The organism is Deltaproteobacteria bacterium (assembly GCA_020845895.1).
GTDB lineage: Bacteria > Lernaellota > Lernaellaia > JACKCT01 > JACKCT01 > JADLEX01.
Genome location: JADLEX010000057.1, coordinates 1 through 57,671, shown reverse-complemented (window position 1 = coordinate 57,671; position 57,671 = coordinate 1). Strand labels below are relative to the sequence as shown.

Sequence of the window (57,671 nt, the reverse complement as noted above, 5' to 3'; positions counted from 1 at the left end):
GTCACGTTGAAGCCCTTGGCGGTGAAAAACGCCTGCATCATTTTTCGGATGATCTGGTCGTCGTCGATCACGAGCATGCTGGCCATCGGGTTCTCTCCGAATCTCGAGGTCGCGTCACACGTTCTTATTGGATTTGGATTTCGCCGTCATCGGATCGCGCACCGTCGACAGGATGCTCATCGCCTCGGTGCTGCCGATCAGGCCGAGGATCTGCGTGATGCCCCAGCGGATATTCTGATCCATGCTCTGCGCGTTGCCGCGACAGTAGTCGAGCACCTCGCGCGAACGGATCTGCGCCATGCCCTCGGCGGCGAGGCGCCGAATCACCGGGTCCTTGTCCACGAGCGCAGCGACGAGTTTGTCGACGTTGCGATCGGCCGTCCACTTCGTCACCTTGTCCGCCGTGACCGCAAAGATCTTGAGGATGCTCATATCCGGTGCCCGCCGCTGGAATGGATTCTCTTAAATAAGCGGCCCCGAATCGAAAATCAACGGCCCCCGCGCGAAAACCGCGCTTTCGTAGACAGGTATTCGCCCGATTTGCTAGTTTGCCCTCTCTTCGTCATCCCTGTTGGAGTAATTCGAATGACCATCGCCCGAATTTTCGCGCCGAATCGCCCCTCGCTGGGGGCGGCGCTGCTCTTTGTCGTGTTCGCGCTCGGATGCGCGCAGGGCGAGGCTCCCGTGGTGGACATCGCCTCCATCGAAAAAATCGAACTCACCGACACCGACAAGGCGTATCTGGCGGCAATCGCCCGGGCTGTGCTGAAGGGCGAGACTCCCTCGACCGACGCCGGGGCGCACGCGAAAATGCACGGCAAGTCCACGCGAGGTGTCTTCGTGACGGTCCCACGCGAGGGTAAGGCGGCCGTCACCGGTCTTGCGTTTCGGGAGAACGCGGCCGAGGCGACCATCGCCGCGGCGAAGGACGCGACCCGCGCGAAGATCCCCGCCGATCGCGTCGGTCGCGTGCGCGTCGACGTGATCGTGAAGGCCGACGAGAAGAAGACTTACGAGGTCGGCAAGAAGTGGAAGGCCGACGTCACGCTCGACGCGGTGCTCTTCGACACCAAGCCCCCGGTCGCGTTTTTGGGTCAGGAGATGCGCGACACCGGCGCGATCGGCGGCCACAAGGACAAGTTTTCGATCGAGGGCCTGCGCCGCCTGATGAACCGGCGCGGTCTCGCCACCGACGGCAGTCCGCTGCTGCAAAAAGACGCCAAGGTGAATCTCGTGCGCGGCGAGCTCGCGTCGTTCCTGCAGGAGCCCGACGGCACTGTGAAAACGCTCTATCGCGGCAACGTGCTGGACGGGTTCGAGCCCGCGCCCGAGCGACTCCTCACCGCGATCAACGAGGCGGGCAACTACCTGAAGCGCGCCGTCGATGACAAGGGCAAGTTCGACTACAACTACGACCCCGCCCGGGACAAGTCGGCCACGTCGTACAACCTGCTTCGTCACGCGGGCACGACGTTTTCGATGATGCAGATCTACGAACTGAACAAGGACCCGGAGATTCTGGAGGCGGTGAAGCGCGCGCTCGGCTACTTGCAGACCGTGTCGATGGGCCCCGACGCCAACGACGCGAAGAAGCACGACTGGAAAGCGATCACGCAGCCCGGAATCCTGGAGGCGAAGCTGGGCGGGTGCGGGCTCGCGCTGCTGGCCTTCGGCAACTACACGCGCGTGACGGGCGACAAAAGCCACCTCGATCTGATGCAGGCTTACGCGCGCTTCATCGAGTTCATGCAAAAACCCGACGGCGACATGGTGCAGCGCTACTACCACAAGCCCGAAGACAAGAACAAAACCTACCAGCCCGTGCTCTACTATCCGGGTGAGGCGTTCTTCGGTCTGATGACGCTGCACGCCATCGACGGCAATCCGCGCTGGCTCGACGTAGCGGCGAAGGGCATTGACTTCATCGCCGACGTGCGCGACGGCGCGAAGCCGACGGAAAAGCTGGAGCACGACCACTGGCTGCTCTACGCCATCAACGAGGTCGACAAACTGCGTCCGGCGGCGAACCGCACCGCGCACGCCGACCGCGTCATGCAGGCGATGTTCGACAAGTTCATCCTCGAAGACGAGCACCCGGATTTTGTCGGCGGATTCTACAAGAAGCCCAAGACGACCCCCGTGGCCTGCCGCATCGAGGCGATGGGCGCGCAGTACCAGATGTCGCTGCGCCGCAACGACCCGGCCATGACCGCGCGGATCCTGAGCGCCGTGAAGCTCGGGTCGACGTTCCTGATGCGCAACCAGTACACCGACGTGAACACGATCTTCTTCGAGAATCCCGCCCGGGCGATGGGCGGGTATCAGACCGGCTATTGGAATCCCGAGATTCAGATCGACTACGTGCAGCACTCGACGAGCGCGCTGATCGGCCTGTTTCACGCGCTCACCGACTGGAAAAACATGACGAACGCTCCCGCGAAAGGTGCGGATGAAGCCCTGAAACCGGCGGCCTGAACGCAGACCCGAGGATCGAGAGGAGCCCGGTGATGTCCACGCAGCCCAAAACGGAACGCGCGTCGGCGGTGCGCGTGGTCGTCACGCTGGCGGCGATCATCGTTGTCATCGCGGGTCTCAAGGCGGCGGGCGATCTGATTCTGCCGTTCATCTTCTCCGTCATCCTCACGGTAGTCGTGCATCCCGTGGTCACGTGGTTTCGCCGCAAAAAGATTCCCACGCTCGTCGCCGTGCTCATCGTCGTGGGCGTGATCGCGGTGGCGCTGGTGGCGGCGGCGGGCATGACCGCGGCGATCGCGGCGCAGTTCTCGGCGGCCATGCCCGAGTATCAAACGAAACTCGGCGGGCTCTTCACGAACGGCCAGGCGCTGCTCGCGCGCCTGGGCATCGACACGGGCGCCGTGAATGTCGGCGAGACCCTCAACCCCGCGACGGCGATGAAGCTCGTCGGCAAGACGCTCGACTCGCTCACGTCGATCCTCTCGCAGACGACACTCGTCATCCTCACCGTCGCCTTCATGCTCTTCGAGGTCAGCGAGTTCTCGGACAAATTCCAGAAGGCGTTCGGCGGCGGGCGCGAACGCATGGCGCGCATCGCGGGCGGCATCGAGGCGGTGCAGCGCTATTTGGTGCTCAAGACGGTGGCCAGCGCGGCGACGGGCCTGTTGCTGCTCGTGTGGATGTGGATTCTCGGCCTCGACTTCGCGCTGCTGTGGGGCCTGCTCACGTTCGCCCTCAACTACGTGCCCAACATCGGCTCGATCATCGCGGCGATCCCGCCGATCCTGCTCGCCCTCGTGCAGCTCGGTCCGGTGGCGGCGATTCTGGTGGCGGTCGGATTCATCGTGGTCAATTTCGTCATCGGCAACATCATCGAGACGAAGATGATGGGCCAGAGCCTCGGGCTGTCGTCGCTCGTCGTTTTTCTGTCGTTGGTGTTCTGGGGGTGGATCTGGGGCCCCGCGGGGATGCTCCTGTCCGTACCACTGACCGTGGTCGTGAAAATCCTGCTGGAGCACAACGAGGAAACGCGTCCGATCGCGATCCTGCTCGGCCCGGCGGTGAAGCCAGCGAAGCGGTGACGGCGAGTTACCTCGAAGCGCCATCGGCACTTCACTTTGCCGGGCGATCCTTCACGCGGATCACGAGCTTCAGCCCCGACCAGATTTCGCTGACGGCGCAGACCTTCACGTCCACGAGCCCGGCGGCGAGCGCGAGTTCGCGAACCACGTTCTCCGTCAGGTCGCCGGGGATCTTCGCGGACTTCTTCGGCCACGACACCCAGATGGCGCCGGCGGGCGCGATGCGTTCACGCAAGGAGGGGAGAATCCGCGCGAGCCGCGCACGTTCGATGACGAAAACGTGGATCACGTCGAGATCCGTCTTCGACCCATCAACGCGACGCACATCCGGCGGCAATCCGCCGATCGTCATTTCGTAGTCGGAGGGGCCGTCCACCACGGCGAAGCGGCTGCCGGGTTTGAGCCCGAGTTTTTGCCAGACCGGTTTGCCCGAATAGCCGGCGGTCATTACCTGATTACCTTCAGCCATTCCGCACGCAGCGAACAAGAAACCCGGCATCCCCCTCGTTGTCGTCGCCGATTTCGCTGCTCATGACTCTTCCTGAGCCAAATGAAATAATCCAATCGCTTGCCGACGGATCGGCCGACATTGGGGTAGACGACCAAAACCAGCCGCAAGGATTATCCAGTACGCTTTGACCAAAGCAACCGTCGGTTGGCCCCCCGCCGTTGCCGCAGCCGTTGCACGCATCATTCACGCAAGTGGAGTAGTCGTAGCAAACATCGGTGATACCGCACTCGCCGCCGGGACCTGTGAGAAAACAACCTCGGATCAGTGTTCGAAGCTCCGAAATCGTCGCCACGCGCCAATCGGAAAACCCGCCGACGGTCAAATTCGCGCAGTAGTCCGTCACTTCGTCGCCTGTGCGATTGTCGCAGGAATAGCCCGTCTGCCACATCAGTCCCGAGGACGAATCCACCCAAGCCTCGCCGTCGTTCGGTCCATACTGGCACTCGTCTTCGCCGATGTCGTCATTTCTCAGCTCAAGGACCTGATCGCTCCCATCGTCGTCGTCGGTTTCACCGTCGCCATTGCCGGTCTGCTCGTCGTCGGTGTCGTCGTCCGAACTGCAGGCGAAGGGAAGTGTCAGAACCATGCCGAGAGCAAAAAGCAGCGCCACCAACTTAGCTCGATTCTCCATTCCGCACGCAACGTACGAGGAAGCCGGAATCTCCCTCGTTGTCGTCGCCGATTTCACTGCTGGTAATTCTTCCTTCGACGAACGCAACCGTCCAAAAACTTGCCGATGCATCATCCCATCGCTGGGTCGACGACCAATACCACCCGCAAGGGTTGTCCAACCCGGACGGCCCGAAACAACCGTCAGTTGGTCCATCACCATAGCTGCATCCTTTACAAGATACGTCTTCGCACACAGCGAAATCAAAGCAGTCATCCGTTATCATACACTCCCCAGCGGTCGCTGTGCTAAAACAACCTCTGATCAGAGTGCGGAGATCGGAAATCGACGGCACGTGCCAATCGATGTGTCCGCCGACGGTCAAATTCGCACAGTAGTCGACCACTTCGTCGACTGTGCGATTGTCGCAGGAATAGCCGGTCTGCCACATCAGTCCCGAGGACGAATCCACCCATGCCTCGCCGTCGTTCGGTCCATACTGGCACTCGTCTTCGCCGATGTCGTCATTTCGCAGATCAAGGACCCGATCGCTCCCATCGTCGTCGATTTCACCGTCGCCATCGTCGGTCTGCTCGTCATCGGAGTCGTCGTCCGAACCGCAGGCAAAGGGAAGCGTCAGAGCCGCCATAACCGCGAGCGCGAGGGCTAGTGCAAAGTTTTTCACGGGAAATACCTCCTAATGATCGACTCCGTTGATCATCTCGACATTATTCCAGACCGACGAATTCACGCCGAAGTTCATGGCGGCGTCATGGATGGCATCGTACACGCCAATCCCGGCATTCCAATCTTCCGGATCTGAAAGATTGTAAATTTCGGCAATGTCGCCGACGGATAAACCTGCGTCGGTATACATGTCCCACCAAAAGTGGGCCCAGTCCCATTCCATTCCATATCCGTTGCATGTCAAACAGCACAAATGATTTTCCATCCATGCGCCATCATTTTCGCACGAATCACCGTCTTTGTTATAATCGCAATTCGACTCTCCTTCATAATTCCATGCCGCTATCATATAGAAATCGGCGAAGCCTTCCCATGCCGCACAGCTTTGATATTCTATGCATTTGTTGCAGTGTTGTGAAGTGCCGGTTCCGCCGTCGCTGCAGTCGAGATTTCCTGTCACATAGTAAGAGCAATCATTCGTATGTCCGTCGTTGTCGTTTTTTTGGAAGGATATCTCATGTCCGGTTTCGTGGGCGATAGTAGATTTATTGTCAAGGCCATCCGACGATAGCATGATTCTGTGATTGCCTCCGTTTTCCTGAAAGCAGGATGTCCCGGTTGAGGGACACGGATCGGTGAAGTAGGTGATGTCGAGATTCGACAGCCCGGCAGGACGTCGGTTGACGGCCCAACCCGCCGCAGCCAAGACATTCGACACCTTGTACGTGGAATTGTATTGGTGTACGAACGTGTAGGTGCCGTCGGCGCTGGGGTTCCAGGTAGCGTTGATGACCTGAGCGTGAAGTGCGGGATTGTTGTAGTCGTCGTACACACGGATTTCGTTGTTGTCGACGAGCAACGCGATGGCGTACACCTTGATTTCAAAATTGTGCGTCGAATTCAGCGCCAGCGTGGGCGTGCAGTTGACAACGTTTGTGAAGTCGTTGTATATGGCGGTACTGGTATTGTTGTCCCAAACGCGAACCTTGGGCTGAATCGCCACATAATCATGTGGAGATGAGTAGGCGTAGAAATCGCCCATCTCCCAATCGGAGAAATGGGTCTCATATTTGATGCAGACTTTCACGTCGTCGGTGGCCGACGAAGGTCCCGCAGCGGCGAAGAACGTCACAATGATCGAAGCGATGCAAATCGTCCGTTGGTTTCGCGGGTTCACTGATCGACTCCATCGAGATTGGAAAGGTCGGCGATGATCGGTTCTTCTTCTACAGGAGGAGAGATATCGGGTCCGATGTCGTCTACCAGCTCTCCGGCGGGGGTTCGCGCGAGAACTTGGCGAACCAATTCCTGACCCTCCGGTGTCGTGAAACCGTAAGGATATCGCGCGTCGCGAGTGTCGGCGTCCATCACCTGCCACGCGGCGGTGTTGCGGTCGAAGGCCACAAAGCGAACTGGGAGCAATTGCGTGTGACGGACCTCGGTGTCGGCATGAAGAGCGCGCACGTTGCCGAGAATCTTGGTGGTGTATTCCAACTGCTTGGGATGCAGTTCAAGACCAGCACCCAGATTGACGGGAATCGTGACGTCGGCCCGGGCGGGAATGTCGATCACGTCGTCGAAAATATTCCTGTTCAGCGGGCCGATTCTGGCGCTGAGGCGCACGGTCGCGCGGATATCCCCCACGTCAGCACCGTGGATTACCAGCGTGGAGGTCTCGGAAAAGCCATCGCCGTTCACGGGCCGCGTTTCGGAGGTTTGCCAGTAGGCGATCGCGCCACCGCCAAGGTACTCCTCGACCTCGTCCTCGTCAAGCGAGACGACTTCAGGCGGCACCACCGCCGCGGATGGGGCGACGTCCTCTTCAGACTGCAAGGAAAACGCGAGAGCGAGCGAAGCGATCGAAAGCGCGAACACGACCAAGAAAACACGAAATTCCGTTCGTTTCATGTGAGATACTCCGCCGTTCGCGAGACACCCTGGTCCCGGTCCCGCCGCTTCACCTTTGGCGTCCACTTGCGGCAACAGTAACACCTCTTTCTGGCTCTTGCAAGAAAAAGAACGGGCCGGGGTCACCCCCCGGCCCAATCGGTGTGAAGGTCGGGCGCTAAAGAGCCGCGCCCGCGGAAGTCGATTTGGGTTTTTCGTCCAGGCTTTCGAGCATGACGGTCGCGATGTCGGCGACGCGGATGCGTTCGTCGAGATCCATGAGTTTCACGGAGTCGACGAGCATCTGCATGCAATACGCGCAGCCGGTGACGATCATGTCCGCGCCGACCTCGTCGGCCTGTTTCACGCGACGGTTGTTGAGCCGCTCGCCCTTGTCGTTGTCGAAGAAATAGTTTCCGCCGCCGCCGCCGCAGCACATGCTGCGGTCCATGTGATTCTTCATCTCCTTGATCTCGATGCCGGGCACGGACTTCAGGGTTTCGCGCGGCGAATCGTAGATTTTCTGGTAGCGGCCCAGGTAGCACGGGTCGTGATAGACGACGTTGTGGCGCTTGCCTTTTTGCGGAACGATCGTGTTGCTCCACACCATCTCGTGCAGGAATTCGCTGTGGTGCATCACGTTGTAGTGGCCGCCGAACTGCGGATATTCGTGCGCGAGCACGTTGTAGCAGTGCGGGCACGAAACCATCAGCACGCGGAACTCGCGCTGGTTGAGGATCTCGACCTGCTGTTTGGCGAGCGTCTGGAACAGCATCTCCTGTCCCATCAGCCGTGCGGGGTCGCCGCAGCATTTTTCGTCGCCGCCGAGCACGCCGAAGTCCACGCCCGCCTTCGTCATGAGCTGGATGAGGTCGGAGGCGATCTTCTGCTTGATCGGGTCGAACGTGGTGCAGCAGCCGATCCAATAGAGCACGTCCACTTTTTCGCCCGGGCCCACCACGCGAACGCCCATCTCCTGAACCCAGTCGGTGCGCATGGTTTCGGGGCCGAAGGGGTTGCCCTGGTTTTCGAGCATGCGCATCGCGCGGGCGGCGTCGCCCGGCATGCGGCCCTGCATGACGGCCTCGTTACGGCGCACGTCGACGATGTCGTCCACGTGGTCGATCATCGCCGGGCAGACCTCCATGCACGCCATGCACGTGCGGCAATACCACAGGAATTCCTCGTCGAAGATATCGCCGACGATATTCGCGTGCCCGTTGCCGGCTTCGGGCGCGGCCGCGGCGTCGCCGATGCGCGTGTCGCCGCCGTTCGCCTTGGCGGCTTTGGATTTCGCGCGAGCGGCTTCCTGCTCTTTGTCGAGCTGCGTCTTGAGACCCTGGATGAACATGCGCGGTGAAAACGGCTGCCCCGCCTGGAACGACGGGCAGATCTCTTCGCAGCGTCCGCACGAGATGCACGCGTCGGCTTCGAGGCGCTGCTTCCACGTCAGGTCGCCCGTGGTCATCACGCCGTAGCTGAAGGTCTCCTCGTTGAAGTTCTCGTCGGCGAACATCGCCTCGAGATCCTGACGCACCAGCTCGCCGCGCGGCTTCATCTTCGCGAAGAAGATGTTGGTGGGCATCGCGAGCAGGTGGACGAATTTGGTGAAGGGCAGCGTGGCGATCCAGCCCATGGCGAAGACGGTGTGCGTCCACCAGAGCATGGCGTGAGCGGTCTTCCCGCCTTCGGGCGAGATGCCCGTGAACAGCCACGAAAACACCGTGCCCACTGGTGAGACGATCTTCCACGGGTCACCGACGATAGCGATTCGCAGGCCCTCGACGAGAAAGCCCGTGACGACCATCGCGCCGATCAGGCCGAGCGCCCACGCGTCGCCGCTCTCGGTGTGCAGCGTCTTGGGACGCACGAAATAGCGTCGCCACACGGCCATGCCGACGCCGATGAGAATCAGCACGCCGGCGAAATCCGCGCCCAGCGACAGGAGCAGATAGACGGGGCCCTTGAAGAAGTGCGTGCCGAAGTCGTAGTCGAGCGCGACAACGGAGGTCGTCACGACGAGCACGAGGAACGAGTAGAAGATCAGGCTATGGAAGATGCCGGGATAGCGTTCCTCGCGCGCCTTGCGCTGGATCAGGAGTTCCTTGACGAGGAAGACGAAACGCTTGCCCAAATCGGCGAGACGCTCCTTGTCGGCCTTGCCCGCCATCCAGAATTTGACGCGCTGCCAAGCTCCGTACGCGAAAATGCCCGCCGCGACGAGGGCGAGCACGTACATGAGCCAGGCAGCCGAGATGTTCCACATGACCTCTCGGGTCGCTTCGGTCCAGGACATGATGTTTCTCCTTCACACCGGGCCCCGCGCCCTGTCGGTCCGGCCGGATCCGACGGGGCGGGGCGAGTTGGACACCGATAAAATATCAAGCGTGGGGCTGATAGGCCGCCACGGGCACATTCCGATCCTTCTCGATCTTGGGGCGCTTCGGGGCCGCGGGACGCCAGCGGTCGGGGTCGAAGAAGTGGCGCAGCATCTGCGAGCAGCCGTCCCAACCGGTCTGCGCGGCTTCGAGCGCGCGGCCCCTGCACACGAGGGCCTCGGCCACGCGCTTGGTCTTCGCCCACTCGCGTGACAGGCACCACGCATGGTCGACGAGGACGACATCGCACGCGTCGCGGTAGTTGAGCAGCTCGCGCACGCCCGAGCGCTCCAGCGGCTCGGGAACGCACATCTCGTCCTCGAACCAGGCGGCGATCATGATGCCGTGCTCGGCGGCGTAAGCGCGCAGGCGCTCTTTTTGTTCCTCTCGCCGCGAGACCCCCTTGGCGGGGCACAGCAGCGTGTCGGTGACGTAGGCGATGGCGGTTCTCATGGCGTTCTCCCTTTCCTTCCGCGTCCGCTCACCGGGCCTGCTGATAGAGGTGCGTGAACTGGAGCTTGCGCGGACGGCGAATGGCCGGCATCTCGACTTCTTCGCGACGCACGACCGGGTGCCGGCCGGGACCCGGGATCGTGAGGTCGTAGCGGCGGCGCGCCATCTGGGAGATGCAATCCCACATCGTGGTCGCCGCGGCCAGGGTGAGGCCCTTACGGTCGATGGTCTTGAAGAGGTCCTCGAGGCGCGGCCACGAACGCGAGAAGCTCCACACGCGCTCGACGAGGATCATGTCGACCGGTTCGTCGCACGCGAGCAGGGCCTGCACGCCGGCGCGCTCCATGAGTTCCTCGTTGTACATGCGGTCCTCGAACCAGCGGACGATCTCGACGCCCTTCTCGGCGGCGTACTTGGTGATCCGGTCCCGCTGCTCTTCGCGGCTGATGACCTCTCCGGTGCGTCCAAGGATGATGTCGCTGACGTAGGCGATGGCGCGTTTCATGGCTAACTCCCAATTCGGTTCGGGTTCGCTGCTGGGCGCTGTCCCGTGGTGTTCATGGTTCCTCTCGGCTTCCCTTGGGGCCTTTGGGCCCGCTTTCCGTCATGAGGCTTACGCAACACGCGTGCCAAACCGCCTGAGCATTGGTAAACCGTTGAATAACAAGGAGAATCTCGGCTCCTGAGTCGAGCGGGTTCCCGGCTCAGGTCCGGAATGGACAAAATTTGCATACATGTCGTGAGGTCGGGAGAAATGCCGGAATACGAGAATTAAAGCTATAAATTCAAATAGATATGCCTGTTTTTGTGCGGGCGCTGAAGGAAATGGCGAACCGTATGGATTTGCTATACGCGGATCGAAAAGAAATCGCGCCTGATGCGGCTTAGTATGTTCGTATACTGTTCGGTAATCGGCGGTTATTCGTGAACAAACTTGCAAAAGAATGGGGAAAAATCGCCGCGCTTTGGCACGACGCGTCAAAAAGGGCTTGAAATCCCCGCGAAAAGGTGATATATATTCTATACACTCGCGTGGAGTGGGGACGTGCTGCCCACCGACGACGAAAGCCCCGAACCCGAGCCCTTCCTGAAGACCGTGACGCGGCGGATCGCCCGCATCACGTGGAGAACCCGCCTGACGCTCGCGTTCGTCGTGCTGATCTTCAGCTCCGCGACCGCCACCATCGCGATCGGCAACGCGGTGCTCGGTAGCCAGATCCTCTCGCTCGCCAAGTCGAAGGCCGACTCCGACCTCATGATCGCCTGGCAGGTGTGGCAGAACGAGCTCGACTTCATGAGCACGATGCTCGAGTCGGTCGCGGCCGGTCCGCACCCCGACATCCAGGCCGCGGACGAAACGGTCCTTCGTCTATCTCCCGGCCGCGAGCAGTTCGACATCCTCTCCGTCACGCAGTCCGACGACGCGGGCAACGTCGATCTGAATGGTCTCGGAGCCGAGTGGAACATCATCCGCGACGCGGCCCGGCAGCGGCGCGCCATTGCGTCGCCGCTACTGCTGCCCATTCGCGATGTCGCGCTGGTCGCCCCGTCCGTCGCGCTGTCGGAGCGCATGCGCGAGTTCGGTGTCGATGGACACATGCTCGCGATCGCGTGCGCCGCGCCGGTATACGATCGCCGGCGCAATCTCATCGGCGTCGCGTTCGCGGCGTCGATCGTGAACGGACGCTCGTCGCCCGTGGAGCGGATGATTCGCGCGATGCGCCCGAGCGACGACGCGCCCGACGCCGTCGGGGTCGCGGCCACCGTGTTTCAGGGTGACCGGCGCATCACGACCGCCAACGTCCACACCGGCAACGCGACCGCCGAGGAATACCAGATCCCGATTCTTTCGGCCGCCGACGCCAGGGTCGCGGAAAAGGTGATCGGCGAGGGCGGGCGGTACATCGGCGTGGCCGAGGTCGCCAAGGTCCAATATTACACGGCGTACCGCCCGATTCGCGACGCGAACGAGCGCATCATCGGCATGCTCGGCATCGGCACGACGGTCGGCGAATACCGTGCCGCGCAGGAGAAGACGATCGCGCTGTTCTCCAGCCTCATCGGCGCGGGCATGCTCTTCGGCATCGTCATGTCGTACCTGTTCGCCGCGTGGCTGGGCCGTCCGCTGGCCGACTTGGCCGAGGGCATGAGCCGGGTCGCCGCGGGCGACCTCGACCACAAGGTCCGGCTGCACAGCTCCGACGAACTCGGGCGTCTGTCGAAAGCATTCAACCGCATGATTCAGGCGGTGAAGGAGCGCGACCAGATGCTGCGCGAGGCGACGGAGCATCGGCTGTCGGAAGTCGAAAAGCAGATCTCCATCGGCCGTCTCGCCGCCGGCGTCGCGCACGAGATCAACAATCCGCTGACGTCGATTCTCAGCCTGTCGAGCCTGATGCTGCGGCATGCAAAGGAGGGCGCTCCCGAGCGCGAAGACCTGGAGATCATCGTCGCCGAAACGACACGTTGCCGGGAGATCGTCGCCGGCCTGCTCGATTTCGCGCGCGAGCGCCCGATCGCAAAAAAGGTGATCGACCTGAATCAAGTCGTGCGCGACACGTTGGGGCTCATCCGCAACTACGGCGCGATGAACATGGTGACGGTCGAGCCGCGATATTTCCCCGGGCACCTGTTCGTCCACGCCGACGCCCGGCAGTTGCAGCAGGTCTTCACCAACGTCGTGCTCAATGCCGCGGAGGCGATCCGCGACCGGCGCGCCGCGCTGCCCGACGCCCCCGCGCGCATCGAGATCTCGGTGGACGACGATTCCAGCGGCGCGTTCGCCGAGGTCGTCGTGAAAGACACCGGCACCGGCATTCCCGAGCACGACCTGAAGAAGATCTTCGAACCGTTCTACACGACCAAAGGCAAGAGCAAGGGTACGGGGCTCGGTCTTTCCGTGTCGCTCGGCATCATCAAGAAACACAACGGCATGATCCAGGTGCAAAGCGCCGTGGGGGAGGGGACGACGCTCGTCGTCACGCTGCCCCTCATGGCGATCGAGAGTCAGGCGGTCTCGTTCGCCTGACGCGCGTCGGGCGGCCCGATTTGGGGATTCGACATGACCAGACCTTCCGCGAACATTCTCGTGATCGACGACGAAAAGTCCGTATGCGTGACCTGCAAACGGATTCTGGAGGAAGAGGGGCACCACGTGGAGTACGTGCTGTCCGGCGAGGACGGCGTGCGCACCGCCGAGTCCGGTCGCTTCGACCTCGCCCTCGTCGATCTGCGTATGCCCGACTTGCCGGGCGAGCAGGTGCTCGAGCGTATCAAGGCCGCGCGGCCCTCGATGCCGATCATCATCATCACGGGCTACGCCACGATCCAGACCAGCATCGCGTGCATCAAGAAGGGCGCGTTCGATTACATCCCCAAGCCCTTCACTCCCGAGGAACTCGCGCACGCGGTGACTCAGGCGCTCGAAAATCACCGTCTGCGTCAGGAGAACGAGTTTCTCAAGAGCGAGCTGTCGCGCACCGCCGCCGAGGCCGACATCATCGGGCGATCCGACACCATGGAGGAGCTGCGAAAACAGATCCTCAAGGTCGCGCCCACGGACTTTTCCGTGCTCATCTTCGGCGAGTCGGGAACGGGCAAGGAACTCGTCGCGGCGTCCATCCATCAAAACAGTCTGCGCGCGTCGCAGCCTTTCGTGCCGGTCGATCTGTCGTCGCTATCGCCCACGCTGGTCGAGTCGGAGCTGTTCGGCCACGTCAAGGGCGCGTTCACCGGCGCGATGCGCAATCATCCGGGCTATTTCACGCTCGCGGCGAGCGGCACGCTCTTTCTCGACGAGATTTCGAACATTTCCCTCGAGCTGCAAGGGAAACTGCTGCGCGCGCTGGAGAGCCGGACGATCTGGCCCGTCGGGGCGACGAAAGGGCATGAGGTGGACATCCGCCTGATCTGCGCGACGAATAAGGATCTTGCGCAGATGGTGGAGCGCGGCGAGTTTCGCGAGGACCTTTTTTACCGGATCAACGTGCTGCCCATCAACATTCCGCCGCTGCGCAAGCGCATGAACGACATCCCCCTGCTCGCGACGCACTTCCTGCGCCTTGCCCGCGAATGCACGACGACGCCGGTGCAAGGATTCTCGACGGGTGCGGTGGCAAAGATGATCGCCTACGCGTGGCCGGGCAACGTGCGCGAGCTCAAGAACATCGTCGAGCGCCTCGTCGCGACGGCGGACTCGGAGCTGATCGAGGAAAGCGACCTGCCGGGCGCCATCGCCGCGGGCCGCGGGGCGATGGATGAGGACGAGTGGGAGATCCCGAAGAACGTGGACGAACTCAAGGACATCAAGAAGCGCATCCGCGAGATGGCCTACGAAAAGGTCGAGCAGAAGTTCATTTTGCGCGCGCTCGACGGGGCGAACTGGAACGTCTCAAAAGCCGCCTTAGAGACCGGGATGCAGCGGACGAACTTCCACGCCCTCATGCGCAAGTACGGCGTGAAGATCCGCGAGCGTGCGTGAGCGGCGCGGTCAGGTTCCGACGAAAAATCCCGGAATCTTGCGCGTGTGTCCGTGGATGTGTTCCTTGCTGAAGTGCTTGAGGAACACCGACATGATATTTTCGAGGTGGTCCTGCGGGAAATAGCGGATGACCGGTCGGCCGACGTCGGTCTCGCGCACGTAGGTAAAAGACACCTCGACGACGTGATCGGGCGCGGCGTTCGGCATCGCCTGCCGTTCGCGGGAGTACATTTCCTCGTCCATCCACACCCCGGTCACCGTGTCGAAGAGCGTGAATCCCTTGACGTTGACCATCAGGTACTGCCAGAGCCGGAAAATCTCCGACGGCACGAAACGCAGGGACTTCGCATCGTCGCTGTGCCCGGGGTCGTTCGGCGAACTTACGGCGCACCGCACCATCTCGATCTTTCTCATCGCGCGTGAGCCTCCTCGCGTCCCGCCCGGACGACGTAGCCGGACAGGTATTCGCCTTCGGGATGATAGATGTTGATCGGGTGGTCGAACGAGTGGCCGAGCCGGGCGAGGATTTGCGCCTGGCGGCCGACGTCGAGCGCCGCGCCGAAGATGACCTTTTGGAAGAGCGTCGCGTCCACGTGCCCCGAGCACGAAAACGCGAGCAACAGGCCGCCCGGCTTGGTGCGCCGTAGACCCTGCATGATAACGTCCTTGTAACCGCGCAGGGCGGTCTTGACGTGCGACTGGCTCTTGCAGAACGCGGGCGGATCGAGAATCACGACATCGAATCGCTCGTCCATGACACGCAGTCGCGCAAATGCGTCGTCCTCGATGAAGTCGGCGTCATTCACCGCGAATCCGTTCGCCCGGTACGCCTCGCGCGCGATGGCCAGGGCCGCGCCGCTGGTATCGATGTTCACCGCGCGCGTGGCTCCGCCCGCGAGTGCGGCGAGCGCGAATCCGCCGGTGTAGGAAAACACGTTGAGAACGGTTTTGCCGTTTGCGAGCCGCCGCGCGACGGCGCGCGAATCGCGCTGGTCGAGGAACATGCCGGTCTTCTGGCCGTTCGCGATGTCCACGAGGTGCGTGACACCCGATTCCTTCACCGGCAGCGTCGCGGGCGGCACGTCGCCGAACAACGGACCTGTGCGCGTGTCGAGCCCTTCCTCGCGGCGGAAACCGCTGTCGCTGCGCTCGTAGATGCCCTTGGGCGCGAGCACACGGCGGACGGCCTCGACGATGTCCTCGCGCCGCGCATCGGCGCCGGCGGTCTGCAACTGGAGCGCGACAAACCCGTCGTAGTGATCGACGATCACGCCGGGGAGTTCGTCGCCTTCGGCGAAACACACGCGGAATGCGTTCGTATCCGCGGGCAGCAGGGCGCGCCGCCACGTAAGCGCCTCGCGGATACGCCGTTCGAAAAAGGACTCGTCGATCGCCTCGGGTTCAAACGTGTAGACGCGAACGCGGATCTGGCTGTCGGGGTTATACGCGCCGCGCGCGACGAAATGCCCGTCGGCGGTGACGACATCCACCGTCTCGCCGCGGTCGACGTCAGGTTCACGTTGCAGCGCCCCGGAAAACACCCAGGGATGCCTCGCCAGAAGGCTCTTTTCGCGGCCGAACTTGAGGACGCACGCGGGAATGGTCATGAGATGGAAGCCCTATTCGACGGAGACCGCAATGAGGGCGCGCTGCTTGCCGGGTGGAACGATCGTCGTGACGAATCCATACGCGACAATCGGGCGGCCCTTTCGCAGGGACTTGATCTGGTCGCTGTACTTGCCCAAGGGGCACAGGATCACGATCTCTCCGAAATCGCCCTTGCACAGGAACGCCTCGTACCCTTCGGCGAACTCCGTCCCGAGTGACATGAGGAACTTTTCGCCGATTGTGATCGGGCGGCCCATCATATCGACCGCGCTTTGTCGCAGCATGGCGGTGCTGATCTTCGAGAATTTGGCCGTGCCCGGATCGCCGAAGACGACCGGTTCGCGCGAACACGCGGCGAGGGCAATGCCCGCGAGGCACAACGTCACGACGAACACGGCGCGAAAACGCATTCCATCACCTCTGGAGAACCGCCTCGACGTTATGCCGGGGGCTTCGCTTTTGTCAAGGAAAACACGGCTTTGACGCAATTCATCCCCAACGCCTCCGACGTGTGCTACAAAGCTTGATCGGACAACACGCGATACCCGGTCGGGCGATGCACGATCGGATTTTCGAGAGGACGATTTGGCCATCGACGGCGACACCGCACTACGACTCGCGGGCATGAAACTGGGCGACCGGGCGCTCATCGGGCCCGAGATGGTGCATCTCGACCTGACGGACACCTGCCCCAACAACTGCGTCGGGTGCTGGGCGCGCTCGCCGTTTTTGCGGGACGGCGATCACTACGATACGCTGGAACTGGATGAGCATTCGCCGCGGTTCGTCTTCGACCTCATCCCGCGCCTCAAGGACCTGCGCGTCGCCGAAGTGTTTCTGGGCGGCGGCGGCGACCCGAGCTGCTACAAATACCTGATCGACGTGGTGCGTTGGATCAAGGACGCCGGGATGCGCTGTACCGTGAACACGAGCTTCGTGTGCACGAACGAGGTGCAGCTCGACGCGCTGTGCGACGTGGGGCTCGACAACCTCATCGTCTCCGTCTGGGCCGCGACCGGGGAGACGTACGCGAAGCTGCATCCGAACAAAAGCGAAAAGACCTTTCGCATCGTGACCGATCTGCTGGCAAGGCTTACCGCGCGGCGCGCCGCCGGTCTGCGCGTCCCGCGCGTGAAAATCTACAACGTCGTGTGCAGCCTCAACTACCGCGAGATTCCGGGCATGATCGCCTACGGGCGCGATCTCGGCGTCGAGGAGGTCGAGCTGTCGGTGATGGACCCGATCCCCGGCCGCACGTCGATATTCAACCTCAACGAGTCGCACATCGCGTGGATCGATCGGTGGCACGCCGAGTTCCGGCAGGACAACAAGCCTTTCGTCCACACCGAGCTCATGATGCGCCGCCTGCACAACGTCGATGCCCTCAAGGGCGTCTTCGACAACGGCATCGTCGCGACGATTCCCTGCGCGGCCGGGTGGTTCTTCACGCGCATCACCACCACCGGGCTCGTGAATGCGTGTCTCAAATCGCACCGAATCCCGTCGGGGCAGGCAAAGGACGGCTTCGACAACGTCTGGTTCGGCGACCGGCACGACGAATTCCGCCGCCACACGATCAAGATCGATCAGAACGACCCGTGGCTCATGCAGATCGGCCACGACGTGAACTTCCCGCTTCCCGGGTGTTTTCGCATCTGCGACAACCTCGGGCATAATCAGGAGGTCATGCGCATCCGCGGCGGGCTGACTCCCGAGGATGCCGCGCTGGTGGATCGCCTCGTCGACATGGCGAAGGCAGGCGCCTCCCGCGACGCGCTCATCGCCGCGAGTCACGGCGGGCTCGTTGGTGATGCGACGGCTCTCCCCGCCGTCGCCGCGACCGTCATCACGCACGAACGCCCTCGCCCCGAGCCGCCGCGCGCGAACGGCGGGCCGAGACCGAATGCACCCAAGCCCCCGGGAGCGCCGGAAGGTTACACCCCGGTTGCGTTCGTCGCGACGTCGCCGCAGGTCGCGCCCGCGCCATCGGGCTTGAAGCCGCCACGGCCTACCGCGTCGCAAGCCGCGCCGATCTCCGCCGTGCTTCCCGACGCCGTGAGTCCCATCCGCGTCGGCATGCCGTTCGTCAGCCTCGCGGCGGACATCGACCTGCTGCACGACCATATCCTGGGCGAGGGGCGGCGCTTTTCGCGGACCATCGAGGCGCTACGTGCGTCCGCACCGGGCGATCGAATCCGCGTTCCGCTGCTGCCGGACAACATCTTTCGCCTGCCGAAGATCGCCGCGCTGATCGAGGAGACCACGGGGCGACGCGCGCCAAACGCCGAAATGCTCGCCCTGTCGGTTACGCCGCTCGAAACCCTTTCGGGCCGCGTCGAAAACTTTCTAGCGGGCGCGCGCATGGTGCTGGGCAAGATCGGCGTCGATCTCGATCCCGCGACGCGAAGCCTTCAGGAGTGTTTCGCCCGGGCGGCGAGCGGCGACATCCGCGAGTCGGAGCGGCTGCGCGCGCTGGGCGTCGTCGCAAACATGGCCCTCGTCGGCCCGCGCACGTTTCACCTCGACGTGACGAACTCGTGCAACACCGACTGTGTGCCGTGCTGGTTCCACTCGCCGCTCGCGAAGGGCCGCGAGGATCTGGGGCCGAACTGGAAGAAGTCCATGCTCGACTGGGACGTGTTCACGCGTCTCGCCGACGACCTCGCCGATTTGCATGCGGGAGAGGACGTCGTGCTTTCGGGCAAGGGCGAGCCGACCACGCACCCGCGCATCGCCGACATGGTGCGTTATCTGAAGGATCGAAAGCTCTTCACGACGCTCTTCACGAACGGCATTCGACTGACGCCCGAGCTGGCCACCACGCTCGTCGAGGCGGGGTGCGACCTGCTGTACGTGAGCCTCATGGCCTCGGACCGCGAGGTGTACCGACGCACGCACCCGGGTGCGCCCGACGACGAGTTCGACCGCGTGATTGCGAATCTGGAAACGCTCATGCGCATCAAGGGGCGAGACGTGTCGGACAAGCCCGAGGTTGTGCTGGTGTGCGTGATCGGCAATCGGAACGTGGACGACATTGTGTCGTTCGCGAAACTCGGCGCACGTCTCGGCGTCGATCACTTGCGTTACCAGCTCACGGCGATCGAGCCGTACAATCGCGAGCTGGCCCTGTCGGACGAAGAACTGGCCCGCGTGCGAAGTCACATCGTGGACGCGAAAAAGGTCGCGGAAACGGCGGGAATTCGGGTCGTCGAGAACATCGACGTGCAGCTCGCCGAGAGCGCGCAGAACTGGAGCGGCACGCGGTATCTCGACGACGGCTGCCTCGTGGGATGGGCGTTCTCCCGCGTCTGGGCCGACGGGCGCGTGAGCTACTGTTGCAGCCCGAAGGTCGTGCACGACGTCAACACCGCGCGATTCCGCGACATCTGGACGGGCGACGACTACGACCGCGCCCGCGTGGCCGGCAAGTACATGGCGACGCACCGCGACTACCGCTTCGCCAACGACAAGCCGCTCTTCGATCCGATCTGCACGCGCTGCCCCAATTATGAAGGCGTGGAGCGGCTGCGCGAGGTGCTGCGCGAAACCGGCCTCGACGCCTGGCTGTAGGGTTCGCCCCGCGCTACGAAGGCGATTGCGCGGCGTCGCTCAAGTTTCATAAGATCGTTTCCGATACCATGACGAGGGTCCGAAGCGGACGCGGCGGATTCCCTTGGCACGCCACCGGAGGGCGAGGATGAACGTCAACGGATTGACCGGCTCGCAGGCCGCGGTCGCGGCCGGATCCAAGGACGCGCAACGCATCGAGAAGAAGTCGAAACCCGGCATCGCGGATCAGGTCCGCATCGGGTCGGTCGATCGCGCGCGCTCCCTCCAGGTGGTCGCCGACAGGTCGCTCCAGAAGATTCTGGAGATGACGCAGCTCGCGGCGAAGGAACTCGGCTACGATCTGTCCACCGTGGACACGTCGCCCCAGGCTGTCAGCGGGCGAATCGCGGATTTCGCGATCGGGCTCTTCGGTCTCTACCAGCAGCAGAATCCCGACATGAGCGAGGAACATGCGCTGGTGAGCTATCAGGCGCTCATCAACGGCGCGATCGACCAGGGCTACAGCGAGGCGCTGGGAATTCTGTCGAATCTCGGCGTGAACGACAAAGGCATTCTCGACACCGCCGCGAACACGATCCAAATGGCGCACGACAGGTTCAACAAGTTCATCGAGACGCGCCTCGTCGACCTGCGTTCGGGCAACCCGACCGCCGTCGGCCCGGCGGCGCCCACATCGATCGTCTAAGTTCCGAAACGATGACAAGCGAAGGGCGGGGAACTCCCCGCCCTTCGACGTTTCGCCGGCGACAACGCGCCGTGGTCACACGAAGCTGATGTTGTCGGGCGGTTCGTCGCCGCCCTCGCCGAGCTGCTTCTTCAGGCTCTGGATTTCGGCTTTCACGCCCCGGTAGTTGGCGTTTTGCGCATCGACTTCCTGGAAGGTCGCCAACGCCCGCTTGAGCTTACCCATCGCCTTGTACGCGAGCCCCAGATCCATGCGCACGTCCACCGGATCGATGTCGCCGCCGCCGCGCTCCGTGGCGTCGAGCGTCTGCGACAGGTACTCCGCCGCCTGGTCCCAAGTCTCGGCCTCGATGTAGCACTGAGCGAGCTGGTGCGCGATCTGCGATTCCATCGCCTCGTCGCCGAGCGCGAGCGCTTTTTCGAATTCGGTGATGGCGTCGTTCGTCTGCTCCATCTCGCGGAATGCGATGCCGAGCGCGTAATGCGCCTGCGCGTCCTGCGGCGCTTCGCCGCCGAGCATGTTGCGGAATTCGGAGGCGAGGTCCGCGAGGAAGTCGCCGGGCGCCGCGGAAGGCGCGCCGGCCGACTCGCCGCCGAGCGCGCTGATGAAGTCGTCGAGCATGTCGGTCTCGACGGCGCGGCGCTCGGGAATCGGCGCCGGTGTTTTCTCCGGACCGATCAGGCTGTCGAGCAGCAGTTCTCCGATGCCCTTTGCCTCGTCGCGCGCCGGTTTGCGTTCCTCGAGTTCGAGCAATTCCTCAACGAGGTCGTCTCCGGCAGTGGCTTCTTCGAGCGTCTCCTCGGTCGGCGCGAACAGATCGACGTCGTCCGATCCCGCGTCCGGCCGGTCGAACAGATCCACCTCGTCCGTCGCGAGACCGTCTTCGTGTACGATCTCAAACGACGGTTCCGCGGGGCCCGTCGTCGATTCGAGATCGCCGCCCGGGCGCAATTCGACATCCGGCCACTCCGACGGCGGCGCGGATTCGGGCTTCGCCGACTCGCCGAACAGGTCGACCTCGGGTTCGGGCGCGGAATCGTCCCCGTCGCCGAAGAGATCCACGTCCGCGGGCTCGGCCTGGGGCATGGGCTCGGGCAGGCGCGGTTCCTCGGTCACCGATCCGAACAGATCCACCGGCTCGGCGACGATCTCGGTCGTACGGGCCTCGTCTTCGCGCACCGCGAAAGCGTCCACGCTGAAGTCCGCGGCCTCGGCGGCTGCGGCAAGTTCGCCCTCTTCACCGTCCAGAGTCTCGTCCGCGGGGGCGGACGGCGCGGCGAAGATGTCCACCACCGGCGACTCGACGGCGTCAGCGACGTCGCCTTCACCGGTATCGATGTCGAAGCCCGACTCGACGTCACGCGGCTCGCCGCCCTCGGAGAAGAGATCGATTTCGGCCGACGTGTCCGCGAACGCGGACGACGCGGCGGCGTGCGGTTCCTCCATCGCGGGCTGCCGTCCGCGATCCTCGTCGCTCCACGAGATCGCCACGTCTCCCTGGTCCTGATACTCGACTTCGACATCCTCGAAGATCGCTCCGGCTTCGCGCCGGGCCACCGCCGGCTGGCGGAAGTGGATCGCGTTGACGAGGTTGCGTCCCTCGGGATTCTCCGGATCGAGCGCGAGCACGTCGTCGAGCCGGGCGCGCGCCTCTTCGTATTGCCCCGCGCCCAGCGCTTTTTCAGCGAGTCGCAAGAGGCTCTCGACCTGCGCTTTCTCCTGCGCCGAGCGCATGAACAGATCGGCGATGCGCTCCTTGGCCGCGCCGTTCGTCGGGTCCATCGACAGAATCGCATGCAGATGCTTCTCGGCCGAGTGGTATCGCCGGGCCGCCATGCACTGATCGACGAGACCGATCAGCGCGCCGGCCGCGGCCGCCATGTTCCCCGCGGCCCTGTGCAGTTCGTGAACGCGCAGCCGCGCGGCCTCGTTCGCGCCGTCGAGCGCGACAATGCGTTCGTAGAGCGCCAGTGCGTCTTCCTCGCGGCCCTCGTGCTCCGCGGTCTCGGCTTCGTCGAAGAGGAAGAGCTGCGCTTTGTCGGTCTCGCCCGACGCGACATAAAGCTCCGAGAGCGCTTCGCGCGCTGGGGCGTCGGTCGGATCGAGCTGCAACCGTTGCAGGTAGAGCGCCTCGACCTCTTCGTTTTCGCGAAGCCCGGAATGGATGCGGATGAGCTCGTCGATGCGGGCGCGCACGGCCTCGGTGTCGCCGGCGGCTTCGTGCAGGCGCAGCAGGCGCCGATGCGCCTTCGCGTTGTCGGGATCGATCTCGACCGCGCGCGTGAGCGCCGATGCCTGCGTGGCGACGTCCCCCGCCTTCGCCGCGAGATCGGCGACGGCGTAGAGTTCGGCGAGTGCCTCGGTGGTCTTGCCCTCGCGGGCCAGCACGTCGGCGAGTCGGCCGCGAATCGTGAAGTCTTCCACGTCCCTCTGGGCGATGGCGCGCAGCGCGCCTTCCGCGGCGTAAAGATCGCCGGTCGATTCGGCGAGGTCGGCGAGACGACGCTCGATCTCCGCCACGGCGACGGCGTCGCCCTTCGCCGAGTACGCGTCGCGCGCGATGGCGAGCGCGCGTTCCTCGTGACGGCCCATTTCGAGCAGGGCGTTCGCCGCGCGGATTGCGCCGTCGTGATCGCCTTGCCCAACGAGCGTTCCTGCGGCCCGCAGGTATGCGCTCGCGGCCTCGTCGCCATCGCCCGCGGCGAGCGCGAGATCGGCGAGCCGGACCAGCGCCGGGGCATGGTTGGGATCGATCATCGCGACCTCGGCGAATGCGGCGCGGGCCGCCGCGGATTCGCCGGCTTCGGCGCAGCTTTCGCCCAGGCGCATGAGCGCGTCGGCGGCGCGATCGGCAGCGCCCTGGCGTCGATAGTGATCGCCGAGCCGGCGCAGCGCGCGCGTGTTTCCGTCGTCGAGCGCGAGCACTTCGAGGAGGCGGCCCTCGATCTCGTCCGGGGACATCGCTTCGGAGAGGGTTTCGAGCGATTCGAAGATCGTTTCGATCGCCTCGGCGCGGCGACCTGCTGCGACATAAACGTCCTTGAGCCGGTCCCATTCATCGGGATTGTAGGCGTCGATCGCGACGCACCGGCGCAGAACGGACACGAGCCGGTCGGTGTCGCCCGCTGCTTCGGCGGCGTCGGCCCGTCCCCGCAGGACTTCGATGGCACGAGCGGTGTCGCCTCGGCCGATCGCGAGATCCACGAGCTGCTCGGCCGCGCGGTCGGAGGTCGCGTCGAGACGCAGGATGTCGCGATAGACGGCCTCGGCACGGTCGCTCTGCCTGCCGGCAATCAGCCGCGCGGCATAATCGTAAGCGAATTCGATCGCCTGCTCGGTTCGGCCCGATTCGGCGTAATGGGCGCGGAGCTGGATTTGTGCTTCGCCGTGCACCGGATCGAGGGCGATCACGCGGCGCAGCGCTTCCTCGCGGCGTTCGGGACGACCCGCGTCGTGGGCGTAACGGGCGAGCGACATGAGCCGGTCGATCGCTTCGGGGATTTCGCCGGTGAGTTCGTGCAGATCCGCCAGATCCCACAGGGCGCGATCGTTGCCGGGCGCCGTTTCCAGAATTTCGCCGAGCGCCGCGGCCGCGGCGGCGGTTTCGCCGTCGGCGGTGAGGATATCGGCGCGGCGGAAGAGTTCGTCGATCGCCCCGTCGGTGTCGCCCGATTCGCGGCACAGCGAGACGAGCTCGACGTGCGCCGCCTCGTGGCGCGGGTCGGCCGCGAGGATTCGTCGCAGGGTCTTCCCCGCTTCGTCGGTATCGCCCGCGCGACGCAGCGCGTTTGCGAGGCGAGTGAGCTCGTCGACGGCCTCGTCGGGGCGTCCCGCCTCTTCGAGCAGATCGGCGCGACGGCGGATCGCCTCGATGTTTGTCGGGTCGGCGGATTCGACGCGCGCCAGCGTCGCCAAGGCGCTCTCGATGTCCCCGCGCGTCTGCGCGGCGGCGACGAGGCGGAAGAGTTCGCGCACGGCCCGGTCGGTATCGCCCGAACGCAGGTGCAGGTCCGACAGCAATTCGAGCGCGCCCGCGTGGCCGTCGTCGATCTCGAGAACCGCATTCAGGCGCTCCTCGGCGGCGAATGTGTTCTGACGTTCGATCTCGATCTCGGCCAGTGCGACAAGGTGCGGAATAGTGAGCGCGTCGCGGTCGGTCGCCCGGTAGAGGGCGACGAGGGCGTCGAGCGCGGCATCCGCGCCGGGTTCGACCGAAAGCGCGAAGTTGAGCTGCGTTTCGGCGTGGTCGTTTTGACCGAGACGTGAAAAGAGCGTGGCGAGATCGATGTGCGCGCGCACCTGGACCGCCGCGTCGCCCTGAGATCGGGCGATTTCGAGCAGGTGAGTGAGCGGTCCCGGATCATCGGGAAGCAGCATCGACGCCCGTCCGAGCCAATCGCGCGCGGCGGTGACATCGTTTCCGGCGACGGCGAGATCCGCGAGGGTCTCAAAGATCTTCGCGGCGTCCGAGCCCCGCTCCTGATGCTCGTAGAGTTCGGCCAGTGCCTCGAGAGCCCGCGTGCGATCGGGCGCGATTTGCAAAACGGCCCGGGCATAGCGCTCGATCGCGTCCACGTCGCCCGACGCTTCGGCGAGGTCAATGAGTTCTTCGTAGGGAGCGACGGCTCGCTCGGCGCGATTCGAGGCGAGATAGAGTTCGGCGAGTTCCTCGCGCGCGGCCATGTCCGAGGGGGCCAGACGCACGATCTCGCGCAGTGTGTTTTCGGCATCGGCCGACCGATCCGCGCCGCGGTGCACGGCCGCCATCAGACGCAGCGTCGACACCGCGCCGTCGGTGTTGCCGAGGGCGAGGAGCAACGCCTTGCGCGCCTCGAGGGCGTCGATGCGTCCGGGAACGAGAACGAGCACCTCGTCGATCGCGGCGAGGGCGTTTTCGAGTCGGCCGGCCTTTTCCATGCGCTCGGCGCGTCCGAGCAGCAATTCGAGCGCGCGTTTTTCGTCGCCCGATTCGATGTAGATCGACTTGAGGCGCTCGAACGCCTCGGTGTCCTCGGGACGGAGCTTCAGGACCTTGCGCAGGGCCGTCGCGGCGTCGGCGGTGTTTCCGGCGGCCGCCTGGATCCGCGCGATGGCGATCATCTCGCCCACCGCCGCGTCCACGTTGCCGCTCGCTTCATGCAGTTCGAGGATCGCCCGGTGCGCCGCGAGGTTTTCGGGCGCGAGACCGACGATTTCGCCGAGGTAAGCCAGGGAGGTCGAGTCGTCGCCGCTCTTGCGGGTGGACTCGGCGAGGGCGAGGAGCTGGGCGACGGCCTGATCGGTGCGTCCGGTCGTGACGTACAGATCCTTGAGCGCCAAGTGGGCGCGATCCGCGGCGGAATCCAGCACCAGGATCTCTTGGTACGCGGACTCGGCTTCTTCCGTTCGCCCCTGACGCGAGGCGAGATCGGCGAGTTGGTACAGCCGCGCGAGGGCCTGCTCGCCCTTGCCGGTCTTGCGCAGGAACTCGGCGTGCCGGCGGATGAGCGCGGCGGACGAGGGCGCCAGCGCGAGCGCCCGCTCGTAAGCTTCGGACGCCTTTTCGGGATGGCTCGCGGTCCACGCGTCGGCCAGAGCGGCCAGTTCGTTGGCCGCATCGACCGGGCGATCGGCGCGCTCCAGCAGGTCGGCGAGCGCGAGACGCACCGAGTCGGAGGCCGGGTCGAGGCCGAGCGCCTCGCGCAACGCGGACTCGGCGTCGCGATATCGCCGCGCTTCGGCGGCGACGTTCGCGAGCGAAATCAACTGCGCGATTGCCTCGGCGGGCCGATCGGTCAGGATGTAGAGATCCTTGAGGTGCTCGCGCGCCTTGGCGTGATCGGGGTCGCGGGTGAGCAGCGCATCGAAATGCCGTTCGGCTTCGTCGGTGCGGTTGGCGTCTTCGGCGTCGCGGCCGAGTTTCCACAGGAGCGCCGTGGCTCCGCCGACGTCTTTCCCGCGATCGTACAAACCCAGCAGCGCGTCGGCCGCCTCGTCCGACTCCGGACGCAGGCGCAGGGCTTCGTCGAGCAACGCGCGGGCGCGGGCGCCATCGCCGGAATTCTCCACGACGGGCGCGAGGCGCATCAACGTCGCGAAGGTCTTGTTTTCGTCGCCGGTGCGCCGGTGCAGATCGAGCAGGTCGCCCAGCGCCCCCGGATTTTCGGGATGGATGTCGAGTACGCGTCCGAGGCGATGTTCCGCCTCGCCGGTGTCACCACGTTCAGCGGCGCGTCGCGCGAGCGACGTGTGCATCACGATGGCGCGGTCGGGATTCGTCGCGTGCAGGCGGTCGGCGAGCTGACCGGCGGCATCGAGATCGTCGGGTGCGGCTTCGACCAACACTTCGAGCCAGCGGTCAAAGTCCTCAGAATCGGACTTTCGCGCTGCGGCGACGAGGTCATACAGATGCGCCAATCGCGCGTCGTCGTCGCCCGTTTCGAGCGCGCGGTCGTGCTGCGCCTGGAGCACGACGAGGTCCTCGGGGTGCTCGACCGCGAGGTCATCGAGATAGGTGTCGAAGCGCTCGAGTTTTCCGATATCTTCGCAGGCCATGCGCGCGAGATGGAGTTGATCGCGCGCGCCCTCGGGCGAAAGCGAATCCCAATCGACGACCGGAATTTCGGGCTCGGGCTCGGGTTCCGGCTCGGGTTCCGGCTCGGTCTTGGGTGTGACGTCCACGCGGGCCGCTTCGGCCGCTTCTGGCTCGGCCGCCGCGAACAGGTCGACGTCGTCCGTCCCGGCCTCGGCGCCTTCGGAGAACAGATCGACCTCGGCGTCTTGGGCCTCGCCAACCTCGGGAGCAAACAGGTCCAGGTCTTCATCGGATTTCGCTGCGACCGGCTCGGCGTGATCTTCGAATTCGACCTCGTGGTCTTCGGGCTCGGCGCGATCGACGCGGTGCGCGTCCTTTTCCTCGGCCACGTATCCGTGTTCGACCACATCCATCATCGGGATGTGGTCTTCGGCCTCGTGCGCCTTGGAGTCTTCGAATACGTCCACGGCCTCGGTGGGCGGCGACTCGCCCTCGGCGACTTCCCACACGTCCTCTTCGACGGCATCGGGCACGCTGCGATCGACGCGCGCCTCGTCCACGTCCAGACCCTCGGCGGCGATCCGAGCTGCTTCTTCGCGGTCCGCGAGGTCGAGATCGAGGTCTTCCTCGCCCTCGAGTTCGATATCGACTTCCGCCTCCTGCTCGGCCTCGGCCCGGCGGGCCTTTTCTTCCTCGGCGCGGCGGGCGCGTTCACGCTCCTGCTCGGCGATTTTTTCGCGCCACGCGGCGACATTGGCGAGCGCGGCGACGTGCGTCTCGTCGACCCGCAGAATCTCGATACAGATATCGTGGACCTTGTCCGGACGGCGCGCCTGTTCGTAGAGCGCGATGAGCTGCTGGTACGCCGCGATCGCCGATGCCTTGCGGCCGAGCGCCGCGCTCGACCCTGCGAGAATTTCCAGCACGCTCGCCGATCCGGCGACGTCGGTCTTGAGCGCGGACAGCCGCTGGAGGATCAGTTCGTGCTCGTCCGCCGCCCGGTAGATCTCGAGCAGCGGATGCACGACGCGCATGTCCTCGATACCCTTTTCGAGCAGGCTTTCGTAGAGGCGGCGGACGTCGCCCGTCTCGCCCTGCTTCTCGAAGACGCGGGCGGCTTTGAGAAATTCCGCGATCGCCTCGTTGGCAAAACCTTCCTTCAGATAGCGCTGGCCGAGCTTGAGGCGGCCGACCGCGTTGTCGGGCGACATGTCGATCAGCGAGCGGAAGATGTCGATCGCCTCTTTTTTCCGGCCCGCCTTTTCGTGAATCGCGGCGGCCTTGGTGTACTGGGCGACGACCTCGCCCATGAGCCCCAATTTTTCGTACTGACCCGCGAGCTTGAGATAGACCTCGATCATGTCGGGATCGATCGCGAGGGCCTGTTTGTAGACGGCGACGGCCTTGGGATAAAAGCCCTTCTGGGCGTACGTCTCGGCGACCGTGAGGTACTGGTCGAGGGCGCGCAGTTTGTCCTCGCGCTTGAGGTAGCCGTCGGCGAGCTTCAGCCGAGCGCGCATGTCCTCCGGGTCGTCCTGCACGGATTCGAGCAGGGCCTGGAGTTCAGGATCGATTTTCTCCTTGGGCTTCTGCCGGATTTTCGACAGGAAGGAACCCTTGTTCTTGCCTTTGCTCAAGACCGCCCCCCAACAACATCCGTAACCCCGTCGACCGCCCGCCAGGACTTGTCGATCGAGGTGATGCGATCGCAACCGGACTGCGTCACCACCAACGTATCCTCGATTCGCACGCCGAACCGACCCGGAATATAGATCCCCGGCTCGATCGTGACGACGTGCCCCTCCTCCGCGGTGTATTCCGACGAACCGGACACTCGCGGACTTTCATGAATCTCCATGCCCACGCCGTGTCCCAGGCCGTGTCCGAAGAATTCGTCGAACCCCGCGTCGGCGATCACGCCGCGCGCGAGGGCGTCCACCTCGCGCAGCGAAACGCCGGGACGCAATGCGTCGATGGCGCGATGCTGCGCTTCAAGGACAATATCATACACCCGGCGCATCTCTCCGTTCACGTGTCCGACGCCGATGGTGACGGTCTGATCCGAACAGTACCCGTTGGCCACGCACCCGAAGTCGATGGTCACCATCTCGCCCGCGCCGATGGTGCGATCCGATGCGACGCCGTGCGGAAGCGCGCCGCGCGGACCCGACGCCACGATCGTGTCGAAGCTCGTGCCGCTCGCGCCGGCCTCGCGCATCGCGAATTCCAACGCCAGCGCCACCTGCCGCTCGGTCACACCGGGCCGCAGCATCCCGAGCGCCCGGTCGAGACCGGTTTCCGCGATCCGCGCCGCGCGGCGCATCAGGCCGATCTCGGCCGGGTCCTTGCGCAGACGCAGGGCGTCGAGACGTGTCCCCAATCCGATCCACTCGACTCCCGGCGTTGAGTCGCGCAGCGCGACCGCGCGCGCGACCGGCAGGATTTCGTCCTCGTATCCGACGTGTTCGGCCTTGATGTCGGTGAGAGCCGCCGCGATGTTGGCGATTTTTGCCGGGGCTATCCGATGTTCGAACGCCGGCGCCTCGTCGCGAATCTGCGTCGCGTACCGCGAGTCGGTCAGGAACTGCGCGCGATCACGCGTGATGACGAGCGCGCCTTCAGTGCCCGTGAACCCCGACAGATAGCGCACGTTCACCATGTTCCAGACGACCAGGGCATCGAGCGCCTGATCATCCAGGATTCGCCGGGCATTCGCGACGCGCGTCGTCATGCGGTGGCCGCGTTCAGAACGCCGGCGAGCCAGCGCAGTGCGAGCGAATAACCCTCGGCCCCGAGTCCCTCGACCCGTCCGCGCACGACTCCGGCGATGTACGAGTGCCGCCGGAATTCCTCGCGGGCGTGGATGTTCGACAGGTGCACCTCGACCGTCACGATGCCGATTGCTGAGATGGCGTCGCGAAGCGCGATGGAGGTGTGCGTGTAGCCGCCCGGATTGATGATGAGTCCGTCGGCCTCGCGCCCGGCGCGATGGACCAGATCGATGATCTCGCCCTCGTGGTTGCTCTGCGCGGTGCGGACGGTGAGCCCGAGATGATCGCCGAGCGCGACGAGCCCGTGATTGATCTCGTCGAGCGTGCGCGAGCCGTAGATGTGCGGTTCGCGCGTCCCCAACAGATTCAGGTTCGGTCCGTGAATCACGTCCACTCGGGCCATCACGTTCCCCTTCGAAAGAGCCATCGCCAGAACCGGGACCACCATCCACGCTTTTTCACGACGGCCGTCTCGTCGCCCGGGACGTTGACGGCCACCTGAACGGCGGCGGACGCGGCATTCGCCGGCGGCTCCAGGGGAGTGTCGCTTGCGCGGGCTTCCGGCACCGGCGATGCCGGGGGTTCGGTCGCGATCTGCGTATGTCCGTTGGTCGCCGACATGGTCCACGTCGTCGATGTCTCATTCTGATCGAGGATCGGGATGGGTTGGAGCGGTCTCGGCGCTTCGTCGAAAAAACCATCGAGCCCTTCGGGGGTTTCCACGGCCGTGTCGTCGGCCGCGAGCCCGCGGAACACCTCGGCGAGCGGACGGACGACGAACTCCATTTCGGGTCGCACCGGCGCATCGGGGATCGGCAACTCGATCTCGGGTTCCGGCGCGGGACCGGGCGGCGGTGTCTTTGATGCGGCCGATTCGTCCGTCGGTGTCGTCGGCGCGAGCGACGGTGCGCTCGCCGTGGGCTGCGGTGCGCCCGTGGCCGCCGGTACGGACTGAGCCGGTTTTGGGGCAGCGGCAAGGACCGGGCCGACGGGCGGGGCGGGGACCTCGATGGATTCGGAAGCGCCCTTCGTTTCCAGGCGACGCAGCAGGTTCATCGCCGGTCGGTCGAGCGGATCCTTGTCGAGTCGCCGTCGCAGCACGGACATCGCGTCGTCGACGCGACCGATCCGCGAAAGCGCGATTGCGAGAGAGATCGACGCGACCGAGTTGTCGGGGAGTTTTTCGACGACGGGGGCCAGCGCGCGCACAGCCGGCTCAGCTTGACCCATGTCGAGCAGCGTCAGTCCCAGAGCTTCCTGGATCGCGAGGGACCCGGGATGACGTTCGAGGCCGGTGCGGGCGGTCTGGGCCGCGTCCTCGTGCCGTCCGCTGCGGCGATACGCCTCGGCGAGCTTCGAATACACGTGAGCCGGGGCGCCCTCGGCGATGAGCGCATTGAAGTGTTCGATCTGGCTTTGCAGATCGGCGGTCACCTGTGGGAATCCCCGTGCGCGAGAGCGAAAACGTGAGGCGGCACATCATCATGAGGACCCTTGAAAGTCAAGGGCCGACGCCCTGTTTTCCATGGGATTTCGCCGCGTTTCCGCGCTTCGGGATGCCCTTGGACGCGTCGCGTCACGGCGTGCATCGCGCGCGCAGCGCCTCGATGAACGCATCCGGGGTTGCCGGCGAAACGGCGACGGGGACGCCGGCGCGGCGGTCGATGCGCACCGTCGTCGCGGGGTTGGTGACGTAAGACGAGAAAGAGCCGACGCCCTTTCGCCAGAATCGGCCATATACGCCGTGAAAGCCGCCCGATCCCATGATGCGAATCGTGGGAAACCGCATGAGGCTTGAGTCGGGCGAGACGCCCGCGATCTGAGAGCAGGCGATCGTCACCGACCCGATCGGGCGGTCGATCACGACTCCTTCGCGCGTGATGCGATACTCGCGGGGGTGAAACGCCCACGTGACCGCGAGGACTGCCGGGATGAGCACTCCGAGGGCGATCATCCCTCGCGGCCCATGCGTGAGTCCCTGCCAGGTGAGCCAGGCGCCCATGCCCATGACAACCGCCCAGACGAGAATGGTCACTACGCGGATGGACGCGGAGAGCTCTGCTTCGAAAACGAGGTCGTCGGCGTCCATGTTCGATCCTCCTGCGAACGGAAGTCTATCCGATTCGCCCGAAAAACTCCTTGAGCGATCGATACACGGTTTTCTCGGGATCGGGGTCGGGATGAAGTTGCAGCGATCCACGAAGCTGGATCTCGATCCGCTTCGCAAGTTTGTTCGGCGCGTTCGCCCCGATTTTCACGTAATCGATCCAGTGCTTCAGATCCTCCTCGAGTTTCGCCGTTCGGTCGGCTCGCTTCAGGTGCCCGCGTTCGACGAGAAACGTGGCCAGCGCGCCGCCGGTGGGCGTCCGGCTTTTCGGCGGCTTTCCGGCCGCCGGAACGGACTCAAAGATCGGTTCCCGCTGCAACAGGTGCTCGTGGAAATCGACCGTCCACATCGCGTCCGCGCCTTCCGCGCGCACCTCGCGGTCGTTCGAGACGATCAGCGTCTTCCGACCGAGAGCGACGCTGTCCTTCGCGCGCTCGACGATCACCTCGTCCGCGCTGCGCGGCGCGCACCAGATGACGGTCACGCGCCCGACGCGTTCGATCGAACCGGCGTGGTCCGAAGCGCCGTCGAAAACCAGTTCCCACGCGACATCCGGCGACTCGCGCTCGGCCGCCTCGCGCACCTGCTCGATCAGTCTTCGCCGCGCGGCGGCGTTTCCGTCGCGCTCCTCCGTTTTCGCAAGGCTCGGCGTAGTGCGGATCAGATTCCACGCATCGATGAGAATGATCGCGGCCATGGCCGTTCCCTCGTCCGGCCTAAACCCAGCCCTTTTTCATCAGGAACATCGCCAGCGCATCGAAGGCCCGCGTGGGCAGGAGTTTCGCTGCGAGCACTTGAATCCTGGCGTCCATGCCCACGAGGTAACGGATTCGCGGAAACGGCGAACTGAGCGCGTGCAAAATCGCTTCCGCGACGTGCTCCGCGGGAATTCCCGACGCCTCGGCCTTTTTCACGATGGACGTGATCTGGTCGAGCTCGGCTCCGTAGTACTCCTCCGCCTTTGGGGACATGTTTGCACGAAGCCGATCGGCCTCCGCCAGCGTGCGGTCCCAGATTGGCGTCTTGATGCGCCCGGGTTCCACAATCGACACTTGGATTCCGGCCGAGCGAAGCTCCATGCGCATGGCGTCGGCCATCGCCTCGAGGGCGAACTTGCTCGCGCAGTAGGGTCCGGCGAAGGGCTGGGAGACGAGGCCCGAGGCGCTGCTGACGTGGACAACGCGCCCACGCGCGCGGCGGATCAGCGGCATCGCGGCCTGCGTGACGGCGACGAGGCCGAAGAAATTGACCTCGAATTGGCGGCGAAGATCGTCCATGGGGAGGAATTCGACGGGACCGCCGAGGCCGATGCCGGCGTTGTTCACCAGCCCGAAAAGGCCCGCGTTTCCAACTCGGGTTTCGATGTGCGTCATGGTGGCGGAAATGGTCTCGGGTCTCGTGACGTCGAGAATCACGGGCTCGATCCGATCCTGTCCCTCGGCGCGCCAGCTTTCGGAGTCGGCGTCCTTTCGCACGGCGGCGAAGACGAAAAAACCGAGGCGGGCGAGAAGTCGCGCAGTGGCGCGCCCGATGCCGGTCGAAGATCCCGTGACCAATACAAAACCCTTGTGGGCGGTGTGTTCGTTGTTCGCGGCGGACATGCGTTTCCTCGTTTCGTCGTGGATGGGCGGCGGATCGCGCTCATCATCGCCGGTGCCCAAGTCGAGATCAAGGCACGCGCGCCCAGCCACGGCTGAGCTTCTCCGAAAGAACGTGACGAGGACGGGGCGACTTGGCATCGCCCGGGAAAAATCCGGACGTCCGGTCGATACTTCTTGCCTTTTCGACCTAAGATAACTAAAATGACCATCGTGTTCTGGCGGTCAATCCGCGTTTTAGCGGTCATTCCGCCTCGTCCGGGGATGTGACGGGATTGAGCGGCATCGTGATGAAATCGAACAGCCCAGAGCAAACCGCACGGTCGACAGTCGTGCGGATCTTCATGATACTACCGCAGCTTAGCGTATTCGCTCTCGTGGGCGTGGTGGTGGTTCAGCTCTGCTCCCACAACGCGGCATGGACGAAGTATCTGGGAGTGACTCCGTTTCTCATTCTGTCCATTTGGAGCATCCGGCGTGAATGGCGGAGGCGCTCGTGATCTTCGCCTTCGCCCAGCAGATCGTCGTGGTCCTTCTCCTCGCGCACATGCTCTACTTTCGTCCACACCGCACGTCTCTATGGTTTCTTGGCGCGACGCTCCCGTTCGCGGTCATGTACGACCCGACGATCTACGAGTTCCATCGAAACCCCGGGATGACGATCGGGGTCTTCGATGCCTGGTGCCCCATCGTCAACCTGCTCGGCTTTCTTTTCGTCTATTACGTGTCGCTTTCCATCGCGACGAGCTTCGTTCGAATGCTCCACGAAAGAACAGCCCGGTATTCCGAGTTCGTCAACACATCGATCATCGTGTTCGTCCTGATCGGTGTCTGCATGGAGATTCTGAACGAGAGCCTCGGGTGGTGGGCGCTCAAGGATCCGGACCCGAACGCCTTTGCGTATGTCGGCATGTGGATCTGGCGCCCGGCGATTTCGTTCCCGATTTTTTTCGCCGCGATGATCGAAGACGTCCGGATTCGCCGGCGCATGACGGCGCTCACCCTCCTGCTCGCCGTGGGATGGATGGCGTCCATCCAGGTCGTTCGGGCGATGGGCCTGCCGCAGGTTTACGAAATGATCTGCACCGCGATCATCTTCCTCACACCGCTCTCCGTTTGGATCGGCGGGCGTCTCGGGTGGATTCGCGGGGACATCGCCATCGCGCGGTTGCAGTATCCCGGTCCGCAATTCGTTTTTCGTCGTACCGACCCCTTTCGCGCCGAGCACGCCTGATCGGTGGAGCTGGTTCGACCCCGTCCTTCGTCGACCCAGGCCCCATGGACAACGCCCATGGACAAGGCGCGAAGTTTCTGTGAACCTTTGTCCGGTCCAACGGATATCATGGGGCGCGAGTGGTCCTTCTGGTAGCACAGAATCTCGTCGTGATTCATCTTCTGACGCACGCCATCTACTTTCGGCCCCATCGAACGACACTGCTTTTTCTCGCCTTCACCATCCCGCCGGCCGCGGTGTACGACCCCTCAGTTTACGTCTTCAATCGCGCCGCCGAAGCGGACCTGCTCGACGTCTGGCACGGCGGAAATGTCCCGCTTTTCTCGCTGTTTGGATTCTTTTTCACGTTCTATTTGGCCCTGACCATCGGGCTGTCCCTCGTACGACGTCCCGGTGAATCCGACGTGTCCTTCGGACGGCTGCTCGCCGCGTGCGTTGTCGTGTTCGTGGCGTTCGGTGTCTGCCTCGAGACGCTCAACTCGTCGCTTAAATGGTGGACGCTCCAGTATCGCGGGAACGTCCTCGGCTACCTGGGCATGTGGTACTGGCGCCCGGCGCTGGCGTTTCCGCTCCTGTTCAGCCGCCTGCTTCCGGTTCCCGTCCTTCGCCGACGCGCCTTTCGCGCGTCGCTCATGTGGTGCTGGATTTTGATCTGGGACTCGTTGCTTCTCGGCCCCCTCGCCGGTCCGATCTGGCATGTTTTCATGATAGCCATGACATTCGCCGCTCTCGCCTACGTCGCGCACAAATTCGGCGACCACCCGGACCTGCGCATTCCCCTCGACGCACTCGTTTTCGATCAGCCGCAGTGGATTTTCGGAAGAGCGTCGACCGTGAACTAACGAGCGGTTATTGACACGTTGCCCGCATTTGGCCGACGATCATCCCAACAACATCAGCGATTCGTTCGACACTCGCGCCCAACGGAGAACCGCCATGCGCCGATGCCTTCTGTTTGCCCTGCTCCTTCTGGCCCTGGGTTTGTTCGCAGGATGCTCTTGCGGCGACGACGATGACGATTCGTCGAGCGGCGACGATGACGGCGGCCCCGTCGAGGCCGTGGATTCCTTCGTCGGCCTCGTCGCGAACGCGGTGGCTGAGCATGGCGTGGATTCGGGTTGGCAGGCGATGATCTTCGAAGAACCGCTCGGCGCGGATGACGAGGTCGCGCCGGCCGTCACCGCCGAGCCGGAGGCGTCGCCCGGCGACGACGACAATCCCGACGCGCCGCCGTCGGAGTCCGCCAAGTCGGCCAAGGCCGATGGCGATCGGTGGTTCGCGTTCGTCGATCTCGATCCCTTCGCGCAGTTCGCGCATCCCGTTCTTTACGTTTCGGCCGATCCCGCGAGCGGTGAGGTCACGGTCGAGGAGCAGAGTTGGTGGCCGAATGTCAACGGCACGTCGATTTATCTGAGCGACAAACCGGTGCTGCGTGTGTACGCGCCGGCGAACCCGGCGGCGGAGTCGATGCCCGCACCCGCGGATGCGAAGGAATCGTTCGGACGCGTCCTCGCGATGCTGTCACTCGATCACTCGGCCAATACGGTCTCGGTGCGTTTTGGTGTGGAGAGTTCCTCCGTTCCCTCGGGCGCCACGGTGCTCAACGCCGTCGTCGATAACGACCGGAGCGGAAGCTGGGGCGAGGGCGGGCGAGGCAGCGAGTGGATCGCGCAGAATGCCGCGATCGACACCGCGTCGGCCGCTGAGGGCTGGGTCTGGACCGACGCCGCGACGCTCGGACTGGATGCGGACAACAAATTCGGATTCGAGAACTGGACGCGCATCGCGCTGGATTCGTCGGAAACCGGATCGTCATGGGATGGCTCGGGCGACCACGCCGCCGCGGGCGACTCCTACTTCAATTTCCTGCCGTGGGGCGGACCCGGGTACGGCGAGGACGAAGATCCGACTTCGGTGCTCGGTCCCGATGAACCCGCCATGTCGCCCATCGAAATGTCTTCGATCCCGCCCAAGGTGGCGGGCGTGACGACCTGCTCGCCGGATGGAGCGAGCATCCCCATCGAGCGAAAGGCCTTGGTCATCAATCTCGGCGACGCGCCGGGCAAGAGCTGGATGCAGCGCAATGGGATGCGCGCGAAGATGGGCTTCGACCTCATCATGGACGACGGCGCGGCGACGCTGCTCGACCGTCCGACGTCGGCCGAAGCGCTCACGGCCATCGAGAACTTTCTCGCGGGCATGAAATGCATGGACGAGTTGTGGATTTACATCACGGGTCACGGCGAGGAATCGCAGGGCGCGATTCACGTCGCGAACGGTGATGGCTGGCTCGAAGCCTGGCGTGTGGCGCAAAAGCTCAACGCGCACGTCAACTGCCCCAAGGTGATGGAGTACAGCCAGAACCAGTGCCGGCAGGCGGGATACTGCGACCTCAACATGATCGTCCAATCCTGCTATTCGGGATGGTGGCGCGAAAACACCGGCGAGAACGGGCTTCGCCGTTGGGGCGTGAACATGCTGACCTCCGCGAGCAAGGACAAAACGTCGTACGGAACGACGGACGGCGACGGAAGCGAAGTCAGCAACATGTTCTGGAACGGCTTCTTCGAAAACGAGGCGGACAAGATTGCGAACGGCGGCAACGCCGACGGCCACGTATCGCCCGACGAAGCCATGAACCACGCCGCGACGAAATACGGCGGCCCCGCGAGCGGCTCGAACTACTCCAAGGGCGCGAATTGCAACTGCCACTGCGAGCAGCGCGGCTGGCTGTGGGCCGATCCGCTGTGGGATCTGCGTTACTACGAGGACAAGGCCGAGCCGCCCTACAAGGGCTATATGGATATCGACTTTTACGGCATCCGGCAGACGGAGACCGGCTACGAAGTCGAGATCACGTATGCCGAGGACCTGAACGAAGAAGGCGAAAGCGACGAATTCATCGAGTACTATGCCGTCTTCGACGCCAGCACGGATTGGACCAACGAAACCGCCGACAGTCCCACCTACGGCGGCGATGTCGTCTACATCGTCAGCTACCAGTACGGCTCGTACGGCATGTTCCGATTCGATCGCTCGCTCGGCGCGTGGAGCGCAACGGCGACGACCGCCACATTCGCGATCGACGGCAATGTGCTGACAATGACGATCGATCAAGCGGAATCGGCGCTCGAAATCGGCGAACCCGTCACGTGGCGCGCGGCGGTGTGGTCGCGGGATCCCAGCGACCTGAGCTTCGGCGACACGACGGACCCGGGCGATTTCACGCCGGAGGCGGATGTCATTTCGTGCGTTCTGTGACGGACTGAACGCACCGAACATCCCGAAATCCGCGCCCGCGTCGTTGACAGCGTCGGACGCGATGAGCATGCTCTATCGCCCGAAACACCCGGTAGAAACGGTCGATGAGCGATTCCGTCAACGCGCTGCCCGATCACATTGCCGTCCGTCCCGACGGGCCCGATTCCCCGGGCTCGGTGGGGTGGACGCAGCCGTTGCGGGTGCGCCTCGCGGATGAAACCCGACCGCTGCCCCTCGAGTGCGGCGAGTCGCTTTATCCCGTCGATGTCGAGTATGAAACCTACGGCACACTCTCGCCCGCGCGCGACAACGCGATCCTGATCACGCACGCGCTTTCCGGCGACGCACACGCCGCCGGATGGTGCGCGAATTGGCAGGCTGACGACCGGCCCTGGCGCGCAAAACGCCCCGGCTGGTGGGACGCGATGATCGGCCCCGGCAAGCCCTTCGACACGAGCCGCTACTTCGTCATCTGTTCCAACGTGCTCGGCAGTTGCTACGGCACGACCGGTCCGTCGTCGATCGATCCGCGCACCGGCAAGCCCTACGGCATGCGGTTTCCCGTCGTCACCGTCGAGGATTGGGTGCGGCTTCAGGAGCGTCTCGTCACGCACCTCGGCATCGATCGGCTCGTGACCGTGTGCGGCGGAAGCCTTGGCGGGCAACAGGCCATCGAGTGGGCGCTGGCCTATCCCGACCGCGTGCGCTCGGTGATGGTGCTCGCGGCGACGCCGCACCTGATGGCGCAGGGCGTGGCGTTCAACTTCGCCGCGCGCAACGCCGTAATCTCCGATCCGAACTTTCGCGGCGGCGATTATTACGGCGAGCCGGAAGGCCCCGATCGCGGTCTCGCGGTCGCGCGCATGATCGGGCACATCACCTATCTGTCCGACACGTCGATGACGAGCAAGTTCGGCCGGCGGCTTCGCGAAAAGGATGTTCCCGGATTTCAGATCGAAGTCGAGTACGAGGTCGAGAGCTATCTGCGTCATCAGGGAGCGGCGTTCGTCGAGCGTTTCGACGGCAACTCGTTTTTGTACATCACGCGGGCGATGGACTACTTCGACGCGGCCGAGCACGGCGGCGGCGATCTGACGCGCGCGATGTCCAAGGCCCGATGCGCGTGGATGATCGTGAGCTTTTCGAGCGACTGGCTCTACCCGCCGTCGGGCAGCATGGCGATCGCGACGGCGCTGGCGCAAAACCGCCGCCTTGTGACCTATGCCAACCTCGCGTCGCAGTACGGCCACGACGCCTTTCTGCTCGAAACCGAGCGGCTCTCGCGGCTCGTCACGGGATTTCTCGCCAACCTGAACGGTGGCGGCGAATGATCGACCGCGAAGACAAAGCGCTCGCCGAGCTCGGGCGGATACACCACCCCGCCGGAGCGCTGCGTCTGCCGCCCGCCGAGCCGTCGGACACGGTGGAAATGGTGACGGGGCGCGTACCGGCCGACCGATGGGACCACGAACTGATCGAGCGGATCGTCGCGTCGGGCACCAGCGTGCTCGATTTGGGTTGCGGCCGCGGCAGCCTGCTTCACGCGCTGCGCGTCAAGAAGGACGTGCGCGGGCAGGGGGTGGAGAAGGACCCTGAAAAGCTCATCGAGTGCGTCGCACGCGGCGTCCCCGTGATCCAGGGAGATCTCGACGCGGGGCTTCTGGCCACGTTCCCCCGCGACGCGTTCGACTACGTCGTGCTCGAGATGACGCTTCAGACCGTGAAAAACCCGCGCGACATCATGCTCGAAATGCTGCGCGTGGGGCGTGTGGGCGTGGTCAGCTTCCCCAACTTTGGCCACTGGCGCGTGCGCGAGCAGCTCCTGCGCGACGGGCGCACTCCGGTCACCGAAACGCTACCGTACCACTGGTACGACACGCCGAATATCCGCGTGCTCACGATCCGCGATTTCGAGGAGTTTTGCTCGGGCAACGCGATTCATGTGCTCGACCGCTACGTGCTTGCCGGCGGGCGTTATCGCCGCATGGCGCCGACCGACAACGTGGTCGCCGAGGAAGCGCTCTACATCGTGTGCGGCAACGAGTCACTCACCGAGGTCGCCGACGGCGGCGGGATCTGAATCTCACGCGCCCAGAAGTTTGCGGCGCGTTTCGCCCGTGAAGTTGCACGAATAGCAGAATCCGGCGTTCTCTTTTTTCACGGGCGTGATGATAAACATGAACCAAGGTACGAAGATCGACATCGCGACGGACGGCCACGGGTCGTCGGCGCGGTGGATGTCGGGGATGTGCGGCTTCGGCGTGAAAAAGGTGAGCGCCCGCCGCGCCCGCGCGAGCCATCCTCGCCCGGGAAGCAGCAGCATGAAAAACCAGATGAGTTCGACGAAGAGCGTCTTCGTCCGGACGCCGGCCCGCGCCGCGGGGCGCGAACCGCTTCGACGTCCCCCGGCGATGTCCAGGTAGATCGAGGTAAAGTCCACCCCCGCCGCGCGGCCGGTCTGGTACGCGGGCGTCGGTCGCGGATTCGCATCGATCAGCCACGCCTTCTCATCCCGGTCCAGGATGACGTCCATGCCGATGAATCCGTGCCAGCCGAGCCCGCTCACGAAACGTTCCGCGAGCCGCTCCGCCGCCGGCTCGATCGTCGTCTCGCGGTAGAACGCGGTCCCTCCCGTGTCCGGAAACGACATGAGGGGGCGATAAGCGAGAAACGCCGCGAGCGTGCCTCGATCCGCGAGACCGAGCGTATAGACGAGTCGCCCCTCGATCTTGGGTTGCACCACCGGGCGGCGGTGCGGCGGCACGTTCAGGAAACGAATCGTCCGGGCGTACGTCTCGATCAGTTCGTCCGGGCCGTTTACGACGGCGAGGCCAAGGCTGTTGTTCGCGTCGGGCATTTTGATGATCGCGGGGTAGGGAAGTCCCCCGGCGAGTTCGCGCAACTCATCGTCGGATTGCGGCTGGGCCGTTTCGGGCACCGCGATCGCGAGGGCGCGCATGGTGTCGGCAAGGCGCGTCTTGTCGTGAACGCGCATCATCGTCTCGAAATCGGGGACGACGAGCGACGTGAATTCGCGCAGTTCGCCCGCGATCGCCGCGACGACGAAAATTTCCTCGAAGCAGGGAAAGACGAGGTCGTACCCGCCGCCACGCAACTCGGCACGCAGCCAGTCGGCCCACTCGCGCGGGCGCTCGGTCATTGGGGGCGTGATCCGGCGTTCGGCGGCGAAACGGGAGTAGAGTCCCGGGGCGAGCCGCGTGCAGTCGGCGGCGATGACCGTGCATCCGCTCTCGCCGAACTGGCGGATCGCGTTGAGCGCATGCGGCGTGCGCGCGCTGGTGATGAGGACTTTCAAGCTAAACCCGCGAGAAATCCGCAAAGATCGGCCGCGAACGCATCTGCGCGGGCGTGACATACATGCCCGTGTTGCCGGGCACGTAATACATACGGCTCACCGACGACGTGCGCACAAACGGCTCCATCAGCCGCCGATACGGATCGTTGTCGGCGAACGATCCCCAGACCATGTGATAGCGGCGCGTGCGGCGCACGCGGTTCATCAGGATCTTCAGCATGGCGACGAGGTGGTCTTCGTAACCCGGACTGCACCAGAGATGCTTGAGGAACACCGAACGCATCGGCTCGTTGAGGCGCGGCGGGTCGGCGGCGGGAACGATCGACTTGATAACGTGCGCCGCCGCGATGCCGAGACGCACCTTGAGCGGCCAGCGCGTCGTCACGTAACGGCGTACGTTCCAGTCATCCCACAATCCGGCGAGCGCGACGATCCGCCCGAACAGACGCACCACGTGGATGTGTTCGTACCCGTACCCCTTGTGCGCGGCGAGCATGCGATCCCAGGTGTCGCCATCGAGGACGGGGGCGAGGTTCATGCCCGAGTAATGCTCGGCGAGATGCCCGACAATCTCGTCGCGATCGGCGGTCGTCGCCGTTTCGACGCGCAGGTGCTTCGACTTGCGGTAGGGGACGTACGGCGAGAGCTGCGACAGCTCGATCTCACAGATCGGCAAGCCGGTGAACCACTCCACACCCTTGCGCGCGCTGCCCTCGGCCTTTTCGTTGCCGCGCAGAATGTAGAAAATCGTGAAGTCGGCGGGGCTGGCTGGATAACGCGCGAGAAACTCCGCGGCCATCTTCTGGGCGAGACCGCGCCGCTGAAAATCCCCGTACACGCGTCCGTCCTCGGGCCGTGCCACAACGACGCGTGCGCCGCCGCACCAAGCCTCCTCGCGGGCGATCATCAGCACGCCGACCACACCGCGCCCGGTCTCGTCGTCCTCGGCGACCATCGCCGCCCACGTGCCGCCGCGATATTCGCGGTGCTGGGCTTCGTCGACCTCGAACGCGCCTTCGCCGAAAAGCCGGTAAAACGCGAAATAGTCGGGGGAGCGATCGATGGCGACGGAGACCTCGCCGACCATCGGCGTTTCGCGGGACAGGCGGCACAATGCGTCGTTGTCGAGGGGGGAAACGGGACGAATCTTCATGGAAGGTCTCCGCGCGGATACTGGCAAAAAGCGTGCGACGCGTCAAAACAAATCTTCGCGCGGTTCCCGAAAAACCGGCGACCACTTGAAAAATTCAGAGATTTGGGCTTGTGTAGTGCGCCAACCGGCCCGAGACCGACCGGGCCCCATTGGGATTTTCCACGTCGGCAACGCCCATGAACGTGAGTTCGGATGTCGAAAGAAGAAGCCATTGAAGTGCCCGCGAAGGTCGTCGAGGCCCTGCCGAACGCGATGTTTCGGGTCCAACTCGAGAACGGACACAACGCGCTGGTCCACCTGACCGGCAAGATGCGCAAGTTTCGCATCAAGATCATTCCCGGCGACGAGGTGACCGTCGAGCTGTCGCCCTACGATCTGAGTCGCGGCCGGATCGTCTTCCGCAAACGCTGACGCGTTTCGTCCGTTCCCTCCGATTCGCCCGCCCGCCGTTCGAGTGCGACCCGCGGCACGAATCTATAGTCAAGTCCGCGTCGTTTGTTGCATAATATCGCCCGGTTGGGGGTGGGACTTCCCGCCTTTTCGAGAGCATCGGGTTCGAAAGGACGACGAATGAATCGTCAGCAACGTCAGGCTGCGCTCGCGCTCGCGCGAAAAATCCTGCCGCCCGACGAGTTCGAACGCGCGGTGAGCATGGAGGTGAACGACGCCGGATTCGGCTACGACGCCTTCGGCCTCGAAAAGGAAACCACCGTTCTCGCGCTGGCGGTGCTGCGTTACGTGTACAAGTACTGGTTCCGCGTCGAAAGCCACGGCGCGGAGCACGTGCCGTCCAAGGGACGCGCGCTGATCGTGCCCAATCACTCGGGAGTCGTGCCCATCGACGGGGTGATGATCGCGGTCGATCTCGCGAACCGGATGAAAAAACCGCGCATCGCCCGCGCGATGGTGGACAACTTCGCGGGGTTCCTGCCTTACGTGAATGTGTTCTTCAATCGCGTCGGTTCGGTCATCGGCGCGCGGCGGAATTTCTCCGATCTGTTGGAACAGGACGAACTGGTCGTCGTGTTCCCCGAGGGCACCAAGGGCGTCGGCAAGCCGTTTTCGCGGCGGTATAACCTCGTTCGCTTCAACGTCGGCTTCATCGAACTCGCCCTGCGGCACCGCGCGCCGATCATCCCGACGGCGGTGATCGGAGCCGAGGAGCAGGCGCCGCTGCTGTTCAACATCCGGCCGATCGCGCGGATGCTCGGCTTCCCGTATTTTCCGGTCACGCCGTTTTTTCCGCTCCTCGGCCCGCTCGGGGCGATCCCGTTGCCGGTCAAGTACCACATTTTTTATGGACCGCCGATCGAGCTGTTCCACGAATACGGGCCGGAGACGCTCGACGATCTGGAGAAGGTGCGCATGCTCGCCGACCGCGTTCAAATGGTCGTGCAGGACATGATTATCAAGGGACTCGATCAGCGAAAATCCGTCTTTGGTTTCGGGGAGTAGCCGCCATGCCAAACCGCGACCAGAAATTCAACGTGCTCATCACCGGGGTGTCGACGTCGATCGGCCGCCATCTGGCTTCGCACCTGTGCGACGACAAGCGCGTGGGCGTGGTGCTGGGCGTCGCCCGCGACGAGAAGCCCTACTACTTCAACGACCTGCCCTCCGACCGGTTCATCTACCGTGCGTGCGACATCCTCAAGTACCGCGAGCTTAACAACCTGTTTTTGTCGCGCACGTTCAAGGAAGCGCAGATCAACGCCGTCGTGCACCTGGCGTTCAAGACGCGCATCTCGCACGCCGAGGACGTGCACGAGCTGAACGTCAACGGCACCAAGGCGCTGCTCGAACGCTGCATCGCGACGCAGACAATCCAGAAGTTCATCTTCAAAAGCTCGAACACGGTCTACAAGCTGCGCCCGCACAACCCGGTGTTCATGGACGAAAACTCGGATCTGAACTTCGACACCGACGTGGACCAGTGGATCAAGGACCGCGTGGACGCGGACATGATCTGCCGATCGTTCATGGACAACAAACACATGAACATCGTGATTCTGCGGATGAGCAACATCATCGGGCGCAGCGTCGGCGGTCAGTTCAACGCCTATTTCGACTCGCCGGTCATCTTCAAGCCGATGGGGTTCAATCCGCTCATCAACCTGCTGCACATGAAGGACGTGATCCAGGCGATCCGGCTCGCGGTCTTCAAGCGCGGCGCCCACGGCATTTTCAACATCGCGGGGCAGGACACCGCGCCGATCACCACGATCGCCGAACTCGCGCGCTCGCGGGTGGTCAGCCTGCCCGAACCCGTGCTGCCGCTGGTCAACTGGGTGCAGCGCAAAATGGGGATGACCACGTACTACTATTCGGTGGATCGCGAGCGCCAGAAATACACGGCGCTCATGGACATCGGAAAGGCCGAACGGGAACTCGGCTACAAGCCGACCGGCCGCGTCGAATTCTGATCGGGCGTCGCGCCGAGTTCGGCCAGAAATCCGTCCAGCACCGCCATCCCGGCCTGGGCCGCCGCGTCGCCCGCGGCCATCCGTCTCGCGAGCGCGGATTTGCGAAAGCGGATTTCGTTCGCGAGAATCTCACCGAGCACGCGCACGCGGTCGTTGGTGAAGTCACGGGCGACAGCCAGCCGGTAGAACTCCATAGCGCGGTCGAGGTCGTCGGTTTTGAGCGCGGCGAGCGCCTGCCCGACGTAGAAGCCCGCGGGGTAAAGCCCCCAGCCCTTCGGAAGGCGTGTCGCCACTTTCAGGGCGATAATCGCCAGCGCGTGGACGATCACGACGCGCGCCACCGTTTCCGGCATTGAGATGGGGCGAACTGTCGGGTTAAGATCACGCGGTCCTCTATCACGGGAGCGGGCGCGTTGCATAGGCCGCACGGCGCGGCTCTTCTCATGAAGAGCGCTCACGTCCTGATCGGTTTTCTGATCGTGCTCCTGTACGCGCGCACCGTGCCGGGCGGGTTCGTGTACGACGACGAATTCACTGTGCGCGACAACCCCGCGATCCGTCGACTCGCGAACTGGCCGTACTTTTTCACCGAGCCCGCCACCGCCGTCGCCCATCCGCTTCAGCAGAACATGGTGTATCGGCCGCTCGCCACGACGTTTTTCGCGCTCGAATACGCGGCCTTCGGCGTGGATCGGCCCGGGCGGTGGCACCTCGTGTCGATCGGCCTGTTCCTGCTCGTCATCGGATCGATGTCGAGCTTTTCGCGCCGGCTTCTAAAACGCGACGATCTCATCCTGGTCGCCGTCGCATTCGCGGCGTTTCACCCGCTCATGTCCGAGACGGTCTCGTGGGTCAGCGCCCAACCGACGCTGCTGTGCGCGCTGTGCCTGTTGCTCGGCCTCGCGGCCTACGACCTCGGGACCGGCGTGCCAGGCGGCGTGCGGCGGTGGTGGTTCGCGGGTTCCGCGCTGCTGCTCGCGGCGTCGATGTTTTTCAAGGAAGTCGGCGTCGTCGCGCCGTTGGTGGTCGCCGCGCACCGGGTCGACGGAGCATCGCCGCGCTACCGTTACGCGGTCATCGGCGCAGTCGGCGCGGTTGCCGTCGCATACGTCGCGATCCGGACCGCGCTCACCGGCGCCGTCGCGCAAAGCGCGCTCTACGGAGACGGCTTCGCAAAGCATCTGGCCGCCGTCGCGTCGATTGTTCCGCGCTATCTCGTGCGTGCGGCACTTCCCGTGCATCTGCGCGTCTTCGACGACTGGCCCGACCCCGGCGTGCTCAACACGCTCGTCGGTGCGGCGTTTCTCATCGGTGTGCCGATCGCCGCGTGGCGGATGCGCGCGTCGCGGCCATCGCTGTCGTTCGCGCTCGCGTTCGCGTGGCTGACGTATTTGCCGTCATCGAACCTGATCCCAACGGGCATGCCGTCGGCGGAGCGCTATTTTTTCCTGCCGATGATCGGCCTGTGCTGGGCTTTCGCGATCGTCGCAGAACCGCTGTTGCGTGAGCGATCCGTCAACGTCGCCGCGCCGGTGATCGTTGCGATCGGATGCCTCTTCGCCGGGCTCACCTTCGCGCGCACGCACATCTGGAGTTCACCCGAACGGTTCTGGGAGAATGCTGTTCGAGAGCAACCGCGCCTCGCGCTCGGTCACTATCAGTTGGGACTCTACTACAGCGCCGACGCCGATCTGACGCGCGCCGAGGAGCATTATCGCCGCGCCCTCGATGTCGATCCCGACCACGCCGGAGCGCTCAACAACCTCGGCACCACGCTCGCGCGCGCGGAGCGTTATGACGAGGCGGCGGAGATCTTCACCCGGATTCTGTCCGTGGATCCCGCGAACGACCCCGTGATCGAAAACCTCGTGCGTGTGAGAATGCAGCAGGGACGATTCGAAGAGGCGGCGGCGATTGTCGCCGACGCGCTGCGCGAGCGCCCGAGCGAGCGGCTCAAGCGCCTCGCGCGCGGTTTGCTCGATGCATCGATTGCGCCGGGGACGCGCGAGGAACTGAGCCGTCTCGCGTCGTGACGCAATCGTCCCTCATTCTTTCGCCAGTACCGCCGTCTTTTCCATCCGCTCGTTCGCGGCGGCGATCGACTCCTTGAGGCGCGGCATCAGCGCGACGGGCAGGGTGGTCGCCGACTGGATCTTCTGTTTCGCGGGATTGATGTGCCGCCCGCCCGAGAGAAGTTCGAAGTGAAGATGCGGGCCGGTGGATCGTCCCGTACTGCCGACGCGGCCGATCACCTGTCTCTGGCCGACGCGCTGGCCGCTTCGCACGTTGATGGCCGACAAGTGCGCGTACCGTGAACGCAGTCCGCCCGGGTGGCTGATCTCGATGAGTTTGCCGTATCCGCCGGCGTTTCCCGCGCGGTTCACCGTGCCGTCCGCCACCGCCCAGACCCGCGTACCCGTGGGCGCGCCGTAATCGACTCCGGTGTGCATCCGACGTTCGCGCAGCGTGGGGTGAAAACGCACCCCGTAGCGGCTCGTCACGCGCAGCACATCGAGCGGCGCGCGCAGGAAAAACTTCTTCAGTTTCACTCCCTTATCGTTGTAGTAGCCTTCGATTTCGCGGTTCTCGTGATCGAACCAATAGCCGCGCACGGTGCCCGTCACCTGTCCGACGTACTCCGCGGCGTGGATGCGCCCGTAATCGACGACGCGGCCCTTGCACGTGATGCGGTCCATCAGGATTCGATAGGTGTCGCCTTCGCGAAGCTCTTCGGCGAAGTCGATATCGTATTCGAACACGCGCACCACGTTGCCCGCGAGCTGGGGCTGCTCGCCGCCGTCGATGATGGACTGATAGAAGGAGGACTTGATGGTGCCGGTGAAGACAACAGTCTGCGTCTCGGTGGGCAGCTTGATCGTTTCGCCGATCAGGCGGCCCGCGTCGTCGCGATCGAGCCGAATCGTCGTGAGTTGATCGATGGCCATCGCGAAGCGGACGACGCGGCCCCCGGCGTCGATCCGCGCGCCAAACGGTTCTCCGGGCTTGCGCCGCGTGAAGTCGAGTTTCGCCGCGGCGAGGGCGGCCATGACCTCGGATGTCGCCGACTCGCCGAGCCCCGCGGTACGCAGGGCGTCGGCGAGGGTGGCGTCCTTGCGCATCCGGCCGCGCAGCACCGACGTGCGCACGGCGTTCGGTGCCACGACATCGAGATGTGAATTCACACGGTCGTGGTGGTGCTCGAACCACTTCCACTGCGCGCCCGCGGCCACCGCGCCGATCGCGACGAGGATCGCGCAGCGAACGATGACGGCGAATCCGCGACGCTCGAACAACCAGCTCAACACGCACTCCCGTGACGATCGTTTCGAATTTAGCGGGCGCCTTGGCACGGCGCAACCGACCAGCGAACGCATGATGGCCCCGCGCCGCGATTTCGGCTATGAACGCGGCGGGAATTTCGCGAGGGAGAACGTCCGGAATGAGCATCGTAATTTTCGGCGCGGGAGCGATGGGGAGTTTGCTCGCGTCGCTGATCGCCAAAGCGGGCGAGGATGTCGTTCTCGTCGAGCGCGACCGGCGCGCGCGACGCGCGATCGAGGCGCATGGCCTGCGTTACGACGGCACCGGCGGCGAGCAGCGCATCCCCGTTCCGATTCAGGAGATCGCGGCCGACGGCGACGCGGACCTCGCTCTGGTGTGCGTTCGGGTCGCGGACACCGACTCGATCGCGGCCGATCTTTCGCACGCGCTGGGCACCGCGGGCGTGGCCGTGTGTTTCCAGAACGGCATCGGCCGGGTCGAACCGCTGACGAATGCGCTCGGTGGCGGTCGCGTGTTCACCGCGTGGACCAACATGAGCGCGACGCTCGTGGAGGCGGGCCACGTGCTGCACACAAGTTGGGGCGATTCGCGAATCGCGCCGTGCACCGCGGAGCACGGCGAAGCCGCCGCGAACGTCGCCGCGCGACTCACACGGCTCGGACTGAAGACGCACGCCGAGGCCGATTGTACGCGACTCGTCTGGACGCGCACGGTGATTCAGTCGGGATGGCAGGCAATCGCGATGATCGCGCAGATTCCAAATGAACGCATCATGGCCTTGGACGAAACGCGGGCGTTGATGAAGGCTGCCGTCGCCGAGGCGCTCGCCGTGACTCGGGCCGCGGGGATCGAGCTGCTCGTCGCGCATCCGGCAGCGGAGGTGGAACGGATTCTGGAACTGACCGCCGGGCACATGTGCCCGATGCTTCAGGATTTGTATCGCAACCGGCCGATCGAGGTCGACTCGATCAACGGAGCGATCGTGGACCTCGCGCGCGTTCACGGCGTCGATGCGCCGATTCACGAGACACTGGTGCGTCTCGCGAAGACGGTCGCACACGCGCGGCGCGATGCGTGACGGTGGGGCTACTTCAACAGATCGAAGACCTTTTTGTGGTCCTCGGTCTTGGCTTCCTGAAGGATTTCGTAGAAGAACATTTCGGACGACGCGATGATCGCGCCCTCGTCGCGCGCTCGGTCGAGGCCGAGCCGGTGATTTTCCACGGTTCGGCTGCCGACGGCGTCCGAGAGGATCATCACGTCCCAGTTGCCCGACGCGAGCGCGGTGATCGCGGTCTGGAGGACGCAGATATGGGTCTCGATACCGAGCAGCACGAGCGTCGACGCCTCTGTGCCTTCGAGCGCCTCCATGAAGGCGGGTTCGCCCAGACAGGAGAACGCGGTTTTGGGAATCGGCGTATAGTTCGCGCCAAGGGTCTGCTGCAACTCCGGCAACGTCACCCCGAGGCCCTTCGGGTACTGCTCCGTGACGAATGTCTGCAGGCCGATGCGCTGGCAGAACTCGATGACCTTCTTCGAATTTTCCAGCACCCGTTCCTTCTCGTGGATGAATCCGAAGAGCTTCTCCTGAATATCCACCACCACCACCGCGACGTCTTCGCGAGGAACGAGACCCTCGAGTTCGAGCATGCGTTTTCCCTCTCCCATGTGATGCGATGGAGTTTAGCAAAGGGGCGGATCTTGTCCAGTTGCGACACAACGTCGTCTGTGGAATTCGCGTGAATCGTGACGCCTTCCACGCCCTGCTCGAACGCGTGCGCGCATGCCGGCACTGCGCGGACGTCTTGCCGCTCGGCCCGCGGCCCGTGCTGCGCGCGTCGCTCTCGGCGCGGATTCTCATCGTCGGGCAGGCGCCGGGGACGCGCGTTCATGAAACCGGCCTGCCGTGGAACGATCCCAGCGGCGACCGCTTGCGTGCGTGGATGGGCCTGGACCGCGAGACGTTTTACGACGAGTCGTGCATCGCGATCGTGCCGATGGGGCTTTGCTATCCGGGGTGCGGCAAGAGCGGCGATCTGCCGCCGCGCACCGAGTGCCGCGTTCTGTGGTTCGACGACCTGCTCGGCGCGATGGGGCGTATCGAGTTCACGATTCTTTGCGGCGCCTACGCCCAGGCGTATCACCTCGGAAATCGAGCCCGCGCGACGTTGACCGAAACCGTCGCCGCTTGGCGCGATCACTGGCCGCGTTACCTGCCGACACCGCATCCGTCGCCGCGCAACATCGGCTGGTTTCGGGCGAATCCGTGGTTCGAAGCCGACGTCGTCCCTGCGCTGCGCGAACGCGTCGCGGATCTTCTTGGGAGTGAGGACGCGCGATGAACGTGTACGTCGATGCCGACGGATGCCCAGTGAAGAATGAAATCTACCGAGCTTCGGAAAAGTACGGCGCGGTCGTGTTCGTGGTGTGCAACCGCTACATGAACGTGCCGTCCGATCCGCGCATTCGCCTCGTCGTGGTCGAGGCGGGTCCCGACATCGCGGACGACTGGATCGCCGAGCGAGCAGAGGCGGGGGACCTCGTCGTCACATCGGACATCCCGCTCGCGGACCGATGCCTGAAGCGCGGCGCGCGCGTGCTCGACGTACGCGGTCGCGAGTTCACGCCCGATTCCATCGGCGGGCAGATGGCGACACGCAGCCTGATGGAACAGCTTCGCATGATGGGCGAGATGGGCGGCGGCCCTCCGCCGGTCGAGAAGAAAGACCGCTCGAAGTTCCTCGAAAAATTTCATCAGGTCATGCAGGCGCTCGCCCGCGCGACCGGCTGACGCATCATTCGTCCATGACAAACAACAAGCCCATCTCCTGGGCCAGCCATTTCGCGCCCTGTTCGATACGACCGTAGAGCGTCGTGTGGTCAACGCCCTTGACGATCTCCACGTCGGCCTGACCGCCGAGTTCGTGGATGCGATCGTGAAGACGTGTCGCCTTTTTCGGATCGAATGCGACGTCCTTTTCGCCCGCCAGCAGCAGGTAATGCGTGAACCCGGGATCGACGGACTCGGACATGCCGACGCCACCGCCGATCGCCGCGCATGCCGCGAAACGCCCCGGATTTTTCATCGCCATGTGCATGGCCATCGACGCCCCCGCGCTGTAACCCGCGATCGCCGACTGCGCTCCGATGGTTTTGTTTTCGCGACTCACCATATCGAGCAGCGTGTGCAGAAACGCGTCGTCGGTTCCCGCTTCCCAGGTGCTCACCGTTTTGCCGTTGCGCTCCTTCGGCGGCGCTTGCGGCGCGAGGATGTAGGCGCGATTCATTTCGCGCTGCACGCTCCACAAGTGCGCCATCGAGCGGGCGTCGCCGTCGTATCCGTGCAGCACCAGGAGCAGCGGCGCGGGTTTGCCCGGGTCCTTCGGCTTCACGAGCACGTAGGACCAATCGGCCCGTCCCGACATGGTTTGCAGGACCGGCAGATCGCTTTCCACCGGCGCAATGATCGCGCACGCGGCGAACCCGATCGCGCACGAGACGAACACGCACAAAAAAACCGCGGCGCACATCGCTCGCGTCATTCGCGACCCCGCATTTCGATTGCGAGAATTCTATCGGATTTTTCGTTTTTCGCGAACCATGCCCTCCAGATCTTCCCGTTGGCGGCCGGCTGCGCGTATTCGGTCACGCGGTCCAGCGGCACGAAGCGCCGGTGTTCGCCGCCGGGCGTGGGAGCTGACGATCGCACCACAAAGGGATGCAGCGTGACGTCGAAGCTCGTGTACGCGTGACGCACCACGGGCAATGTTTCGGTCGCTCGCACCGTGCGACCGATCTCCTCGGCGAACTCGCGGACAACCGCCTCCGCCGGGCTCTCGCCCGGCTCGACCTTGCCGCCGGGCAGTTCCCACAGGCCCGCGAAGAGGCCGCCTTCGGGTCGTCGCTGCAAGAAAACGGAGTCGCCGCGAATCCACAGCCCGACGGCGACGTTCACCGACTTTCGAACGGCGTTCGCTTTTTTCGGCAGGCGGTCGGCATCCCCCGCGGCATGTGACGCGCAATCTTCGCGCAAAGGGCAGGGCGGGCAGTCGGGACTGCGCGGGCGGCAAAGGGCTGTCGCGAGATCCATCAGCGCCTGAAGGCTGTCGTACGGCCGCGCGGGGTCGATCAGATCGATGCCGCGCTCGCGGATTTCGCGGTCGATCGAGAGAGTGCTGAGCAACGCGTCGATGCGAAAAACGCGAAAAAGCACGCGGCGCACAAGGGCGTCGACGGCGACGACGCGCTCCTTGTTCACGAGACACGCGAGCGCCGCGGCGGTGTAGGGCCCGACACCGGGCAGCGCGCGCCACTCGGCCTCGCTCGCGGGAAACGCGCCGCCCCCGCCCAACCACACGATGCGCGCGGATCGGTGCAGATTCACCGCGCGGCTGTAGTAGCCCATGCCTTCCCACGCCTTCATCACGGCGTCGGGAGGCGCTTCGGCCAGATCGCGCAGCGTGGGGAAGCGACGCACGAATTCGCGGTAGCGATTTCGCACCGCATCCACGGTCGTCTGCTGGAGCATGATTTCACTGACCCAGATGCGATACGGGTCGCGCTCGCCGCGCCAGGGCAGATCCCGCGCGTGGCGGTCATACCACGCGAGCAGCCGCCGGGCGGATTTCATCCGCCGGGTCAACCGCCGTTCGGCTGATCGAGGCGAAACGCGCGGTGCAGTACGCGCACGGCCTCGTCGGCGTCGTTCAGATTAATGACGCACGTGACCTTGATTTCGCTCGTCGAGACCATCTGGATGTTGATGCCCGCCCCCGAGAGCGCCTGAAAGAGTGTGGACGCCACGCCGGAATGCGTGCGCATGCCGAGGCCCACGATGGAGATCTTGGCGATCTCGGCATCGGAATCGACGGCGAGCGCGCCGAGGTCGCCCGCGACTTTTTGGCAGATCGCCATCGCCTGTTGGGCGTCGGCGCGCGGCACCGTGAAGGTCAGATCGGTGAAGCCGTCCGTGCTGGCGTTCTGAATGATGAGATCCACGTTGATGCCCGCGTCGGAGATCGGCGAAAAAATCGCCGCCGCCACGCCGGGCCGATCGGGCACGCCGATCAGGCGCACCTTCGTCGCATTTTTCTCGCACGTGATCCCGCGGACGACGACCTGTTCCATCACTTCCTCCGACGGCACGATCAGCGTGCCCGGATTGTCGTTAAAACTGCTGCGCACGCACGTTTTCACCTTGTACTTCGACGCGAACAGCACGCTGCGGTGGTGCAGCACCTTTGCGCCCAGCGACGCCATTTCGAGCATTTCCTCGTCGCTGATTTCGTCGAGCTTGCGCGCCTCGGGGCAGATGTTGGGGTCGGTCGTGTACACACCGTCCACATCGGTGAGGATCTCGCACAGATCGGCCTTGATCGCCGCGGCGATGGCGACCGCGGTCGTGTCCGATCCGCCGCGCCCGAGCGTCGTCAGGTTGCCCTTTTCGTCGATGCCCTGAAAACCCGCGACCACGGCGATGCAGCCTTCGTCGAGCGCGCGGATGAGTTCCGACGTGTCGATATCGAGGATCTTCGCGTTCGAAAACATCGAGTCGGTCGTGATGCGGATTTGATGTCCGAGAAAACTGCGCGAGCGCGGCCCGAGCTTTTCGATCGCCATTGCGAGCAGCGCCACGCTGACCTGTTCGCCCGTGTTGAGCAGCACGTCGAGTTCGCGGCGCGGCGGGGGATCAACGATCGCCTTCGCGAGATTGATGAGCCGGTCCGTTTCGCCCGACATGGCGGAGACCGTCACCACGACCTTGTTGCCCCGGTTGTAGAGATCGACGACGCGCCGAGCCACGTTGCCGATGCGCTCCAGCGTGCCGACGCTGGTGCCGCCGTATTTCTGGACGATGACGCTCATCCGTTCTTATCCGATCCTTTCGGGCGTGAAGCCCGCGAGCTGCCGTTCGATTTCATCCTCGCGCTCGGCGGGAGCGGCGAAAAGTAAAACGCGCGCGTCGCCGTCCCCGATCGCGAAGTCCACGCGGATCGCGCCCGGCGGCATCACGTCCGCGAAGCGATCCGCCCACTCCACCGCGCACACGCCGGCGTCCGGTCCTCGCGCGTCGAGGTATTCCTCGATGCCGACGGTCGAAAGGTCGACGTGCGTGCGCATTCGATACAGGTCCATGTGGTGCAAGGTCAAGCGTCCCGCGTGCTCGGCGATCATCGTAAATGTCGGGCTCGCGACCTCGTCCGGGTCGATGCCGAGTCCCCGCGCGAGCCCCTGCACGAAGCGCGTCTTGCCGCTGCCCAGCTCGCCCGCGAGCGCGAAGACGTCGCCGGGCCGCGCCGCCTCGCCGAGCCGCCGGCCGATCTCGCGCGTCATGTCTTCGGAAACGGAGCGCACGCGCACGGGGCTCATGAGGACTTGCCGTTACCCTCGGGAGGGACGGGCGTCTTCGCATCGTCCTCGCCGTCCGCGCCCTGCTCGTCGTGCAGGTCTTCGAGCTCCATGATCGCTTCGGGCAGCGACATCAGGATGTCGCTCGCGATCATCCCCCGCTCGCCGACGTGCTCGTTGGCGATATCCCCCGCGAGCCCGTGCAGATACACGCCCAGCAGCGTGCAGTCGGGCACGTTTTTGTGCTGCGCGATGAGCCCCGCGATCACGCCCGTGAGCACGTCGCCCGCGCCCGCCGTCGCCATCCCGGGATTGCCGGTGACGTTGATCCACGTGTCGCCGCTCGGCGTAGCCACCACGCTGCGCGCGCCCTTGAGCACCACCGTCACGCCGTGTTTTTGCGCGAACGACGCCGCGACGCCCAGACGATCGGCAATTACCGCCGCCGTGTCGCGCCCGATCAGCCGCGCCATCTCGCCCGGATGCAGGGTGATGACGACGTCGGTGGGGCAGCGCTTCAGCACGCTCGTGTCGGTGGCGATGTTGTTGAGCGCGTCGGCGTCGATCACCACCGGCACGGCGAGTTTGGGAAGGAGCTTCGCGATGAACCGCGCGGCCTCGGGCGACTGGCCCATGCCGGGCCCGAGGGCGAGCACGGTCTTGCCCTCCAGCAGCGCGAGCACCTTCTCGATCGCGTCATCGGCCACGGTGCCCGACGCGCCCTGCGCCAGCGCGTAGGTCATCACCTCCAGCAACTTCGCTTCCATCGCCAGCGCCAGATCACCCGGCACGGCGAGCGACGCCAGCCCGGCGCCCGTGCGCAGCGCCGCGAGCGCCGACATGGCCGGCGCGCCGGTCAGCCCCGGGCTTCCGCCCACCACCAGCACGTGGCCGAAGCTGCCCTTGTGTGCGTCGTCGGGGCGCGCAGCGAACATCGACAGGAAGGGAAACGGCTCGATCACGTTCGCCGTCAGCCCGAAATCGTGCGGTGCGTAACCGGGCAGCGAGATGTCGATGACGATCACCTCGCCGCAGTGCAAGTAGCCGGGGTGCGTGTACTGGCCGATCTTGGCGATGCCGAAGGTACACGTGATCTCGGCGAAAACCGCCACGCCCCACAGCCGCCCGCTGTCCGAATCGAGCCCCGAGGGCATGTCCACCGCGACGACCTTCGCGCCCGACGCGTTGATCGCATCGATCGCGCGCCGGTGCGTGCCGGCCACCTCGCGGTCGAGGCCGGTGCCGAAGATCGCGTCCACCACCACACCCGCGCCGTCGATCTCGGCTTCCATCAATTCGGCGTCGTCGTCGTTCACGACCTCCGTGACCGGCACGTCGAGCTTTTCGAGAATCTCGAAATTCGTCTTCGCGTCGCCCTTGATCTGCGCCGCGCGCCCGAGCACGAAGACCTCGACGGGAAATCCGTTGTTCCACAGGTGCCGCGCGATGACGAAACCGTCGCCGCCGTTGTTGCCCGTGCCGCACACCACGCACACGCCCGTGTCGGCTTCGGCCTCGTACCGCTCCATCAGCACGCGGGCGCAACCGGCCCCGGCATTCTCCATGAGAACGATGCCGGGAATTCCGACTTCTTCGATCGCGTGGCGATCGATCTCGCGCATCTGGCTCGCGGTTGCGAGTTTCAAGCGTTCACTCCGTCTTTGCATTCGGCGACCACCAGCGCCGTCGCCCATCCCTCATGCACGCATACGTCGATGTGCCATTTCGTCACGCCCATCGAGTCTGCCGTTTCCCGCGCGCGACCGGCGAGATCCACCGACCATCGCCCGCCCGCGCTCCGCGCACGCACATCATGCAACGGCCACGCGAAGAGCCCTTGCCCCAGCGCCTTGGCCGTCGCTTCCTTCAGCGCGAAGGCGCACGCGGCGTCCGTCGCGGAATCGGCACGTTCGTTTGCGTGCAGCAAGCGGGCGACGAACCGCGCGCGTCGGACTGACCAGATCGCTTCGACGCGCTCGATCTTGACGAGATCGATCCCAATGCCGACGACGCTCAAGCCAGCGCTTCGCCTTGGCGAATCGCCTCGATCATCTCGCGCACCGCGCGCTCCATGCCCACCAGCACCGCCCGCGCGACGATCGCGTGGCCGATGTTCAGTTCTTTCACCGCGGGGATCGCCGCGATCGGGCCGACGTTCTTGTAGTCGAGCGCGTGCCCGGCCGCGACCGTTATCCGCAGCTTGTCGGCCAGGCGGATCGCGTCGAGCGCGTTGTTGTATTCGCGCTTGCGCGTCGCACTGTCCGGCGCGTCGCAGTAGCGCGTCGTGTTGATCTCGATCATCCGCACGCCCGCCTCGTGCGCGGCTTTGATCTGGTCGAGGTCCGGGTCGATGAAGACGCTTACGCGGATGTCGCGCTCGCCCAAGAGCCGCAGCGCCCCCGCGATGGCGTCGCGGTTGTGCGTCACCGACAGGCCGCCCTCGGTGGTTTTTTCCTCGGGCCGCTCGGGCACCAGCGTCACCATCTGCGGGCCGATCTCCATCGCGATGCCGAGCATCTCTTCCGCGGTGCACATCTCGATGTTGAGCTTGGTCTTCACCGTCTGGGCCAGCAAACGCAGGTCGCGCTCGCGGATGTGCCGCCGGTCCATGCGGATGTGGCAGGTGATGCCGTCCGCGCCGGCGAATTCCGCCAGCGCCGCCGCCGCGACCGGGTCCGGGCTCTTGACGCCGCGCGCCTCGCGCACCGTGGCCACGTGATCGATATTCACATTCAGTTCGGTCATGGTCATGCCCCCGTCGCTCGCCGCGCCCGCCGCTGATTGCGACGCCGCGCGGCCCGCCCCCCGAAAAGCGGCGACAATCTGGCGCGCGCGCGCGGAGGTTGTCAAGGTTGGAGGGGCGTAAAAGAAGGCACAGGGGGCGCCGAAAACGGTTCGGGCGACTTTGCCGGCCCTCTGGACCGTCTCGCGAGTTGCGGCTATTCTTCCTTGAGGAAGCCGATGAGCCGCAAATCCCAATTCACTCCGAACAAGCCCAAATTCGGCGGTCAAGCCCAGCGCGACGCCATGGTGCGACGCTCCGAAACACTCTACGAGATCCAGTCGTCGCGCGCTGGATCTGCGGCCATCGCGGTCAACGTCTGGGCGCAACCGAAGCCGGCGACTCAATACAGCGCGGACAGGGCTTTCTGTCGTGCGTCCGACGCGGGACTCAATCTCGTTTTCGTCCAGCTCGATCCGATCACTGATACTCCCATCACCGCAGTCAAAGTGTGCT

Annotated in this window: 51 protein-coding genes (1 of these 51 running past the window's edge); 19 read left to right on the top strand and 32 right to left on the bottom strand. The window is 64.5% G+C overall.

Features of this window, described 5'->3' with window-relative positions; all coding sequences use genetic code 11:
• On the bottom strand, positions 1-86 hold the beginning of the coding sequence (locus IT350_07885) for a response regulator (protein ID MCC6157959.1). Its footprint begins 304 nt before the window's first position; 86 of the gene's 390 nt are visible here — the first part of the coding sequence; the start codon lies at positions 84-86; its stop codon lies off the left edge, out of view.
• Between the two features lie 28 nt (positions 87-114).
• The gene (locus IT350_07880) at positions 115-432 is read right to left on the bottom strand and encodes a HEAT repeat domain-containing protein (protein ID MCC6157958.1); all 318 of its coding nucleotides are present in this window, start codon (positions 430-432) and stop codon (positions 115-117) included.
• A 153-nt stretch (positions 433-585) separates the two neighbouring features.
• Here IT350_07880 and IT350_07875 point away from each other — a divergent pair, with 153 nt between their 5' ends.
• Together IT350_07875 and IT350_07870 are read left to right on the top strand one after the other, a co-directional pair.
• Entirely contained in the window at positions 586-2,475 is a 1,890-nt protein-coding gene (locus IT350_07875) for a hypothetical protein (GenBank protein ID MCC6157957.1), read from the top strand.
• 32 nt (positions 2,476-2,507) lie between these two features.
• Entirely contained in the window at positions 2,508-3,557 is a 1,050-nt protein-coding gene (locus tag IT350_07870; GenBank protein ID MCC6157956.1) for an AI-2E family transporter, read from the top strand.
• A gap of 31 nt (positions 3,558-3,588) precedes the next feature.
• Here IT350_07870 and IT350_07865 read toward each other — a convergent pair whose 3' ends face one another.
• The 8 genes from IT350_07865 to IT350_07830 all read right to left on the bottom strand — a co-directional run bounded on the left by IT350_07865 (position 3,589) and on the right by IT350_07830 (position 10,588).
• A complete protein-coding gene (locus IT350_07865; GenBank protein ID MCC6157955.1) occupies positions 3,589-4,005 on the bottom strand; it encodes a DUF3052 family protein in 417 nt (138 codons plus the stop codon).
• Between the two features lie 13 nt (positions 4,006-4,018).
• Positions 4,019-4,681: a DUF1566 domain-containing protein gene (locus tag IT350_07860; GenBank protein MCC6157954.1), complete on the bottom strand. Its 663-nt coding sequence runs from the start codon at positions 4,679-4,681 to the stop codon at positions 4,019-4,021.
• A 1-nt stretch (position 4,682) separates the two neighbouring features.
• Positions 4,683-5,363 carry a DUF1566 domain-containing protein gene (locus IT350_07855; protein MCC6157953.1) on the bottom strand — a complete coding sequence of 227 codons (681 nt, stop codon included), beginning with the start codon at positions 5,361-5,363 and terminating at the stop codon, positions 4,683-4,685.
• Between the two features lie 12 nt (positions 5,364-5,375).
• Positions 5,376-6,542, bottom strand: a complete 1,167-nt coding sequence (locus IT350_07850) for a hypothetical protein (protein MCC6157952.1) — start codon at positions 6,540-6,542, stop codon at positions 5,376-5,378.
• Positions 6,539-7,273 carry a hypothetical protein gene (locus IT350_07845; GenBank protein MCC6157951.1) on the bottom strand — a complete coding sequence of 245 codons (735 nt, stop codon included), beginning with the start codon at positions 7,271-7,273 and terminating at the stop codon, positions 6,539-6,541. The genes IT350_07850 and IT350_07845 overlap by 4 nt, the downstream gene beginning before the upstream one ends.
• A gap of 157 nt (positions 7,274-7,430) precedes the next feature.
• Entirely contained in the window at positions 7,431-9,548 is a 2,118-nt protein-coding gene (locus IT350_07840) for a 4Fe-4S dicluster domain-containing protein (GenBank protein MCC6157950.1), read from the bottom strand.
• Between the two features lie 85 nt (positions 9,549-9,633).
• Positions 9,634-10,083, bottom strand: coding sequence for a recombinase family protein (locus IT350_07835; protein MCC6157949.1), 450 nt, complete (start codon positions 10,081-10,083; stop codon positions 9,634-9,636).
• A 28-nt stretch (positions 10,084-10,111) separates the two neighbouring features.
• Positions 10,112-10,588 (bottom strand): recombinase family protein, encoded by a 477-nt coding sequence (locus IT350_07830; GenBank protein ID MCC6157948.1) that lies wholly within the window; start codon positions 10,586-10,588, stop codon positions 10,112-10,114.
• 540 nt (positions 10,589-11,128) lie between these two features.
• Between IT350_07830 and IT350_07825 the strand changes: the two genes are divergently transcribed.
• Together IT350_07825 and IT350_07820 are read left to right on the top strand one after the other, a co-directional pair.
• Positions 11,129-13,111: a cache domain-containing protein gene (locus tag IT350_07825; GenBank protein MCC6157947.1), complete on the top strand. Its 1,983-nt coding sequence runs from the start codon at positions 11,129-11,131 to the stop codon at positions 13,109-13,111.
• A gap of 33 nt (positions 13,112-13,144) precedes the next feature.
• Positions 13,145-14,563 carry a sigma-54-dependent Fis family transcriptional regulator gene (locus tag IT350_07820; GenBank protein ID MCC6157946.1) on the top strand — a complete coding sequence of 473 codons (1,419 nt, stop codon included), beginning with the start codon at positions 13,145-13,147 and terminating at the stop codon, positions 14,561-14,563.
• A 9-nt stretch (positions 14,564-14,572) separates the two neighbouring features.
• Here the strand turns inward: IT350_07820 and IT350_07815 are convergent, their stop codons facing one another.
• Genes IT350_07815 through IT350_07805 form a run of 3 tightly spaced genes read right to left on the bottom strand, consistent with a single transcriptional unit; the run spans position 14,573 to position 16,581 of the window.
• Positions 14,573-14,977 carry a hypothetical protein gene (locus IT350_07815; GenBank protein MCC6157945.1) on the bottom strand — a complete coding sequence of 135 codons (405 nt, stop codon included), beginning with the start codon at positions 14,975-14,977 and terminating at the stop codon, positions 14,573-14,575.
• Positions 14,974-16,170, bottom strand: coding sequence for a class I SAM-dependent methyltransferase (locus IT350_07810; GenBank protein ID MCC6157944.1), 1,197 nt, complete (start codon positions 16,168-16,170; stop codon positions 14,974-14,976). The genes IT350_07815 and IT350_07810 overlap by 4 nt, the downstream gene beginning before the upstream one ends.
• Positions 16,171-16,182: 12 nt before the next feature.
• A complete protein-coding gene (locus IT350_07805; GenBank protein ID MCC6157943.1) occupies positions 16,183-16,581 on the bottom strand; it encodes a hypothetical protein in 399 nt (132 codons plus the stop codon).
• Between the two features lie 175 nt (positions 16,582-16,756).
• On the opposite strand from IT350_07805, the gene IT350_07800 reads away from it, so the two are divergent.
• Positions 16,757-19,741, top strand: a complete 2,985-nt coding sequence (locus IT350_07800; GenBank protein MCC6157942.1) for a radical SAM protein — start codon at positions 16,757-16,759, stop codon at positions 19,739-19,741.
• Positions 19,742-19,868: 127 nt separating this feature from the next.
• Positions 19,869-20,426, top strand: a complete 558-nt coding sequence (locus IT350_07795; protein MCC6157941.1) for a DUF5610 domain-containing protein — start codon at positions 19,869-19,871, stop codon at positions 20,424-20,426.
• Between the two features lie 75 nt (positions 20,427-20,501).
• Here the strand turns inward: IT350_07795 and IT350_07790 are convergent, their stop codons facing one another.
• The 7 genes from IT350_07790 to IT350_07760 form a co-directional block, all read right to left on the bottom strand.
• Complete coding sequence (locus tag IT350_07790; GenBank protein ID MCC6157940.1) at positions 20,502-28,577, bottom strand: tetratricopeptide repeat protein; 8,076 nt, start codon at positions 28,575-28,577, stop codon at positions 20,502-20,504.
• Complete coding sequence (locus tag IT350_07785) at positions 28,574-29,671, bottom strand: aminopeptidase P family protein (protein ID MCC6157939.1); 1,098 nt, start codon at positions 29,669-29,671, stop codon at positions 28,574-28,576. The genes IT350_07790 and IT350_07785 overlap by 4 nt, the downstream gene beginning before the upstream one ends.
• Positions 29,668-30,114: a type II 3-dehydroquinate dehydratase gene (gene aroQ, locus IT350_07780; protein ID MCC6157938.1), complete on the bottom strand. Its 447-nt coding sequence runs from the start codon at positions 30,112-30,114 to the stop codon at positions 29,668-29,670. The genes IT350_07785 and aroQ overlap by 4 nt, the downstream gene beginning before the upstream one ends.
• Positions 30,114-31,145: a tetratricopeptide repeat protein gene (locus IT350_07775; protein ID MCC6157937.1), complete on the bottom strand. Its 1,032-nt coding sequence runs from the start codon at positions 31,143-31,145 to the stop codon at positions 30,114-30,116. Before IT350_07775 ends, aroQ begins: the two co-directional genes overlap by 1 nt.
• A 142-nt stretch (positions 31,146-31,287) precedes the next feature.
• Positions 31,288-31,800 (bottom strand): hypothetical protein, encoded by a 513-nt coding sequence (locus tag IT350_07770; protein MCC6157936.1) that lies wholly within the window; start codon positions 31,798-31,800, stop codon positions 31,288-31,290.
• 25 nt (positions 31,801-31,825) lie between these two features.
• A complete protein-coding gene (locus IT350_07765; GenBank protein MCC6157935.1) occupies positions 31,826-32,515 on the bottom strand; it encodes an NYN domain-containing protein in 690 nt (229 codons plus the stop codon).
• A 19-nt stretch (positions 32,516-32,534) separates the two neighbouring features.
• Positions 32,535-33,509, bottom strand: coding sequence for an SDR family oxidoreductase (locus IT350_07760; GenBank protein MCC6157934.1), 975 nt, complete (start codon positions 33,507-33,509; stop codon positions 32,535-32,537).
• Positions 33,510-33,897: 388 nt separating this feature from the next.
• Here IT350_07760 and IT350_07755 point away from each other — a divergent pair, with 388 nt between their 5' ends.
• The 5 genes from IT350_07755 to metW all read left to right on the top strand — a co-directional run bounded on the left by IT350_07755 (position 33,898) and on the right by metW (position 39,991).
• Positions 33,898-34,650, top strand: coding sequence for a hypothetical protein (locus IT350_07755; protein MCC6157933.1), 753 nt, complete (start codon positions 33,898-33,900; stop codon positions 34,648-34,650).
• A 119-nt stretch (positions 34,651-34,769) separates the two neighbouring features.
• On the top strand, positions 34,770-35,492 hold the full coding sequence (locus IT350_07750) for a hypothetical protein (GenBank protein MCC6157932.1): 723 nt from the start codon (positions 34,770-34,772) through the stop codon (positions 35,490-35,492).
• 94 nt (positions 35,493-35,586) lie between these two features.
• A complete protein-coding gene (locus tag IT350_07745) occupies positions 35,587-37,911 on the top strand; it encodes a hypothetical protein (protein MCC6157931.1) in 2,325 nt (774 codons plus the stop codon).
• 104 nt (positions 37,912-38,015) lie between these two features.
• Entirely contained in the window at positions 38,016-39,242 is a 1,227-nt protein-coding gene (locus IT350_07740) for a homoserine O-acetyltransferase (protein MCC6157930.1), read from the top strand.
• A 98-nt stretch (positions 39,243-39,340) separates the two neighbouring features.
• A complete protein-coding gene (gene metW / locus IT350_07735) occupies positions 39,341-39,991 on the top strand; it encodes a methionine biosynthesis protein MetW (protein MCC6157929.1) in 651 nt (216 codons plus the stop codon).
• A 3-nt stretch (positions 39,992-39,994) separates the two neighbouring features.
• On the opposite strand, the gene IT350_07730 is transcribed toward metW, so the two are convergent.
• Positions 39,995-41,227, bottom strand: coding sequence for an ATP-grasp domain-containing protein (locus IT350_07730; GenBank protein ID MCC6157928.1), 1,233 nt, complete (start codon positions 41,225-41,227; stop codon positions 39,995-39,997).
• 1 nt (position 41,228) lies between these two features.
• Positions 41,229-42,380 carry a hypothetical protein gene (locus IT350_07725; GenBank protein MCC6157927.1) on the bottom strand — a complete coding sequence of 384 codons (1,152 nt, stop codon included), beginning with the start codon at positions 42,378-42,380 and terminating at the stop codon, positions 41,229-41,231.
• A gap of 192 nt (positions 42,381-42,572) precedes the next feature.
• On the opposite strand from IT350_07725, the gene infA reads away from it, so the two are divergent.
• The 3 genes from infA (at position 42,573) to IT350_07710 (ending at position 44,803) form a co-directional block, all read left to right on the top strand.
• Entirely contained in the window at positions 42,573-42,791 is a 219-nt protein-coding gene (gene infA / locus IT350_07720) for a translation initiation factor IF-1 (GenBank protein MCC6157926.1), read from the top strand.
• Positions 42,792-42,950: 159 nt separating this feature from the next.
• Entirely contained in the window at positions 42,951-43,835 is an 885-nt protein-coding gene (locus tag IT350_07715; GenBank protein MCC6157925.1) for an acyltransferase family protein, read from the top strand.
• Positions 43,836-43,840: 5 nt separating this feature from the next.
• Positions 43,841-44,803, top strand: a complete 963-nt coding sequence (locus tag IT350_07710; protein MCC6157924.1) for an NAD-dependent epimerase/dehydratase family protein — start codon at positions 43,841-43,843, stop codon at positions 44,801-44,803.
• On the opposite strand, the gene IT350_07705 is transcribed toward IT350_07710, so the two are convergent.
• Positions 44,773-45,144, bottom strand: a complete 372-nt coding sequence (locus tag IT350_07705; protein MCC6157923.1) for a hypothetical protein — start codon at positions 45,142-45,144, stop codon at positions 44,773-44,775. The genes IT350_07710 and IT350_07705 overlap by 31 nt on opposite strands.
• Before the next feature lie 72 nt (positions 45,145-45,216).
• On the opposite strand from IT350_07705, the gene IT350_07700 reads away from it, so the two are divergent.
• Positions 45,217-46,836, top strand: coding sequence for a tetratricopeptide repeat protein (locus tag IT350_07700; GenBank protein MCC6157922.1), 1,620 nt, complete (start codon positions 45,217-45,219; stop codon positions 46,834-46,836).
• A 12-nt stretch (positions 46,837-46,848) separates the two neighbouring features.
• On the opposite strand, the gene IT350_07695 is transcribed toward IT350_07700, so the two are convergent.
• A complete protein-coding gene (locus IT350_07695; protein MCC6157921.1) occupies positions 46,849-48,105 on the bottom strand; it encodes a M23 family metallopeptidase in 1,257 nt (418 codons plus the stop codon).
• A gap of 137 nt (positions 48,106-48,242) precedes the next feature.
• Between IT350_07695 and IT350_07690 the strand changes: the two genes are divergently transcribed.
• The gene (locus tag IT350_07690) at positions 48,243-49,163 is read left to right on the top strand and encodes a ketopantoate reductase family protein (protein ID MCC6157920.1); all 921 of its coding nucleotides are present in this window, start codon (positions 48,243-48,245) and stop codon (positions 49,161-49,163) included.
• An 8-nt stretch (positions 49,164-49,171) separates the two neighbouring features.
• On the opposite strand, the gene IT350_07685 is transcribed toward IT350_07690, so the two are convergent.
• Positions 49,172-49,735: an isochorismatase family protein gene (locus IT350_07685; GenBank protein ID MCC6157919.1), complete on the bottom strand. Its 564-nt coding sequence runs from the start codon at positions 49,733-49,735 to the stop codon at positions 49,172-49,174.
• Positions 49,736-49,761: 26 nt separating this feature from the next.
• On the opposite strand from IT350_07685, the gene IT350_07680 reads away from it, so the two are divergent.
• Both IT350_07680 and IT350_07675 read left to right on the top strand, forming a co-directional pair.
• Entirely contained in the window at positions 49,762-50,427 is a 666-nt protein-coding gene (locus tag IT350_07680) for a uracil-DNA glycosylase family protein (protein ID MCC6157918.1), read from the top strand.
• Positions 50,424-50,876: a YaiI/YqxD family protein gene (locus tag IT350_07675; GenBank protein ID MCC6157917.1), complete on the top strand. Its 453-nt coding sequence runs from the start codon at positions 50,424-50,426 to the stop codon at positions 50,874-50,876. The genes IT350_07680 and IT350_07675 overlap by 4 nt, the downstream gene beginning before the upstream one ends.
• A gap of 4 nt (positions 50,877-50,880) precedes the next feature.
• On the opposite strand, the gene IT350_07670 is transcribed toward IT350_07675, so the two are convergent.
• From IT350_07670 to IT350_07640, 7 genes are read right to left on the bottom strand one after another with little or no spacing between them, the layout of a single operon-like run.
• The gene (locus IT350_07670; protein ID MCC6157916.1) at positions 50,881-51,627 is read right to left on the bottom strand and encodes a dienelactone hydrolase family protein; all 747 of its coding nucleotides are present in this window, start codon (positions 51,625-51,627) and stop codon (positions 50,881-50,883) included.
• Positions 51,624-52,715 (bottom strand): A/G-specific adenine glycosylase, encoded by a 1,092-nt coding sequence (locus tag IT350_07665; GenBank protein MCC6157915.1) that lies wholly within the window; start codon positions 52,713-52,715, stop codon positions 51,624-51,626. Before IT350_07665 ends, IT350_07670 begins: the two co-directional genes overlap by 4 nt.
• Before the next feature lie 8 nt (positions 52,716-52,723).
• The gene (locus IT350_07660) at positions 52,724-53,950 is read right to left on the bottom strand and encodes an aspartate kinase (protein ID MCC6157914.1); all 1,227 of its coding nucleotides are present in this window, start codon (positions 53,948-53,950) and stop codon (positions 52,724-52,726) included.
• A gap of 6 nt (positions 53,951-53,956) precedes the next feature.
• Positions 53,957-54,454: a tRNA (adenosine(37)-N6)-threonylcarbamoyltransferase complex ATPase subunit type 1 TsaE gene (gene tsaE, locus IT350_07655; GenBank protein ID MCC6157913.1), complete on the bottom strand. Its 498-nt coding sequence runs from the start codon at positions 54,452-54,454 to the stop codon at positions 53,957-53,959.
• The gene (locus IT350_07650) at positions 54,451-56,079 is read right to left on the bottom strand and encodes an NAD(P)H-hydrate dehydratase (protein MCC6157912.1); all 1,629 of its coding nucleotides are present in this window, start codon (positions 56,077-56,079) and stop codon (positions 54,451-54,453) included. Before IT350_07650 ends, tsaE begins: the two co-directional genes overlap by 4 nt.
• Positions 56,076-56,450, bottom strand: a complete 375-nt coding sequence (locus tag IT350_07645; protein MCC6157911.1) for a 4'-phosphopantetheinyl transferase superfamily protein — start codon at positions 56,448-56,450, stop codon at positions 56,076-56,078. The genes IT350_07650 and IT350_07645 overlap by 4 nt, the downstream gene beginning before the upstream one ends.
• Positions 56,447-57,178 (bottom strand): pyridoxine 5'-phosphate synthase, encoded by a 732-nt coding sequence (locus IT350_07640; protein ID MCC6157910.1) that lies wholly within the window; start codon positions 57,176-57,178, stop codon positions 56,447-56,449. Before IT350_07640 ends, IT350_07645 begins: the two co-directional genes overlap by 4 nt.
• Positions 57,179-57,394: 216 nt before the next feature.
• On the opposite strand from IT350_07640, the gene IT350_07635 reads away from it, so the two are divergent.
• On the top strand, positions 57,395-57,671 hold a 277-nt coding region (locus tag IT350_07635), incomplete at its 3' end, for a hypothetical protein (protein ID MCC6157909.1).

What these genes read in the sequence shown, in the direction of transcription:
- IT350_07880 (MCC6157958.1), bottom strand. Translation starts at nt 432, where the DNA reads ATGAGCATCCTCAAGATCTTTGCGGTCACGGCGGACAAGGTGACGAAG.
- IT350_07875 (MCC6157957.1), top strand. Translation starts at nt 586, where the DNA reads ATGACCATCGCCCGAATTTTCGCGCCGAATCGCCCCTCGCTGGGGGCG.
- IT350_07870 (MCC6157956.1), top strand. Translation starts at nt 2,508, where the DNA reads ATGTCCACGCAGCCCAAAACGGAACGCGCGTCGGCGGTGCGCGTGGTC.
- IT350_07865 (MCC6157955.1), bottom strand. Translation starts at nt 4,005, where the DNA reads ATGACCGCCGGCTATTCGGGCAAACCGGTCTGGCAAAAACTCGGGCTC.
- IT350_07845 (MCC6157951.1), bottom strand. Translation starts at nt 7,273, where the DNA reads ATGAAACGAACGGAATTTCGTGTTTTCTTGGTCGTGTTCGCGCTTTCG.
- IT350_07840 (MCC6157950.1), bottom strand. Translation starts at nt 9,548, where the DNA reads ATGTCCTGGACCGAAGCGACCCGAGAGGTCATGTGGAACATCTCGGCT.
- IT350_07835 (MCC6157949.1), bottom strand. Translation starts at nt 10,083, where the DNA reads ATGAGAACCGCCATCGCCTACGTCACCGACACGCTGCTGTGCCCCGCC.
- IT350_07830 (MCC6157948.1), bottom strand. Translation starts at nt 10,588, where the DNA reads ATGAAACGCGCCATCGCCTACGTCAGCGACATCATCCTTGGACGCACC.
- IT350_07820 (MCC6157946.1), top strand. Translation starts at nt 13,145, where the DNA reads ATGACCAGACCTTCCGCGAACATTCTCGTGATCGACGACGAAAAGTCC.
- IT350_07815 (MCC6157945.1), bottom strand. Translation starts at nt 14,977, where the DNA reads ATGAGAAAGATCGAGATGGTGCGGTGCGCCGTAAGTTCGCCGAACGAC.
- IT350_07810 (MCC6157944.1), bottom strand. Translation starts at nt 16,170, where the DNA reads ATGACCATTCCCGCGTGCGTCCTCAAGTTCGGCCGCGAAAAGAGCCTT.
- IT350_07805 (MCC6157943.1), bottom strand. Translation starts at nt 16,581, where the DNA reads ATGCGTTTTCGCGCCGTGTTCGTCGTGACGTTGTGCCTCGCGGGCATT.
- IT350_07795 (MCC6157941.1), top strand. Translation starts at nt 19,869, where the DNA reads ATGAACGTCAACGGATTGACCGGCTCGCAGGCCGCGGTCGCGGCCGGA.
- IT350_07785 (MCC6157939.1), bottom strand. Translation starts at nt 29,671, where the DNA reads ATGACGACGCGCGTCGCGAATGCCCGGCGAATCCTGGATGATCAGGCG.
- aroQ (MCC6157938.1), bottom strand. Translation starts at nt 30,114, where the DNA reads ATGGCCCGAGTGGACGTGATTCACGGACCGAACCTGAATCTGTTGGGG.
- IT350_07770 (MCC6157936.1), bottom strand. Translation starts at nt 31,800, where the DNA reads ATGGACGCCGACGACCTCGTTTTCGAAGCAGAGCTCTCCGCGTCCATC.
- IT350_07765 (MCC6157935.1), bottom strand. Translation starts at nt 32,515, where the DNA reads ATGGCCGCGATCATTCTCATCGATGCGTGGAATCTGATCCGCACTACG.
- IT350_07755 (MCC6157933.1), top strand. Translation starts at nt 33,898, where the DNA reads ATGGCGGAGGCGCTCGTGATCTTCGCCTTCGCCCAGCAGATCGTCGTG.
- IT350_07745 (MCC6157931.1), top strand. Translation starts at nt 35,587, where the DNA reads ATGCGCCGATGCCTTCTGTTTGCCCTGCTCCTTCTGGCCCTGGGTTTG.
- IT350_07740 (MCC6157930.1), top strand. Translation starts at nt 38,016, where the DNA reads ATGAGCGATTCCGTCAACGCGCTGCCCGATCACATTGCCGTCCGTCCC.
- metW (MCC6157929.1), top strand. Translation starts at nt 39,341, where the DNA reads ATGGTGACGGGGCGCGTACCGGCCGACCGATGGGACCACGAACTGATC.
- IT350_07725 (MCC6157927.1), bottom strand. Translation starts at nt 42,380, where the DNA reads ATGAAGATTCGTCCCGTTTCCCCCCTCGACAACGACGCATTGTGCCGC.
- infA (MCC6157926.1), top strand. Translation starts at nt 42,573, where the DNA reads ATGTCGAAAGAAGAAGCCATTGAAGTGCCCGCGAAGGTCGTCGAGGCC.
- IT350_07715 (MCC6157925.1), top strand. Translation starts at nt 42,951, where the DNA reads ATGAATCGTCAGCAACGTCAGGCTGCGCTCGCGCTCGCGCGAAAAATC.
- IT350_07710 (MCC6157924.1), top strand. Translation starts at nt 43,841, where the DNA reads ATGCCAAACCGCGACCAGAAATTCAACGTGCTCATCACCGGGGTGTCG.
- IT350_07690 (MCC6157920.1), top strand. Translation starts at nt 48,243, where the DNA reads ATGAGCATCGTAATTTTCGGCGCGGGAGCGATGGGGAGTTTGCTCGCG.
- IT350_07685 (MCC6157919.1), bottom strand. Translation starts at nt 49,735, where the DNA reads ATGCTCGAACTCGAGGGTCTCGTTCCTCGCGAAGACGTCGCGGTGGTG.
- IT350_07680 (MCC6157918.1), top strand. Translation starts at nt 49,762, where the DNA reads ATGGAGTTTAGCAAAGGGGCGGATCTTGTCCAGTTGCGACACAACGTC.
- IT350_07675 (MCC6157917.1), top strand. Translation starts at nt 50,424, where the DNA reads ATGAACGTGTACGTCGATGCCGACGGATGCCCAGTGAAGAATGAAATC.
- IT350_07670 (MCC6157916.1), bottom strand. Translation starts at nt 51,627, where the DNA reads ATGACGCGAGCGATGTGCGCCGCGGTTTTTTTGTGCGTGTTCGTCTCG.
- IT350_07665 (MCC6157915.1), bottom strand. Translation starts at nt 52,715, where the DNA reads ATGAAATCCGCCCGGCGGCTGCTCGCGTGGTATGACCGCCACGCGCGG.
- IT350_07660 (MCC6157914.1), bottom strand. Translation starts at nt 53,950, where the DNA reads ATGAGCGTCATCGTCCAGAAATACGGCGGCACCAGCGTCGGCACGCTG.
- tsaE (MCC6157913.1), bottom strand. Translation starts at nt 54,454, where the DNA reads ATGAGCCCCGTGCGCGTGCGCTCCGTTTCCGAAGACATGACGCGCGAG.
- IT350_07640 (MCC6157910.1), bottom strand. Translation starts at nt 57,178, where the DNA reads ATGACCGAACTGAATGTGAATATCGATCACGTGGCCACGGTGCGCGAG.